We start from the raw sequence: 54,762 nt of genomic DNA, 5'->3' as shown, positions 1-54,762 counted from the left end.
ATGGAGGGGCCCTCGTCGGCGATCTCGGGGGCCTGGTAGCCGACCGTGCCCCAGATGGCGCCGTCCGGGTCGTCCAGCCGCCGGACGCCGCCGAGGTCGATGAGCCGCAGCTGCTCCTCCGACTGGATCACGTTGTCCGGCTTGAAGTCGCAGTACAGCAGGCCCTGCGCGTGCAGGTACTCGAACGCGCGCAGCGCCTCCAGGCCGTAGGCGATGGCCTGCGCCAGCGGCAGGTGCTTCTCGCCCGGCGGCTGCGGCTGCCGCAGCAGGATGTCCTTGACCGACTCGCCGCCGACGTACTCCATGACGATGTAGCCGTCGCCGTCGTGCTGCACGAAGTTGTAGATCTTGACGATGTTGGGGTGCTCGACCTCGGCGAGGTAGGCCCGCTCGGCCGCCGCGGCGGCCATCGCGTCGGCGTCGCCGCTGTCCAGCAGGCCCTTCAGCACCACCCAGCGGTCGCTGACGTTGCGGTCCTTGGCGAGGTAGATCCAGCCGAGGCCGCCGTGCGCGAGGCACCCCAGCACGTCGTACTGCCCGCCGACCAGGTCGCCCGGGTTGAGCTTCGGGGTGTAGGAGAAGCGCGTGCCGCACTTGGGGCAGAACCCCTCGGTGCGGCCGGGCCGGTCGCCGCGCCCCCGGCCGACGGGCTCGCCGCAGCTGCTGCAGAACCGCTTGGCCTCGGCGACCTGCGGGTCGCTCATCACCGCGCTGGACGGGTCCCGGTAGGGGACGCGCGGCACCTCCACCAGCCCGGCGCCGAGCATGCCGCGGCGGCCCGACGAGCGCGAGGACCCGGTGCGGGTGCTGCCCGTCCGGGTGCTGCCCGTGCGGGCGCTGCCGGTGGTGCCGGCGGGGGCGACGAGGGAGGTGTGCGCGGGCGGCGAGCCGCACACGTCGCAGTAGCCGTCCATGATCTTTCCGCCGCAGCCGGCCTGGCCGCACGCGTCGTCGGCGCGCTCGGCGGCCGGGCGGGGCGCCGGCACGGACGGCGCGGGACTCGCGGGCGGGCTGCCGCACACGTCGCAGTAGCCGTCGGTGATCGTCCCGCCGCAGCCCGGCTGCGCGCACGCGCCCGCCGCGGACGGCGGCGCCGGGGCCGGGGTCGGGGCCGGGATTCCGGGCGAGGATGCCACGCCGCATACGACGCAGTAGCCGCCCTCGACGGTTCCGCCGCAGCCCGGCTCGGTGCACTGCCTCATCGTTACGCTCCCTTCGCCCGCGACATGATGGCCTGCTGGTAGCCGGAGAGCGACACGGTCGCCTTCCGCAGGTCGCAGGGGGAGGTCCACAGCAGTTCGCGGGCCTGCTCGTAGATCCGGGCGAGTTCGGCGTCCTCGGCGTGGCCGAGCCGCGCGGCCTTCGCCCGGTAGGCCTCCAGCCGGCCGCGCAGCTCCTCGCGGCGGTCCAGCAGGCCGCGGATCACGCCGGTGGTCTCCACCGCCCGCTCCAGCGCGGTCGCGGCGGCGCGCTCCAGGTCGGCGATCCGCTCGGCCAGGCGGTGCCAGCCGCCGCGCGGCGGCGCGGCGACGGCGGCGAGCCGGTCGGCGAGCACCGCGGCCGCCTCCGGCAGGTCGGGCAGCGCCGGGGAGGCGATCTTGGCGAGCACCTCGGCGCGGACCGCGCGCGCCTCCGCCTCCGCGGCGCGCAGCCGCTCCACCGCGGCGGCGACGCCGCGGATCCGGTCGGCGAAGCCGTCGCGCAGCCGCTCGGCCTCGGCCAGCCCGCGGCGCACCCCGGCGAGGCCGGTGCGGATCCCGTCGAGCCGCGCGGTGTCGGCGCGCCCGTCGCGCGCCAGCGCCAGCGGGTCGGCGCGCACCACGGCCGCGGCCGACTCCAGCTCCGCGCGCAGCCGGTCGAACTCCGGGTCGCTCCCGCCGAGGGACTCCAGCAGCTCCGCGGCCCCGCGCCGCTCCGCCTCGACCTCGGCGAGCCGGGACAGCAGCGTCGACCAGACCGTGTCGAGCGCGGCGACCGACCGCGCGATCTCCTCGTACAGCGCCGTCATCCGGTCGACCGCCGCCCGCAGCGTGATCCGCTCCCCGGACGGGACGGCCAGCAGCGTCCGCCGCTCCAGCGGCACCTCCCGGACCGGCAGCTCCACCGACGGCCCGGTGAGCAGCCGGGTCAGCTCCGCGAGCTGCGCCTGCCCCGGACGGCCGTGGCGGGCCCGGAGGTCCTCGGCGGCGTCGACCGTGCGGCCGTACAGGTCGAAGAGCGTCCACAGGGACGCCGCGCGGGACCGCACGTCCTCCTGCACGCGCCGCGTCTCCCCGGTCAGGGTGGCGCCTTCCAGCAGCTGGTACCCCTGGTGGGCCTCCAGTTCGAGCAGCGCGGAGCCGATCCGCTCGCGCTCGTCCCGGAGCCGCGCCAGCGTCCGGTCGGCCTCCTCGCGGCTCAATGGGGGGCCGGTCACCCGCGCGTCACTCAACGCCGCTCCTCGGTCGAGCCATGTTCGCCCCCGATTCCCCCGAATAGAGCACGTTGTGGAGCCTCAGTTTTCCGCATACGCGCCCGCGTTCTCAACCGGGCGGCGATCTTCGCCGCCGGTGCGTCACGCGACGCGATCCGGCCGCGCCCGCGGGCTCCACAATGTCAGTGTTCGAACGTATGATCGAACCATGGCGAACGTTGCGACGCACCCCCAGACCGCGCCCACCGCGCCGGCCCCGCTCACCGCGGCCGAGATCGCCGCCCTCGCGCTGTCGCTCGCGCACCTCGGCACCGGCCCGCAGGCCACGACGGCGCGGCGGGCCCTGCACACCCTCCTCGACGCCACCCCCCACGACGACGTCGTCACCACCACCCTCGCCACCCTCACCGCGCCCCTGGACGCCTCCACCTCCGACCGCGCCCGCGTGATCGCCGCCGCCGTCACCGAGCACCGCGTCGTCCGGCTCTGCTACGGCGACGCCGGCGCCAACGTCACGATCCGCGAGGTGGAGCCCGTCACCTGCCTCGTCCACCGCGACCACTGGTACCTCGTCGGCTGGTGCCGGATGCGGCGCGGCGTGCGGGCCTTCCGCTTCGACCGGATCCTCGCCGTCGAGTCCACCGGGCTGCGGGCCCGCCCCCGCCGCGCCGACCGCTACCTGCCCTTCCAGCGCAGGGCGTCCTGACCCTCGGGCGGCGGGCCCCGCGACTCCCCCCGAACGCGGGCCCGCCGTCCGGGCGCCATGCCGCCGATGCCTGGCGGCCCCTTGCGTCAAACGGCGACGGTCTGGTCCGCGGCGGCGGCCACCACGGCGGAGATGTCGTGGGTCCGGGTGTGGACCTCGCGCTGGAAGCGGGCGCCGTTCCCGCGTTCCAGCAGGCTGGGCAGCAGTCGGGTGACGGCGCCGAGGTCGCCGGCGCGGTCCAGGGCCGGAGCCGCGTGGTCGAGCAGGGCGTCCACGACGGCGCCGGCGGGGGCCGCGCGGCCGGTGCACGGGTGCACGAGGTCGCCGCGCAGGCCGGACCGCCCGGCCCGCCACATCGCGAGGCGCATCAGGTCGGCCCGCATCGGGGCGGGCGGATCGCCGCGGCGCCAGGCGCGGGCGGCGGTGTCGACCAGCGCCCGGACGAACGCGGCGATCAGCACGGCGTCGTCGGCGTCCAGGCACACGTCCGGCACCCGGACCTCCACGGTCGGGTAGTGCCGCGACAGCCGGGCGTCGAAGTAGACCATGCCCTCGTCGACGAGGGCGCCGGTGGCGAGCATCGCCTCGACCGTGGCCCGGTACGCGGCGGCGGAGCCGAACAGCTCGGTGGGCCCGCTGGACGGCCACCGGCTCCACACCTGGTGCCGCCAGCTGTCGTAGCCGGTGTCGGCGCCCTGCCAGAACGGCGAGTTGCCGCTGAGCGCGAGCAGGGGCGGCAGCCATGGCCGGATCCGGTCCAGGACGGCGACGCCCTCCTCCGGGGAGTCGATGCCCACGTGCACGTGGCAGCCGCAGGTGAGCTGCTCGCCGGCGGCGGGCCCGTAGGCGTCGAGCATCCGCAGGTAGCGGTCCGTGGGCGTGGGCGACGGCCGGACGCTGACCGGCGACGTGGCGAGGGCGGCGACGGCGATGCCGATCCCGGCCGCCGACTTGGCCGCCGCCAGCCGCGCCGTCCGCACGTGCTCGGACAGCTCGCCGAGCGAGGTGCAGACCGGTGTCGCGGTCTCCAGCTGCTCGCGCTGGAGTTCGGTCTCCAGCGACTTCGACCGCCGGCCGCCGGTCTGGAACAGCTCGTCGTGCCGCCGGGCGTAGCGGATGACGGAACCGGAGGCTGCCTGCGGCGCACCGGTCGCGGGGTCGACGAGGAGCAGCTCCTCCTCCACCCCGAAGGTGCGCGGGCCCGTGTGCACTGTCACCAGGATGTCCTTCCCGGGAGTGCACCGTTGTACGTCCCCGGAGGGGATCCTCCTGGTCGGGGGCGCGTGCCTACAATGCGCCCCGCGCTTGACCTAACGCTTGGTCGAAAGTTGGTGGTATGTCCTATCTCGTCGGCCAGTGGGGCCTCGGCGCCGTCGGCACGCGGACGCTCCGGGCCCTGATCGAGCACCCCGACCTCGAACTCGCCGGCGTCGTGTCGGACGATCCCCGCCATACCGGGATGGATGCCGCCGAACTGGCCGGAACCGGACGGCCCGTGGGGGTGCCGGTCACCGCCGACCCGGCCGGGCTCCTGGCCCGGCGGCCACGGGCGGTCTGCTTCACCGGCGGCCCAGCGGGCGACCTGTGCCGCGTGCTCGCCGCGGGCGCCGGGGTGGTCACGCACGCCCTGCCGGCGCTGGTGGACCCGCCGTCCGCCGACCCGGCGCTGGTCCGGCGGCTCCGCGCGGCCTGCGCCACCGGCGGCGCGGGCTGCCTCGCCGTCGCGCCCGGCCCGGTGCACGACGTGCTGCCGGCGCTGCTCAGCGGCGGGTGCCGGCGGATCGAGTCGATCACCATCACCGAGTTCCGCGGCGCGGCCGGCCCGCGGGCGGGGTTCGGGGAGCCGATCGGACGCCGCCCGCCGGTCGTGCGGCCGGGCGCCCCGGCGCGGCGCTGGGGCCCGGTCGTGCGGCTCCTCGCCCGGCACCTCGCCGTCCCGCTGGACGACCTCGCCGAGGACTACGAGACGTGCCCGGCGCCCGAGGCGATCGACGTCCCGGGCGGCCGGATCGGGAAGGGCACCGTGGCGGGCCTGCGGTACCGGGTGTCGGGGGTGCTGGGGGGCCGCGCCGTGCTCACGGTCGAGCGCGTCCTGCGGGCGCGGCCGGAGCTCGCCCCGCACTGGCCCGCCCCGCCGTCCGGCGCGGCGGCCGGACACCGCGTCGAGATCGCGGGCGAGCCCGCCGCCCGGCTCGACCTCGCCGGGCCGGACGGCCCCGACGCCACCGCGCTGCGCATGGTGAACGCGGTCCGGGCGCTCGCCGAGGCGCCGCCCGGCCTGCACACGCCGCTCACCCTGCCGCTGTTCACGGGGCGGCGGCTGCTCCGCTGAGCCAGCCGGCGAGCAGCGTCCCGGTCTCCTCCGGGCGGTCGACGTAGAGCATGTGCCCGGCGTCGATCTCGCTGAGCGCGAGGTTCGGGCCGAGCGCGGCGCGGCAGTCCACCACGAACTCGGGGCGGACGAGGTCGGCCCGCGCGGCGATGACCAGGTGGGTGGGCATGTCCGGCGGCGGGGCCAGGTGGGGCCGGGCCATCTCCGAGTACGCCGTCACCACCGCCGCGGGCTCGTACCGCCAGCGCAGCCGCCCGTCCGGGGTGGGTTCGAGGTGCTCGGCGACCTCCTCGTCCACCACCTCGGGCGGTGCCTCCGGCCAGCGCGCGGCCCGGTGGGCGCGGGCCTCCGCCACGTCGCCGAACGACACCGGCGCCAGGTACGCGCGGGCCTCGCGCGCCGCGTCCTCCGGAGCCAGCCCGATCGCGGGGTCGAGCAGCAGCAGCCGCCGGACCCGGCGCGGCGCCGTCCGCGCCAGGTGCAGCGCGATCATCCCGCCGTAGGAGTGCCCGACGAGGTCGGCCCGCTCGACGCCCTCGGCGTCCAGGAGGGCCAGGACGTCCGCGACGTGCCGCTCGACCGTCCAGGGCGGCTCGTGCGGCGAGCGGCCGTGGCCGCGCAGGTCGGGCGCCAGGACGGACCGGTCGGCCAGGTACGCCTCCGCCGTCCGCCGCCACCGCGCCCCATGGCCCGTGACACCGTGCAGCAGCACGACGGGCGCTCCCGCCGGGTCTCCATATCGATGCACATGCAACGCCGCGTCCGTCATGCACTGAAGCGTATGCGCGACGGGGCCGACCCGGCCGTCCTTCACCGGCCACGTGGGACCCGCCACACCGCACCTGCCGCACCGCACCTGCCGCACCGCGGCGGTCAGGGGCGCTCCCACCTGACGGAGCTCAGCGCCAGCAGCGCGACATGGAACGACACGCAGGACTCCACGTCGTCGAGATCGGCGTCGAGGACCCGCTCGATGCGCCGCAGCCGCTCGTAGAAGGCCGGACGGGACAGATGGGCCTTCTGCGCCGCGACGGCCTTGTTGCGCCCCGATTCGAGGTACAGCTCCAGGATCCGGGTGAGGTCGCCGCCGTGCCGGGCGTCGTGCTCCAGCAGCGGCCCCAGCTCCCGCTCGACGAACGTCTGGACGCGGGCGTCGTCGCGGAGCAGGTGCAGCAGGCCGCGCAGGCGCAGGTCGGGGAGGCGGTAGAACGGCCGGGCGCCGGAGCCGCGGGCGGCGACGCCGGCGACCTGCTCGGCCTCCAGGAAGGAGCGCCGCACGTCGGCGATCGTCTCCACCACCGACCCGGCCGCCATCACCGTGTCCGCGGACCGCTTGCGGACGCCGGCGGCGACCTGGCCGAGCGCCGTCTCCACGTCCGCGCGGGCGGGCAGCGAGGCGAGCACGCCGACGCGGGCGTCCGGGCCGCCCTCGTCCAGCACGCCGACGAGCGCGGCGAGCCGGGCCTCCCGGCACGCCGCGGCGGCCGCCTCGGCGAGCGCGGACGGCTCCCCGACCGCCGGCGCGGGCGTGCCGGTGCCGCGGTGCCGGAGCACCACCCCGAGCAGCCGGCGGCCGGACAGCGGCACGCCGAGCGCGCGGGCGCGCGCGGCGGCCTCCTGCGGATCGGAGTAGGCGTGCGCGAGGATCCGGGCGATGATCGTGCCGTGCGCCTGCCGCTCGACGCTCTCGGCGTGCCGGTCCAGCAGCCGCCCGAGCGCGAGCGTGGTGGCCGCCCGCTCGATGAGCACGGTGTCGCGCGCCGACGGCGGCGCGCCGAGGTCCACGATCAGCCGCCCCCAGTCCTCGCCGCGCGCGCCGACCATCGTGACCAGCCAGCCCGACACCGGGTCGTACCCGGTGCGGCGGCCGGGCCGGACGGCCCGCGAGCGGGTCTCCCACGCCGACAGCAGCTCGGCCGGGTCGGCGCCGCCCGCGTCGGCGGCGAGCACCTGGTGGGCGAGGTTCTCCAGCACGACCGGGTGCCCGCCGAGCGCGGCGACCTGCCGGACGACCTCCTCGGTGGAGGCGCCCTCCACCGACAGCCGGGTGAAGATCTCGTGCAGCCGTTCGGAGGCGCGCAGCTCGGCGAACTGCTCCCGGACGATCCGCGCGTGCACGGCCTCGGTGATGTCCACGAACGCGGGCTCGTGCGCGAGGACGACCACCGGGAGGCCGTGCTCCTCGGCGGCGGCGGTCAGCGCCGGCGGCAGCACGGTGGCGTAGCGCCGGCCCAGCTCGATCATCAGCCCGCTGACCCCGACCTCGGCGAGGTCGGCGATGTAGGCGCGCAGCCGCTCCGGCTCGTCCGGCAGGGCGATCCCGGTCGTCAGCACCAGCTCGCCGCCGTGCAGCAGGTGCGCGATGTCGGTGACCTCGGCGACGTGCACCCACCGGACGCGGTTGCCGGTGCGATCGGCGCCCGCGACGACGCGCGGCTGGCCGCGGCGCACCGCGTCGAGCCGGAGGACGTCGTCGACCGTGGGCAGCATCGCCGCATGATATCCGGCACCCTGTCAGCGCGGCCGGTCACATCGTTACAGGGTGTCAGCCACCGGCAGACCGTCAACGGGACGCGCCCGGTCCTGACACTCTGCGGGTGGCCCGGACGGTGCGCCCGGCCGAGACTTGTGCCATGTCGGAACACGCGGACCTGCTCCGGCGCCACAGGGCGGTCATGCCGTCGTGGATGGCGCTCAACTACGCGGACCCCATCGAGATCGTCGGCGGAAAGGGCGCCCGCGTGACGGACGCCGAGGGGAACGGCTACCTCGACTTCTTCACCGGCATCCTCACGAACATGCTCGGCTACGACGTCCCGGAGGTGCGGGACGCGGTGGAGCGCCAGCTCGCCACCGGCGTCGTGCACACCTCCACCGCTTACCTGCTGCGCGGCCAGGTGGAGCTGGCCGAGAAGATCGCCCGGCTGTCCGGCATCCCGGACGCGAAGGTGTTCTTCGCCAACTCCGGGACCGAGGCCAACGAGACCGCGCTGCTGCTCGCCGCGCACGCGCGGCGCAGCGACCAGGTCCTCGCGATGCGGCAGAGCTACCACGGCCGGTCCTTCGCGGCGGCGGGCGTCACCGGCAACCGCGCCTGGCGGAACCTGTCGTTCTCGCCGCTGGACGTCCACTTCCTGCACGGCGCCGACCGGCACCTCCCGCAGTTCGCCGGGATGTCCGACGAGCGGTACGTCGAGGCGTGCGCGGCGGACCTGCGGCACGTGCTCGCCGCCGCGACCGGCGGGGACGTCGCCGCGCTGATCGCCGAGCCGGTCCAGGGCGTCGGCGGGTTCACGATGCCGCCGGACGGGCTGTTCGCCGCCTACAAGAGCGTCCTGGACGAGTACGGCGCCCTGTTCATCTCCGACGAGGTCCAGACGGGGTGGGGGCGGACGGGCGAGAGCTTCTGGGGCATCGGGAGCCACGGCGTCACCCCGGACATGATGACGTTCGCCAAGGGCCTCGGGAACGGCTTCGCGGTCGGCGGCGTCGTCGCGCGCGGCGAGCTGATGGACGCGCTGCCCGCGCTCGGCATCTCCACCTTCGGCGGCAACCCGGTGTCGATGGCCGCCGCGAACGCGACGCTCGACTACGTCCTCGACCGCGGCCTGCAGGCGAACGCGGCGCGCCAGGGCGCGACGCTCATCGGCGGGCTGCGCCGCGCCGCGGGGCGGCTGCCGGTCGTGCGGGACGTGCGGGGCAAGGGCCTGATGTTCGCGGTCGAGCTGGCCGACCCGCGCACCGGCGAGCCGAGCCCGCCGCTCGCGGCGGCGCTGATGGAGGCGGCCCGCGAGCGGGGGCTGCTGATCGGCAAGGGCGGCCTGTACGGCAACGTGGTGCGCATGGCGCCGCCGCTGACCCTGACCGACGCCGAGGCGGCCGAGGGCCTCGGCGTCCTGATCGCGTCCCTCGAAGCCGTCAACGAGCAGGCCGTCAACGAGCAGGCCGTCAACGAGCAGGCCCTCAACGAACGGGCCGTCGGTGAGGAGGACGGGGCATGAGCGGCAGGCACGTCACGCACTGGATCGGCGGCAAGCCGTTCGCCGGCGAGCCCGAGCGCAGCGGGGAGATCTACGAGCCCGCGTCGGGACGGCTCGCCGGGACGGTCGGCCTCGCCGGGCGGGCCGAGGTCGACGCGGCGGTGGCGGCGGCCGCCGCGGCGTTTCCCGGCTGGCGGGACGCCTCGCTCGCCCAGCGCGCCCGGGTGCTGTTCCGGTTCCGCGAGCTGGTCGCGGCGCACAGCGGCGAGCTGGCCCGGCTGATCTCCGCCGAGCACGGCAAGGTGGTCGCGGACGCGGCGGGCGAGGTGGCCCGCGGGCTGGAGGTCGTCGAGTTCGCGTGCGGCATCCCGCACCTGCTCAAGGGCGGGTTCTCCGAGAACGTCTCGACGCGGGTGGACGCGTACTCGATCCTGCAGCCGCTCGGCGTGGCCGCCGGGATCACCCCGTTCAACTTCCCGGCGATGGTGCCGATGTGGATGTTCCCGGTGGCGATCGCGTGCGGGAACACGTTCGTGCTGAAGCCTTCGGAGAAGGACCCGTCGGCGTCGGTCCGGCTGGCGGAGCTGTGGGCCGAGGCGGGGCTGCCGGACGGGGTGTTCAACGTCGTCCACGGCGACAAGGCCGCGGTGGACGCGCTGCTGCACCACCCCGGAGTGAAGGCGGTCAGCTTCGTCGGCTCCACCCCGGTCGCCCGGTCCATCTACGCGGCGGCCGCCGCCAAAGGCAAGCGGGTGCAGGCGCTGGGCGGCGCGAAGAACCACATGCTGGTGCTGCCGGACGCCGACCTCGACCTCGCCGCGGACGCCGCCGTGTCCGCCGGGTTCGGCTCGGCGGGGGAGCGGTGCATGGCGATCTCCGTCGTGGTCGCCGTGGACCCGGTCGGCGACGAGCTGATGGCGAGGATCCGGGAGCGGGTCGCCCGGCTCAAGGTCGGCCCCGGCGACCACCCAGAGGCGGAGATGGGCCCGCTCGTCACGCGGGCGCACCGCGACAGGGTCGCGTCCTACCTGGACTCCGCCGTCGCGCAGGGCGCCGTCCTCGCGGTCGACGGCCGCGACCCGGAGGTCCTCGGCGGCGCGGGCGGCGGGTTCTGGCTCGGGCCGAGCGTGCTCGACCGCGTCACCCCGGCGATGGACGCCTACCGGGACGAGATCTTCGGCCCGGTGCTGGCGGTCGTGCGGGCGGGCTCCTACGACGCGGCCATGGAGCTGATCTCCGCCAACCCGTACGGCAACGGCACCGCGATCTTCACCAACGACGGCGGCGCGGCGCGCCGCTTCCAGAACGAGGTGGAGGTCGGCATGGTCGGCGTGAACGTGCCGATACCGGTGCCGATGGCGTACTACTCCTTCGGCGGCTGGAAGGACTCGCTGTTCGGCGACAGCCACGCCCACGGCATGGAGGGCGTGCACTTCTACACCCGCACGAAGGCCGTCACCGCGCGGTGGCTCGACCCGTCCCATGGTGGAGTGAACCTCGGATTCCCCGCCAACGAGTGACATAACGGACGCGCGGCCGGCCGCCCCCGTGCGCCGGCCGCACGTCCACGCAGGCCGGCGGCCGTTTGGGACTTTCCCACCGGCCGCTCCCGCCGTCGGTTATTTCCGACGCGCCGGGCGGCATGAATAATGCCAACATCAGTTGACGCGCTCTGTGTCCGGCGACACAATCGCACTGTCTCAATTAATTGAGGCGAAATTGAAAGTCAGGGTCGGCAGTCAAAGGGAGTCGCGCCATGGCCGCAGGCGACCACGCCGCAGAGGTGGACGCGCTCGGACGGCGATTTCCGGGCTGGACCATTTGGTTCGGCCCGAGCACCGGGCACTGGTGGGCGCTGCCGCCCCGCGACCGCGACGTCGGCGACTTCGTGGAGGCCGACACCCCGCAGCGGCTGATCGCGCGGATCGAGGTGGTCATGCGGCCCGCGCCGCGCCGGCCGCCCGACCGCGGGCCGGCCCCGCGGCACGACGGCGGCCCCCGCAGGCCGCCCCGCGACCCCCGGCAGGACGTGCGGCGTCCCTCGAACCTCCTCCGTCTCGAGGGCGTCACACCGCCGCCGCCCGGCCGGGTACCGGTGATCGCGTGGCCGGGCAGCACCGCACGGTGATCCGCTGTTCCCCACCCCCGCCGCGCACACCGGTGCCGCCGCGGCCCCGGTCCGGACGGCAGCCCGCGCCATACCCCTCTCCGGCAACCTCCGTGTATGGCGCGGACGCCAGCACCCGCCGTCCGCCGGGGCCCCGGCGGTTTCACTCTCAACGAGCCGTCCGGAATGCCGCACATAATGGTGCGGCAATGGTCAGGTGTTTCTTACCTCTGAGAAACGTCCCGAGTCGGCTCCCGTGTAGCGATCTCTGGTAATTGCCCGCCGTCCGGGACGCTTACCGGCGGAAAATTCGGCGGAGACCGGCGATCGAATCGTGCGGGCCCGCCGGGGCCGGACGGAATGGCGGCGCGCACGGTCCGGCGGCCCCGCGATCCGGCGGGTGCGGCCCGTCCCGCGGGGCCGGAGGCGCTACGCTGCGCCGATGGGCCTCACGAGGGGGAGGGCCCTGGGCACGGATCGGGAGCGAGATGCGGCGGACGGCCACGGCACGGGTCACGGCGGCGCGGGCGCGGCCGGCATGGGCAAGGCCCGCCTGGACGAGACCCGCCTGGACGAGACCCGCCTGGACGAGACCCGCCTGGACGGGCGCGGGCCGCGCGAAGGCCGCGGCCGCCCTCCTCGGGGCCGCCGCGATCGCCGCCGCGGGCCTCGCCGGCTGCAGCGGCGACGGGCCGGACGAACCGGTCGGCGTCGCGAAGGTGGCGAGCACCCTCGGGCCGGGCGAGGGGATGCTCAACCTCCTCACGCTGCCCGGCTCCATCGAGAGCGGCCGGACGGACCCGCGCGTCGACTGGGTCACCCCGTTCCAGGAGCGCACCGGCTGCAAGGTCGGCCTGAAGGTCGCCGCCACCCCCGAGGAGATGGCCGGCCTCATGCGCGACGACGACCGCCGGTACGACGGCGTCGCCGCGCCGCCGGAGGTCGCCGGCCGGCTGATCGCCGAGAACCGGGTCGCCCCGGTCAACACCGACCTGGTGGACGGCTACAAGAAGCTGGAACCGAAGCTGCGCGGCCTGCTGGAGCGGGACGGCAAGCACTACGGCATCCCGTACGTGTGGGGCTCGAACCTGCTCATGTACGACTCCCGGACCGTCCCGCCGCCGGCGAGCTGGGCCGCCGTCTTCGACCCGGGCCAGGCCCGGCGGTACTCGGGCCGGATCGTCATGCGCGACAGCCCGCTCGCCATCGCCGAGGCGGCGCTGTACCTCAAGGGCGCCGAGCGCAAGCTCAAGATCCGCGACCCGTACGCGCTCACGCCGAAGCAGCTCGCCGCCGCCGGGCGGGTGCTGGCGAAGCAGCGCCCGCACGTGGGGCAGTACTGGGAGATCCCCGCCGACGCGGTGAGCGCGTTCGCGGGCGGGCGCGCGGTGCTCGGCCAGGCGTGGCCCTACCAGGTGGACGTGCTGAACCGCGCGGGCCGGCCCGTCCGCGGCGTCATCCCGGCCGAGGGCGTGACCGGCTGGATGGACGCCTGGATGATCGGCGCCCGCGTCCAGCATCCGAACTGCATGTACCAGTGGCTCCAGTGGACGGCGTCGCCGGACGTGCAGCAGCAGGTCGCCGAGTGGACGGGCGTCGCGCCCGCCAACCCGCAGGCGTGCTCGGGCGACCGGCTCCGGTCCGGTTTCTGCGCCGCCTACCACGTCGGCGACCGGGACTACCTCGACGACATCCTGTTCGCGCACGCGCCGTCGAAGGCATGCGGCGGCAAGTCGGACAAGAACGACTGCACCGACTACGCGGAGTGGCGCCGGACGTGGATCGAGGCGACGCGACCGCAGGCCGCCGAGCCGCAGGGCGGACCCTAGGCCGGGCCGCGGGCGCTGGGCGGCCCGCGGCGCTAGGGGTCTCTCCGGCGCGTCCGGCCGCCCCCAGCCGGACGCGCCTGCGGGGTGGTCCCGGGCTTCCCCCCGAACGCCCGGGTCACCCTTCTCCCTGGAGAGACCTCCACGACGACGGACGCGAGGCCCGCCGCCCTCACCGGCGCCGGCTCCCCGACCGGCCGTCCGGCGTCCGTGCGCGCCTCCCGTGGGCCCCGCCGCGGGCGGGGTGCCGGCGGGGCGGGTGCGCAGTCGTCGCACGCGAACACCCCGGTCGAGTCCGGCAGGCGGCCGACGCGGACGCGCGGCCGGGGCCACTTCTTGCGGCAGACGACGCAGGCGTCGCCCAGGAGCTGGGCTGCGGTCAGCCCCTCCGGGTCGATCACCGGCTCGCCTGTCTGGCCCATGTCCCATCCCCCTGGAGGGAGTCGCCTTCACGTGCCTTCCTTTATAGGCCGGGACGAGTGTTGCCACTGCTACCGAACGTGAAAAGAGGGGCAAAGGCTGACCGTGTCGGCCGCCCGCCGGAGTCGTGACGGGCTATGTGCGCCCGCGGCGCGGAGGGCACCGCCGAGCAGGGCCTATGCAGACCAGGGTTTCGCGTCGACCGGCCGGGTGCTTTGCCGCCGGTTGGCGGTGCTGTGGATACAAAGGAGACATGTCGGGACAGAACGGTACAGACTCGCCTGTCCGCCCACCGGCGCCCGCTTCCGGGCGGGCGCCGCTGGGGGCGCGCGAGACCGTCCTGCTCGGCCTCGCGCCGGCGGCCGCCGTGGGAGCGGCGGCCGGAGTCCTGCGCCTGCTCGGCGGCGCCCGGCCGAAGGTGCTCGCGGGCGTCATGGGCCCGCTCGCCGCCGCCGCGGGCGCGCTGGCCGCGGGAGGCGCCCGCCGCGCCGCCGCGCGGGCCGCCGAGCGGGAGCTGCTCCCGGTGCGGCGGCTGCGCGAGGAGCTGGCCGACATCACGGCCGGCGAGCCGGACGGCCGCCTCGACGTGCCCGCCACCGGCGACGACGTGGCGCGGCTGGCCGCCCGGATCAACCTGCTGCTGGACCGGCTGGAGACCTCGTCCGCGCACCGGCGCGCCTTCATCGCCGACGCCTCCCACGAGCTGCGCACCCCGCTCGCGGGCCTGCGGACCAGCATCGAACTGGCGCGCGCCGACCCCGGCGACGCCGAGATCGGCGACATGCTGCAGCACGCGCTGGACGACGTCGACCGGCTGCACCACATCGTCGAGGACCTGTTCATCCTCGCCCGGCTCGACTCCGGCGACCTGCCCGAACGGGAGCGCCTGGACCTCGGCACGCTGGTCGAGCGGCTGGTCGCCCGGCGCTCCCCGGCCGTGCCCGTGACCGTGAAGGCGGAGCCGGGCGTGGAGGTGCTGGGCAGCGAGTCGCGGCTCGACCGCGCGCTCGGCAACCTGCTCACCAACGCCGAGCGGTACGCCGCCGGGCGGATCGAGGTGGTGGCGCGCGCCGTCGGCGAGGAGGCCCTCGTCGAGGTGCACGACGACGGCCCCGGCATCCCGCCCGGCGACCGCGACCGGGTCTTCGAGCGCTTCGCCCGGCTCGACGCGGCGCGCAGCCGGGACAGGGGCGGCAGCGGGCTCGGGCTGCCCATCGCGCGGCAGATCGCCGTCGCGCACGGCGGCGACCTGTACATCGCCGACGGCGACTACGGCGCCCGCCTGGTCCTCCGGCTGCCGCGCGCCCGCTGACCCGGCCGATACAGTCGGAGGCCGGCAGAAGGCGACCGCCCGGAGGACCCCAGTGGCCGACACGCGAACCCAGGACATCCTCGACCCCGAGCTGGCCTGCCCGGTGACGCCCGTCATCGACATCGTGTTCAGCCGCTGGACGACCCCGATCCTGTGGACGCTCCACGAGTACGGCCGGCAGCGGTTCGTCGAGCTGCAGCGCCGCATCGCCTCGATCACTCCCAAGGTGCTGACGCAGCGGCTCCGCCAGCTCGAGCGCGACGGGCTGGTCGTCCGGACCTACCATCCCGAGGTCCCGCCGCGGGTCGAGTACGAGATCAGCGAGCTGGGCCGCAGCCTCGCGCCGCTGTTCGCGTCGCTGACCGAGTGGTCCGCCGAGAACCTGGAGAAGGTGGAGCGGGCGCGCCGCGCCTACGACGCGGGGGAGACCTGAGCGGGCCGGTGCCCGAGAATGGAGCGGTGATGTCTCCCTCAAGCACCGACACCTCCGGCGGCGGCGCGCCCGTCCGCGAGGTGGTCGTCCTCGGCTCCACCGGTTCGATCGGCACCCAGGCGCTGGACGTGGTCCGCCGCAACCCCGGCAGGTTCCGGGTGGCGGGGCTCGCGGCCGGCGGCGGGCGGGTGGAGCTGCTCGCCGAGCAGGCGCTGGAGTTCCGGCCCGAGATCGTCGCGGTCGCCCGGGCGTCCGCCGCCCAGGACCTCCAGCTCGCGTTCTACGCCGAGGCCAAGCGGCGCGGCTACGCCTCCGGCGAGTTCGCCATCCCGAAGATCGTCGCGGGGCCGGACGCGGTCGCCGAGGTCGCCGCGTGGCGGTGCGACGTGGTGCTGAACGGGGTCACCGGCGCGCTCGGCCTCGCCTCGACGCTCGCCGCGCTGGACGCCGGCCGCACGCTCGCGCTCGCCAACAAGGAGTCGCTCATCATGGGCGGCCCGCTGGTCAAGGAGCGGGCGCGGCCCGGGCAGATCGTCCCGGTCGACTCCGAGCACTCGGCGCTCGCGCAGTGCCTGCGCGGCGGGCGCGCGGACGAGGTGCGGCGGCTCGTGCTGACCGCGAGCGGCGGCCCGTTCCGCGGGCGGAGCCGGGCCGAGCTGGCGGACGTCACGCCCGAGCAGGCGCTGAACCACCCGACGTGGAACATGGGCCCCGTCGTCACCATCAACTCCGCGACCCTGATCAACAAGGGGCTGGAGGTCATCGAGGCGCACCTGCTGTTCGACGTCCCGATGGACCGGATCGAGGTCATGGTGCACCCGCAGTCGGTCATCCACTCGATGGTCGAGTTCACCGACGGCGCCACGCTCGCGCAGGCGAGCCCGCCCGACATGCGGCTGCCGATCGCGCTCGGCGTCGACTGGCCCGACCGCGTCCCGGACGCGGCGCCCGGCCTCGACTGGACGGCGGCGCACACCTGGGAGCTGTTCCCGCTCGACGACGAGGCGTTCCCCGCCGTCGCGCTGGCGCGGCACGCCGGTGAGCTGGGCGGGACCGTGCCGGCCGTTTACAACGCCGCGAACGAGGAATGTGTGGACGCGTTCCGCGCGGGACGGCTCCCGTTCCTCGGGATAGTCGACACGGTCGCGCGGGTAGTGGAGGAGCACGGTTCGGGCACGCCCGGGGACCTGACGCTCGACGACGTCCTCGCGGCCGACGGGTGGGCCCGCGCACGGAGCAGGGAACTGACCGGAACCGACTGACCCGGAGACCCCGGGCACGAGCCCGAGGGGACCCGGATGGCCTTCTTCCTCGGCGCGGCGGCGTTCGTCGTCGCCCTGCTGGCATCGGTGATGCTCCACGAGGGCGGGCACCTGCTCGCCGCCAAGCGGTTCGGGATGAAGGCCACCCAGTACTTCGTCGGGTTCGGGCCGACGCTGTGGTCCACCCGCCGCGGCGAGACCGAGTACGGGGTGAAGGCGATCCCGCTCGGCGGCTTCGTGAAGATCGTCGGCTACACGCCGCTGGAGGAGATCGACGCCGCCGACCGGGACCGCGCCTTCTACCGGCAGCCCGCGGGGCGCCGCGCGATCGTCATCGGGGCGGGCGTCGTCGCCAACTTCGTGTTCGCGTTCGTGCTGCTGTGGGTGATGGCCATGACGATCGGCGAGCCGCGTCCCGGCACGGTGACCAGCACCGTCGACCAGGTGACCTCCTGCGTCCCGGCCACGATGCGGGGCGGCTGCGGCGACGGCCGGCCGCCCTCCCCGGCGGCGCGGGCGGGGCTGCGCGCCGGGGACCGGATCGTCGCGTTCAACGGAGCGCCGGTCTCCGACTGGGACGAACTCACCGCGGCGATCGGCCGGGCGAAGCCCGGGGAGACGGTGAAGGTGACCGTCCGGCGGCCCGGGGCGAGCGGGCCGGTGACGCTGCCGGTCACGCTCGCGGACGTGGGCGGGGAGCCGTTCGTCGGGGTCTCCGCGAAGATCGCGGGCGGCGGCTACGACCGGGCCGGGCCGGTGGACGCGGCGGTGTTCGCCGGGCGCGCCATCGGCCGGACGGTCCAGGGCATCGGCACGGTCGCGGCGGACCTGCCGAGCGCGCTCCCGCGGCTGTTCTCGCCGGAGCGGGAGAGCTCGCCCGGCGGCCAGGTCGGCAGCGTGGTCGGCGCGACCGAGGTGTCCGGCCAGATCTTCTCCTCCGACGACACGGCCCGCGACAAGGTCGCCCTGTTCCTGTCGCTGGTCGTCTCGGTGAACATCTTCCTCGGGGCGCTGAACGTGCTGCCGCTGCTGCCGCTGGACGGCGGGCACCTCGCCGTCGTCGCGTACGAACGGGCCCGGGCCGGAGTCAACCGGGTCCGCGGGCGACCCGATCCCGGCACCGTCGACATGACCCGGCTGCTGCCGCTGACCTATCTGGCGGTACTGCTGCTGGTGGGGTTCGGGGTGCTGCTGATCCTCGCGGACCTGTTCAACCCGCTGCGGCTACCGGAGTGACCCGAGATGTTCACGAAGGGTAGCCGGACGGGCACACTCTTCGGTACCGGGCGGCGTCATGTCCGCCGCCCGGGGCGCTTAGGCTTTGTACGGGGCCGCAAGTCAGAGGAGAGGGATGAGCGTTTCACTGGGAATGCCTAATGTCCGCGGCGAAGGCGGCGGTCCGGGGGCGCAGGGTCCGAGCACGCCCCGCCGCACGTCCCGGCAGATCATGGTCGGGAACGTTCCGGTCGGGGGCGACGCCCCGGTGTCGGTGCAGTCCATGACCACCACCCTCACCGCCGACGTGAACGCCACGCTCCAGCAGATCGCGGAGCTGACCGCGTCCGGGTGCCAGATCGTCCGGGTCGCGGTGCCGTCGCAGGACGACGCCGACGCGCTGCCGGCGATCGCCCGCAAGTCGCCGATCCCCGTCATCGCCGACATCCACTTCCAGCCGAAGTACGTGTTCGCCGCGATCGACGCGGGCTGCGCGGCCGTCCGGGTGAACCCGGGCAACATCAAGAAGTTCGACGACAAGGTCGGCGAGATCGCGCGCGCCGCCTCCGCCGCGGGCGTGCCGATCCGCATCGGCGTGAACGCCGGCTCGCTCGACAAGCGGCTGCTGGAGAAGTACGGCAAGGCCACCCCGGAGGCGCTGGTCGAGTCGGCGCTGTGGGAGTGCTCGCTGTTCGAGGAGCACGGCTTCCGCGACATCAAGATCTCGGTCAAGCACAACGACCCGGTCGTGATGATCGACGCCTACCGGCGGCTGGCCGCGGCCTGCGACTACCCGCTGCACCTCGGGGTGACCGAGGCGGGCCCGGCGTTCCAGGGCACGATCAAGTCGGCGGTGGCGTTCGGCGCGCTGCTGTCGGAGGGGATCGGCGACACGATCCGAGTGTCGCTGTCGGCGCCTCCGGTGGAGGAGGTCAAGGTCGGCACCGCGATCCTGGAGTCGCTCGGGCTGCGCCAGCGCGGCCTGGAGATCGTGTCCTGCCCGTCCTGCGGGCGCGCGCAGGTGGACGTCTACACGCTCGCCGAGCAGGTCACCGCCGGCCTGAAGGACTTCCCCGTCCCGCTGCGCGTCGCGGTGATGGGCTGCGTCGTGAACGGGCCCGGTGAGGCCCGCGAGGCCGACCTCGGCGTGGCGTCCGGCAACGGCAAGGGGCAGATCTTCGTGAAGGGCGAGGTCGTCAAGACCGTTCCCGAGGCGCAGATCGTCGAGACCCTCATCGAGGAGGCCATGCGCATCGCCGACGAGATGGGCATCGAGATCGGCGAGGACGGCTCGGTGACCGGGCCGGGCGCGGAGGTCGTCGTCGGCTGACCCCGCACGACCGCAGTTCAGGGCCCCGGGTGCGAACCCGGGGCCCTTTCGCGTGCGCGGAGACGATCGAGGTTGTCACGGAGTTCCGCTGATCTTGTCACGATTCGGCATCCACTTCCGATGGGCCCTGTCGAGGTCCGCCGCAAAGACGCCACAATCACCTGTCTTTTACCCGTATGTCTGACTCAACCGGAGTCAGCACGATAGGGGGATATGTGAAGAGGATCGTTGTCGTGGCCGCGGTGGCCGGGCTCGGTCTCACCGGTGTGGGCGCCACAAGCGCGCAGGCCGCGGGCCCCTCCGCCGGAACGGCCGGAGCCTTCAACCCCGCCGCGGCGAAGTGGCACGCCTGCCCCGCGGACTTCGTCCAGACGGTGCACGATCTCTACGACGGCCTGTACCCGGTCTCCGAGATCGTCCAGTGCGCCGAGCTCCAGGTGCCGCTCGACTACGCCAGGCCGAACGGCAAGAAGATCACGCTCCAGCTCACGAAGACGCCGCACACCGGCTCGGGCAAGGCCAAGGGCGACATCATCGTCAACCCGGGCGGTCCGGGCGGCGGCGGCGCGCTCTTCGGGCCGCGCGTGTTCGCCCAGAACTCCGCGCCGATGCGCGACGCCTACAACGTCATCGGGTTCGACCCGCGCGGCGTCGGGATGAGCGTCCCGGCGCTCCAGTGCGACCTGACGGCGGCGCAGGCCCCGCGTCCGGACTACGGCACGGGCGACCCGGCGTCGGTCTCGATCTGGCTGGCGAAGTCCAAGAAGTACGCCGAGGACTGCGCGAAGGCCGACAAGATCGGGCTCCTGGACCACGTCAAGACGATCGACTCGGTCAACGACATCGAGTCGATCCGCAAGGCGCTCGGGAACGACAAGATCGACTACTACGGCGCCTCGTACGGCACCTACCTCGGGTCGGCCTACGCCACCGTGTACCCGAAGAAGGTCGACCGGATGGTGCTGGACGGCAACGTCGGCCCGTCGGACGTCTGGTACGACGCCAACCTGAACCAGGACGTCGAGTTCGACATCAACATCGAGTACTACTTCGGCTGGATCGCCAAGTACGACTCGGTGTACCACCTTGGCGCGACGCAGCGTAAGGTCCGCGACTTCTTCTACGACCTGCGCGCCAAGCTCAAGAAGAAGCCGGTCTACTACACCGACCAGGACAGCGGGCAGACCCTCGCCGTCGGGCCGGACGAGCTGACCGACGTCATCCTGAACGCGGGCTACCGCCGCAGCCAGGCCATCTGGCACGGCTACGCCGCCGGGCTCCAGGCCTACAAGGCCGGCGACACCGCCACCTTCGCCGGGACGTTCGGCGCCCCGACGACCGGCGAATCCGACGACAACGGCAACGCGATGTACCTCGCCACCGAGTGCACGGACGTGCAGTGGCCGACGAGCTGGGCCAAGTGGCACCGCGACAACACGCGGATCAACCGCAAGCACCCGTTCGAGACGTGGGGCAACGTCTGGTTCAACGCGTCCTGCCTGTTCTGGAAGGCCAAGGCCGGCACGCCGGTCAACATCGGGCACACCCGGGACCTGCCGGACAACATCCTGATGTTCCAGTCGACCCACGACGCGGCCACCCCGTACAAGGGCGCGCTGGACATGCAGCGCCGGCTCAAGGGCTCGCGCCTGGTCGTCCAGGACGGCGACCGCACGCACTGCATCGTCCACCGCGGCTCCGCCGAGGTGGACGCCTACTTCGACGCGTACTTCCTGCGGGGAGAGCGCCCGGAGAAGCGCACCGTGCACGTCCCGCAGCTCGGTGACCCGGTTCCGCCGTCGCAGGCGTCCGCCCGGACGCTGACCGGCACGGTGGCGCCGAAGGCCGCCCGGCTGCTCGAGGCCGACGTCATCCGCTGACGCCGTCCGCCGGACGCCGGCGGGCCGCCGAGCGGCCCGCCACGCGCCTGAGGGCCCCGGGGAGCGATCCCCGGGGCCCTTCCGCGTCCGGGGCGGGGGCTTCGGGGCGCCGGAGGGCGGGAGGGCGGCAAACGCGCGGCGACATCACGAAGTTCCGATGATCTTGTCACGATTTCGCATCCAGTCGTGCGGCGGTCTGCCGCCATAAGCGACATAACCGCCACAATCGCCACGCAATCCGCATCCGCTACGTATCGGCGCGGCTCCCCCCTCCGGCCCAGTCGGGCGGCCGGACCCGCCGATCTGAGGGGGTCAAGTGAGGAAGATCGTTCTCGTCACGGCCGCGGTGGCCGTGGCGGCGGGCGGCGGCACCGCGGTCGCCGCCGCCGCGAGCGCGGACACCGGCCGGGCCGGCGCCGCCGCGGCCCCGGCCCGGTCCATCGACTGGGGCAAGTGCGAGGTCAGCGGCCCCAGCGACCCGATGAACCAGGCCGAGTGCGCACAGGTCGAGGTCCCCCTCGACCACAGCCGCCCCAACGGGCGCAAGATCTCCATCGCGGTGTCGCGCTTCAAGCACACCGACGAGAAGAACTACCAGGGCGTCCTGTTCGTCAACCCGGGCGGCCCCGGCGGCTCCGGCCTCGCGTACTCGCCCGCGCTCGCCCGCTGGATCGGCGGCACGGGCCACGCGGACGTCGCGGCCAAGTACGACATCATCGGGTTCGACCCCCGCGGCGTCGGCTCCAGCAAGCCGGCGCTGACCTGCGACCCGAACTACTCCGACCCGATCCGCCCGGACTACGTGCCGAGCTCGTGGAAGGAGGAGAAGGCCTGGATCGACAAGTCCAGGAAGTACGCGCAGGACTGCGCCAAGAAGTTCGGCTGGCTGCTGCCGCACATGCGCACCACCGACGCCGCCCGCGACGTCGACGCGATCCGCGCCGCCCTCGGCCAGGAGAAGATCAGCTGGTACGGGTTCTCCTACGGGACCTACTTCGGCGCCACCTACGCCACCCTCTTCCCCAACCGGGTGAAGCGGATGGTGCTGGACGGCAACGTCAACCCGAAGAACATCTGGTACGACTCCCAGCTCGAGCAGGACAAGGCGTTCGAGCACAACATGAAGGCGTGGTGGGCCTGGATCGCCAAGTACGACTCGGTCTACCACCTCGGCAAGACCGGTAAGGCCGTCGAGGCGAAGTACTACGCCGTCCGCGCCGCCGCCAAGAAGGCGCCGATCGGCGGCCAGATGGGCCCCGACGAGCTGGACGACACGGTGCTGTCCGCCGGCTACAACACCGGCTACTACATCCCGTTCGCCGAGGCGCTCTCCGCCTGGGTCAACGACAAGGACGCCTCCGTCCTCCTCGACTGGATGAGCCCCGGCGGCGAGGACAACGGATTCGCCGTCTACAACGCCGTCCAGGCCGCGGACGCCCGCTGGCCGCGCAACTGGAGCAAGTGGCACCACGACGCGGTGAAGCTCCACGAGCAGGGCTACCGCTTCAACACCTGGAGCAACGTCTGGTTCAACGCCCCGGTCGCGTTCTGGCCGTTCAAGGGCGGGCCCGAGTTCCGGCTCAAGGCCGCGAAGAACCTGCCGGGCATGCTGCTCGTCCAGTCCACCGAGGACGGGGCCACGCCGGTCGCGGGCGGGCTGGAGATGCACAAGGTCTTCCCGTCCTCACGCCTGGTGTTCGAGGTCGGCGGCCGGACGCACGCCAACACGCTCAACGGCAACGTGTGCCTGGACGACAAGGTCGCCGCGTACCTCGACACCGGCGCGCTGCCGGCGAGCCGCCGCGGCCCCGACGCCTACTGCGACGCCGTCCCGGCGCTGAACGACCCGGACCCGACGGCCATGGCCCTGAAGGCCGCCCGCACCACCGCGGGCAAGGACCTTCCGGTCGGACGCCCGTAGAGCCCGGAAAGCACGCCGTCCCGTGGCGTGCCCGCCTCCTCGCGGGGGCGGGCACGCCACGGTTCGTTTCGGGACGGGTGCCCCTGCTTACCCCGGAATCGCGCGATCCGGGGTCCCGCGCCGCGCGGCGCCGGGCCGGTAGAAAGCGGGGGTGCTGAACGACGCTGGAAGGAGGGCGGCCGCCCGGACGGCCGCCGCCGCGGTCGCGCTCGGGGCCGCCGCCATGGGAGCGCCCGCGGCAGCCGCGGGCCCCGCGCCGCAGGCCGCGCCCGCGCCGCGCGGCCTCGCCTGGAAGCCGTGCCCGGACAAGGACCCCGTCGAGGGCGGCAAGCTCAAGGGCCTGGAGTGCGCGAGCCTGCGGGTGCCGCTCGACCACGCCCGCCCGGCGGGCGAGAAGATCACGCTCGCGCTGACCAGGGCGCGGCACACCGCGCCCGTGTCGAAGGGCGCCGTGCTGCTGAACCGGGGCGGGCCCGGCGCCCACGGGCGCGACCTGCCCGGCTTCTTCCGGAAGACGCTGCCCGCGAAGGTCGCCGCGTCCTACGACTGGATCGGCTTCGACCCGCGCGGCGTGGGCGCGAGCAAGCCCGCGCTGATCTGCGACCCCCGCTACCAGGACCCGGGCCGCGCGCGGCCCGACACGATCCCCGCCGGCGCGGCCGAGGAGCGCGCCTGGACGATGCGGGCGCGGGCGTTCGCCGCCGACTGCGCCCGCCGGTACCGCGCGGTCCTCCCGCACATGGGGACCGCCGACTGGGCCCGCGACATGGACGCGATCCGGCGCGCCCTCGGCCAGCGGAAGATCAGCTTCTTCGGCTACTCGTACGGCGCCTACCTCGGCGCCGTGTACGCCACGATGTACCCCGGGCGCGTCCGGCGGATGGTCCTCGACAGCGTCCCGCGGCCCAGCGGCGTCTGGTACGAGAACAACCTCGACCAGAACGTGGCGTTCGAGAAGAACATCCGCGCCTACTTCGCCTGGATCGCCCGCCACCACGCGGTCTACGGGCTCGGTGACACCCGGCGCGAGGTCGCGGCCTCCTACGCGAAAGTGCGGGCCGAGCTGAAGGCGAAGCCGATCGACGGGAAGATCGGCCCCGCCGAGCTGGACGACGCCTTCCTCGCCGACGGCTACGGCGTCGTCGCCTGGCCGTCACACGCGCGCGCCCTGTCGGCGTACGCCGTCCGGCACGACCCTGGGCCGCTGCGCAAGGTGTGGCAGCCGCCGACCAAGCTCGACCAGAACAACTACACCGTCTACACCGCCGTCGAGTGCCGCGACGCCGCCTGGCCGCGCGACTGGTCCCGCTGGCACGCCGACAGCGAGCGCCTCTACCGCATCGGCAACCGCTTCGAGACCTGGAGCAACACCTGGTACAACGCGCCCTGCGCGTTCTGGCCGGTGCAGGGCGGCCCGCCGCCGCGGGTGGCGGGTGGCGCGGCACTGCCGCCGATCCTGCTCGTACAGGCGTCGAAGGACGCCGCCACGCCGTACCCGGGCGCGCTGGAGACGCACCGCAGGTTCCCGACGTCCCGGCTCCTCGTGCAGGCCGGCGGGCGCGACCACGGCGTCGCCCTGTCCGGCGGGGACGAGTGCGTCGACCGGGTGGTCGCGGACTACCTCGGCGGCGGCCGGCTGCCCGCGAGCAGGCCGGGGCCCGACGCGAAGTGCCAGGCCCCGGCGCCGCCGGAGCCCGCGCCGGCCAAGAGGCGGCACCGCGCCGGCGAGGCCGCGCCGCCGCGCTGACCCGCACCGGCCCGTCCTGTGCGCAGGCCGCGGCGGTGCGCCGGCACCGGACCGCATAGGCTTGTCCACGTGGAGCTTTCAGTGGTGAGGGCCGAGCGGGGGCCCCTCCCGTCGAGGGACCGGTAGCCATGCGCATGCTGGGCTCGATGCCGGTGCGCGTGCTGGACGACCGGTACCGGGCGGAGGCCCTCGCGATCCTGGACGCCGACCCGGTGTCCAACGTCTTCGTCAGCTCGCGCGTGCACGCCGCGGGCCTCGACCCGCGGCGGCTCGGCGCGCAGATGTGGGGGTACCTGCGCGACGGGCGGCTCGTCTCGCTGTGCTACTCGGGCGCCAACCTGATCCCGGTCGCGGCCGGGCCGGAGGCGATCCGCGCGTTCGCCGAGCGGGCGCGCGCGCAGGGGCGGCGCTGCTCGTCCATCGTCGGGCCGGTCGACGCGGTCGGCGAGCTGTGGGAGATCCTCGCGCCGTACTGGGGGCCGCCCCGGGCCGTGCGCGCGTCCCAGCCGGTGATGGCCACCTCCGACGTCCCGGACGTGCCGCCCGACCCGCACGTCCGGCGCGTCGCGATGGAGGAGTTCGACATCGTCTACCCGGCGTGCGTGGCGATGTTCACCGAGGAGGTCGGCGTCTCGCCCAACGCCGGTGACGGGGGAGTGCTCTACCGCGCCCGCGTCGCCGAGCTGATCCGCGACGGCCGCGCGTTCGCCCGCATCGAGGACGGCCGCGTCATGTTCAAGGCGGAGATCGGCGCCGTCACCCCGCGCGCCTGCCAGGTGCAGGGCGTATGGGTGCCGCCCGACCTGCGCGGCCGGGGCCTGTCGGAGACGGGGATGTCCGCGGTGGTGCGGGAGGCGCTGCGCAGCGTCGCGCCGACCGTGTCGCTGTACGTCAACGACTACAACACGCGCGCGCGGGCGGCCTACCGCCGGGTCGGGTTCGGGGAGCTCGGTTCCTTCATGTCCATCCTGTTCTGAGCTGTGCCCGGCTTGTCGGTGCGTGACTGATCTGCCCCGGTACCTGATTTGATCTTGCGCGGCGGGTAGCATCCCGCCGTGGAGTTCGCCGGGGCACTGCGGCAGGCCGTCCAGGCGAGCGGGCTCACCCTGGAGCGGATCCGCCACCGGCTCGGGCGGCGCGGGCTGACCGTCAGCGTGGCCACGCTCAGCTACTGGCAGCGGGGCCGCAGCAGGCCCCGCTCGCGCGCCGTCGTCGTCGCGCTGGAGGAGGTCCTCCAGGTCCCGCCGGGCACCCTCACCGACCTGCTGGACGATCCGGCGCCCGCCGCCGCGCCGCCGCGCGGACCGGCCGGCCGCACCGGGGCCGTCCCGGGCGGCGCGGGCGACCGGGGACGCAGCGTCCGCGACCTGTGGCCCGATCCCGAGCGCTACGCCTGCCTCGTCGGGCAGCTCGACCGGTCAGGCGACCACCGGCTGGAGCGGCTCAGCATCCACGACGTCTGCCGGCTGGACGAGGTGCGGCGCTCCTGGTCGCTGTCGGTGCGCACCGTGGTGCGCGCGGCGGGCGACGACATCGACCGCATCGTCTGCGTCCACCAGGTCTCCGGCGCCGTGCCCGGCGGCGGGGCGTCCGAGGGCGGCACCGCCGGGGACGCCGCCGGGCTCGCGGCCGTGCGGTACTGCCGGCCGGGCCGGGTCCGCGCCGAGGGCGGCCTGATGGCGTTCGAGCTGGTCTTCGACCGGGTGCTGTCGGCGGGGGACACGGCGGTCGTCGAGTACGAGCTGGGGCCGGCGGCCGAGCCGCCGTCCGACAGCTACGACCGCCGCTTCGCCCATCCCGTCCACGACTACGTGGCGATCATCCAGTTCGACGGCGGGCGGCTGCCCGCCCGCTGCTACGGGTTCACCGCCGAGAGCTCGCAGGCCCCGCGGCGGCGGCTCGGCGAGCTGTGGGTCGGCACGTCCGGCAGCGCCAACATCGCGGTCGGGTCCGTAAGGCGGGGAATAGTCGGCATCGAATGGGAGTGGCAGTAGGGTGTGGACCCCTGGTTGTGACAAGTTGCCTGTTGGCAACGGGGGCCAACCGCTTTACAGTGAGCGCGGAAGTTGCAATTGACGGAGTCAAGGCCGTTGGACGGGGGCCGGCCGGAGCCGATCCGGAGGCCGCAGGTGCAGAGTGTCGCAGAGGACGATCTCCTACAGGTCCTCCAGTACGGGCCGTTCAACGTCGCCCTCCAGGCCGCCATCCAGGCGCGCGGCCTCAGCCTCGACTCGCTGCGGCGCCGCCTGGAGGAGCAGGGCATCGCCGTCAGCCTGTCGACGCTGAGCTACTGGCAGCGCGGCCGGACCAGGCCCGAGCGCGCCGACTCGCTGCGCGCCGTCCGCGGCCTGGAGGTCATCCTCGAACTGCCGCGCCACTCGCTGCTGACGCTGCTGAAGCCCACCACCGAGCGGACCGCGGGGCCGTGGCTGCCGGTCGAGGAGCTGTGCCCGGAGCCGGGCGTCCGGGACCTGCTGGACGAGATCGGCGATCGCGGCGACCGGCTGCTCACCGGGCTCAGCCTGCACGACCAGTACGTCATCGGCCGCCGCCGGGAGCTGCGCGAGGTCCGCTGCCGGGCGGTGTTCCAGGCCCAGCAGCGCGGCGTCGACCGGTGGATCGCGGTGTACCACCACCCGCAGGGAATCCTGCCGTCGTCGCGGACCGTGCGCGGCTGCCGGTTCGGCCGCGTCCGGATGGACGAGGCGAGCGGCCTCATCGCCGCCGAGCTGCTGTTCGACCGGGCGCTCGGCCGCGGCGAGACCTACCTGCTGGAGTACGGCTTCGGGTTCGACGAGACCGGCCCGCCCATCACCGAGGAGGGCCGGGGCTTCCGCACCCCGCAGCACGAGTTCCTGATCGAGGTGCGGTTCCACCCGGCCGCGCTGCCCGCCCGCTGCCACCGGACCTGGCGGCCCGACGGCCACACCGCGCTGAAGGACTCCGCCGACCTGCGCCTGTCCAGCTACCACAGCGTCCACTTCATCGAGTTCGGCATGGCCGCCGGCTACCACGGCATCCGCTGGGAGTGGGACTAGAGGACGAGCAGGCGCAGCAGCCGGTCCAGCTCGGCGGCCGGGTCGGCGGTGAGCCCGGCGTGCACCGGCCCCGGCTGGACGATCGTGCTGCGCGGCGCCGTCAGCCACCGGAACCGCCGGCCGGGAGGCTCCGCCGCGGCCTGCCCGGCGCACTCGCCGCCGCGGCACACGGCGTCCACGCCCCGCAGCGCGGCGCGCACGCCCGCCAGGTCGAGCGAGGGGTCCAGGGCGCGCAGGCGGCGCTCGTCGAGATGCGTCCGGCAGCCGAGGTAGTCGAGCGCCCGGCTGTACACGACGACGCCCACGTTCATCGACTCGCCGCGCTCGACGCGCGGGACGACCCGCAGCGCCGCGTACTCGAACACCGTCGGCTCGTCCGCCGTCCTGATGTTCCCCGCGGAGGTGTTTCCCGCGGCGCTGTTCCGCACGGGCGCTTCCCGCGGGGGGCGCTCGCCCGTGCCTTCCCGGTCCGCGTCGCTCATGCCGGGCCACCGAGCCAGCCGGGGCGGTTCTCCCCCCGCCGCGCCGAGGTGTGCGGCGCGCGGCCGCTGACGTCGAGGTCGGGCAGCCAGTCGCGCGGCTTCCCGGCGCGCGGCAGCAGGATCCCGGCGTAGGCGTCGCGGAGCGCCTCCGGCCCGGCGAAGCCGGGCTCGCCCTCCAGCCACCGGTCGGGCACCAGCGCGATCACCTCGCGCAGCAGGTCCTCGGTGATCTTCGGGGCGAGCTCGGCCTCGGCCGCCGCCAGCCGGGACGCGTACGGGGTGAGGACGTGGTCGTCGACGTCGTACGGCCCCGCGAACAGCCGGGCCGCGTTCGCCCACGCGTGGTGGAAGATCAGGCTCGCGCCGTGGTCGATGAGCCACACGTCGCCGTGCCAGACGAGCATGTTCGGGTTGCGCCAGCTGCGGTCGACGTTGCCGATGAAGGCGTCGAACCACAGCACCCGGGACGCGAAGCCGGGGTCGGGGCTCCAGCCGAGCGGGTCGAAGCCGAGCGACCCGGGCAGGAAGTCCACGCCGAGGTTCCAGCCGGGGCTCGCCTTGAGGAGGTCCTGGACGTCGGGGTCGGGCTCGTGCCGGCCGATCGCCGGGTCCAGGTCGATGAGCACCTGATCGGGCACCCGCAGGCCGAGCCGGCGGGCCAGCTCGCCCGCGATCACCTCGGCGATCAGCGCCTTGCGGCCCTGGCCCGCGCCGTGGAACTTCATGACGTAGGTGCCGAGGTCGTCCGCCTCGACGACGCCCGGCAGGGAGCCGCCCTCGCGGAGCGGCGTCACGTATCGGATGGCCGTCACATGTGGCAACACGTCGCAACGCTATCGGCTGGGGGTCCGCGCGGGATAATCCATTACATGGGCGTTGAGCTGCTGGACCTGTCCGTGCCGATCACCACGGGCATGCCGGTCTACCCGGGGGACCCCGAGGTGGAGGCGGCCCCGGCACTGACCGCGGCCCGCGACGGCGTGAACGTCCTGCGCCTGCACATGGGGTCGCAGACCGGCACGCACGTCGACGCCCCGTTCCATGTCGACGACGCCCTGCCCCGCCTGGACGAGCTGCCGCTGACCCGCTTCACCGGCCCGGCGGTGGTGATGGACGCGCGCGGCCTGCCGCCCCGCGCGCCCATACCTCCGGACGCGCTCCCGCCCGGCCTCCGGCCCGGCGACGTCCTGGTCATCGCGACCGGCTGGTCGCAGCACTGGGGCACCGGCGGCTACCTCGCCCACCCGTACCCCGCGCCCGAGACGGCCGAGGCGATCGTCGCCGCGGGCGTCCGCACGGTCGCCGTCGACGCGCTCAGCGTGGACCGCACCCCGCCGCCCGGGGCGGAGGAGTTCTCCCTGGCGGCGCACCGCGTCCTGTGCGGCGCGGGCGCCGTGGTCGCCGAGAACCTCACCGGGCTCGACCGGCTCGTCGCGGCGCAGGACGCGGGCTGCTCCATCGAGGTCTCGCTGTTCCCCATCGCGCTGGCCGACGCCGACGGGGCGCCCGTCCGCGCCGTGGCCCGCGTGGACGACCGGGCCGTCCTCGTCTGAACCCTTCTCTGTAGGGTGCCGGGAAACCGGGAGAGGGGGCCCGCATGAGGCTCGGGGTCACGATGTTCGCCACCGACCGGACGATGGCGCCGCACGAGCTGGCGCGGGCGGCCGAGGAGCGCGGCTTCGCCTCCCTCTACGTCCCCGAGCACACCCACATCCCGGTGGCCCGCGAGACGCCCCCGCCGACCGGGGACGCGACCCTGCCCGAGGAGTACGCGCGGACCCTCGACCCGCTGGTGGCGCTCGCCGCGGCGGCCGTGACGACCGAGCGCATCACGCTCGGCACCGGCATCCTGCTGCCCGCGCAGCGCGACCCGATCGTCACCGCGAAGGCGGTCGCGACGCTCGACCGGCTCGCGGGCGGGCGGCTCGTGCTCGGTGTCGGGTACGGCTGGAACGCCGAGGAGGGCGCCGGCCACGGGGTGCCGTGGAAGCGGCGGCGGGCCGTGGCGCGCGAGCACGTCCTCGCGATGCGGGCCCTGTGGACGGACGAGGAGGCGTCGTTCCGGGGCGAGTTCGTGAGCTTCGAGCCGTCCTGGTCGTGGCCCAAGCCGTCCGGGAGGGTGCCGGTGCTCTTCGGCGGCGCGCCGGGCCCGACGCTGTTCGCGCACATCGCCGAGTACGGGGACGGGTGGCTGCCCATCGGCGGCGCGGGCATCCGCGAGGCGCTGCCCGCCCTCCGCCGCGCCTGCGCGGACGCGGGACGCGGCATGGTGCCCGTAATCCCGTTCGGGACGCTGCCCACCCCGGAGAAGCTCGCCTACTACGGCTCGCTCGGGATCGAGGAGGTCGTGCTGCGCGTCCCGGCCGGCGACCGCGAGGCCGTCCTGCCGGTGCTGGACGGGTACGCCCGCGACTACCTGTGAGCTAGCGGATCATGCGGAAGCAGAAGAAGGTCGGGAAGCGGTAGTACTGCCCCTTCCCCGCCTTCACCGCGCCCAGGATGATGAACGTCCACCCGCCGAACAGCAGCTCCAGGTACGGCACGATCAGCGGGATGAGGAAGGCCGGCGCCTCCATGGCGATCGCCGGCGGCACGCACACCGCCACCACCGCCAGGACATGGATCAGCATGGTGAGCTGCTGGTTCATCGACTGCGCCGCGTGGAACCGGGTGAACGGCGAGGTGTTCTTCTTCACCAGGTAGATGATCAGCGCGGGCAGGAAGCCGATCAGCACGTTCCCGATATAGGCGAAGATCGCCCAGGTCGTCTCCTCGGGCGGCCCCTGCATCGGCACGCCGTACGGGGAGCCCGGCGGGCCGTAGCCCCAGCGCGGGTCGTAGCCGCCCGGAGGCTGCCCGTACGGCGGTGGCTGCTCGTTCGGCGGCTGCTCGTACGGCGGCTGGCCGGGAGGTGGCGGCGGGGGCTGGTCCGTCACGTGCTGTCCTCCGCGCTCTGCGATGCCTCGATGGGAGATACCGCAGGAACCTATCTCAACCGGGCCCGCGGGCGCCGCTGAGCGGGACCCGCGTCCGCGGCGGCCGCCGCCCTCTTCTAGAATTTCGTTCGGCTATGGGGCGGCGGTACGGGGGACCGCCCCGCGAGGAGGGTGGATGAGCGGGATCCCGATGGAGCGGCCGGTACTGGCGGAGGACGAGGCGGCGGCGCTGAGCGGCCTCGCCGCCCGCGTCCGCGCGCTGGCCGAGGCCACCGTCCTGACGAGCGTCGGCACCGCGGAGGCCGCGGCCGTCGCCGCCGAGGTCGAGGCCCTGACCGCGCGGCTGGCCGCCGCGCGCCGGGACGCGCCGCCGTTCGTCCCGTCCGGCGAGCGCCGGATGGACCGGCAGTTCGCCAATCCCGTCAGCGGCGCCCTGAACCCTCTCGCGCCGCCCATCGACCTGACCGTGGACTCCGACGGCATCGTGCGCGGCGAGTTCACCCTCAGCACCGTCTACGAGGGTCCGCCGTCGTACGTGCACGGCGGCGTGTCGGCGATGGTGCTCGACCAGGTCCTCGGCATGGCGGCGGCCGCGTCCGGCACGCCCGGCATGACCGCGACCCTGGAGACCCGCTACCGGCGGCCGACCCCGCTCGGCGTCCCGCTCTCGGTGGAGGCGAAGGCGAGCCGGGTGGAGGGGCGCAAGGTCTACGCGTCCGGGACGATCTGCGGCCCGGACGGCCGGGTCACGGTCGAGGCGACCGCGATGTTCATCATGCCGCAGCGGTTCGTCCCGCACTCCTGACCAGGCCCGCCCGGCGGCGAGGGCCTCCTCAGTCGTCGACCGGGACGGCGACCGAGACCGCCCCGCGCATGTCCAGCCAGACGGTGCCGGGGCCGCGCACCAGGCGCAGGACGACGTGTCCGCATCCCGCGCAGCGGGCCACGATCCCTGGCGCGCGCGAGTAGACGCGCAGCGCGGCGACGGGCCCGGTGCGCCCGCAGTTGGCGCAGCGGCTCTCGGCGGCGGTCAGGTCGACCGCGAAGACCTCCGACAGCGGGCCCGCCATGGCGTTGCCGTCGGTGAAGGCGTCGTCCCGGTCGTCGAGGGCGGTCAGGTCGTCGGCGGTCATGTCATCCTCCGGTGGGGCCGAAGCGTTCGGTCCGGACTCGTTCGGGGGCGTGGCCGAGCATGACCAGGTAGGTGGCGGCCTTCTCGACGAAGGCGGTCGGGCCGCACACGTAGCAGGCCGGCTCGAAGTCGGCGGGCCATCCGTACTGGACGAGGTCGTCCGCGGTGATCCGGCCGGGTCTGCGCGGCTGGCCGTCCGGTGCCGTGCGCGTGTAGAGGAGGGTCACGTCCAGGCCCGGGTCGGCGCGCGCCAGTTCGGCGGCGTACAGCCGGTCGCCGGGGCCGCGCACCGAGTACAGCAGCCGGAACGGGACCCGGCTCCCGGCCTCGCGCCGCGTGCGGATCATGGACATCAGCGGGACGAGCCCGGACCCGCCCGCCACGAGCAGCACCGGCTCGGTCTGCTCGGTCCGCCACACGAACCAGCCGCCGACCGGCCCGCGGAGCTCAGCCAGGTCGCCCGGCGCCATCTCCTCGGCGAGGTACGGCGACACCTCGCCGTCCGCGACCTGCTGCACCGTCAGCTCGACGCGCCCGGCGCCGGACGCGGACGCGATCGAGTAGCTGCGCTCCGTGCTGTAGCCGTCCTCGGCGGTGAGCCGGACGTCCACGTGCTGGCCCGCCAGGTGGCCGGGCCACTCGGGCACGTCGAACACCAGCGTCGCGGCCGTCGCGGTCTCCGCCCGGCGCTCCACCAGTTCCGCGGAGTGCCAGCGCAGCCGCCGTCCTAGTCGCCCTGGTACCGCTGCTCCCGCCATGGGTCTCCGTAGTCGTGGTAGCCGGCGCTCTCCCAGAAGCCGGGTTCGTCCTCAAGGCCGAGCTGGATCCCGCGCACCCACTTCGCCGACTTCCAGAAGTACAGGTGCGGGACGAGGAGCCGGGCCGGGCCGCCGTGTTCCGCGGGCAGTTCCCCGCCGTCGTATTCGTAGGCGATCCACGCCTTGCCGTCGAGCAGGTCCTCCAGCGGAAGATTCGTCGTGTAACCGCCATAGGAGTGGACGAGCGTGAAATCGGCGGCGCTCTCCACGTCCTCGAAGAGGACGTCCAGCGAAACCCCGCGCCATTCTGTGTCGAATTTTGACCATTTGGTGACGCAATGCAGGTCGACGGTGGGCGTCTCGGCGGGCAGCGCCATCAGGTCGTCCCAGCTCCAGCGGTACTCGGTGCCGGTCTCGGTGCTGATGGTGAACTCCCATTCGTCCAGCGGGACGCGCGGGGTCGGACCCGCCGACAGCACCGGGAAATCGGACGTCTCGTACTGGCCGGGCGGCAGTTCGTGGTCCCCGGAGGGGCGCCGTCCGCGGAAACCTCGGGAAATAATGGGCATGGCGTCCTCCTTTCCCGCGCACGGCTCAGTATTCGTAGACCTTCACCATCGGATCGTGGTCGTACCAGGACGCGACGACCGACGAGGTGTGCTCGTCGTCCAGGAAGTCGACGCGGAGCCATCCCTCGGCCTGCGTCACGCGGGTCTCGTAGCCCGGGTTCGGCGTCGCCGAGACGAGCCGCACCCGGTCCTTCTCGACCGACATCGCGGCGCGGCCGCCCCGGGTCGCATAGCTGCGCACGTTGTCGGGCGTCTTCGGCGGGGACTGCGAGGGCTTGCCGGGCGGCGGCGGTTTCGCCGCCTTCGTCGGTGTGGGGGCCGTGTCCGCGCCGTCCGGCGGTTTCGGCCGCGCGGTCGGCGATCCGATCGAGGGCGGCCCCGGCGGCGCCGCCGGGCTGGAGTGGATCACGGGCCCGGCGATCGGCGGCGGCGCCGAGCGTTCCGACACCGCGCCGCGGACGACGTCGCGCACCCCGAGCCACGATAAGGCGACCGCGAGCGCCGTCACCCCCGCCCAGGGGGCAACATACGACATTGCGCGACGCATGGGCACATGGTGGCATACGGTTCCGCCATGGCGAGTGTTTTGGTGGTCGAGGATGACGCAAATGTCCGGACTGCCTTGATTCGGGAACTGAGCGTGCGGTCGCATGTCGTGCGCAGCGTCGGCACCGCGATGGACGCCCTGCGCGAGGTGACGCAGTCGCCGCCCGACGTCGTCGTCCTCGACCTGGGGCTCCCCGACCTCGACGGCGCGGAGGTGCTGAAGATGCTGCGCGGCATCTCCGACGTCCCGGTCATCATCGCGACGGCGCGCGACGACGAGCCGGAGATCGTCCGGTTACTCAACGCCGGCGCCGACGACTACCTGATCAAACCGTTCTCCATCGAGCACCTCAGCGCCCGCCTCGCCGCGGTGCTGCGCCGGTCGGCGCGGTCCGGGCCGACCGCGGAGCTGAGCGTCGGCGGGCTGCACATCGACCTCGACCGGCGCGAGGCGACGCTCGACGGCGAGCAGCTCGAGCTCACCCGCCGCGAGTTCGACCTGCTCGCCTACCTCGCCGCCCGCCCCGGCCGGGTCGTCGCCCGGCGCGAGCTGCTCGCCGAGGTGTGGCGGCAGGCGTACGGCGACGACCAGACCATCGACGTCCACCTGTCCTGGCTGCGCCGCAAGCTCGGCGAGACCGCCGCCGCGCCCCGCTACCTGCACACCGTCCGCGGCGTCGGCGTGCGGCTGGCCGAGCCCGACCCGCGGTCATGAGGAAGACGCTCGTCCTGGTGTCCCTGGCGGTCACCTCGATGGTCGCGCTGGCGTTCCTGATTCCGCTCGCGCTGACCGTCCGGGAGATCGCCCGGGACCGGGCCCTCACCACCGCCGAGCGGCAGGCGAGCGCGCTCGGGCCCGTCCTCGTCGTCACCGAGGACCCCGCCGCCCTCGAACGCGCCCTCGCCAGCACCCAGGCGGGCGCCGCCGGGCGGATGACGGTGCACCTGCCGGACGGCGGGCTCGTCCCGAAGAACGCCCACGGCGAGTACAGCGCCCGTCCCGAGCAGCTCACCGAGGCCGGGCGCCGCGGCCGCTCCTACACCGCCCGGGTCAACGGCGGGTACGCCCTGCTCCAGCCGGTGTCGCTGGACGCCGGCCGCACCGCCGTCGTCGAGGTGTTCCTTCCCGACGACGACCTGTCGCGCGGCGTCTGGAAGGCGTGGCTCGTCATGACGACGGTCGCGTGCGCGCTCGTCGCCGGGTCCGTCGCCGTCGCCGACCGGCTCGGCAACCGCATGATCCGCTCCACCCGGCGGCTCGCCGAGGCCGCGGGCGCCTTCGGCGACGGCGAGCTGTCGGTGCGCATCGAGCCGGACGGGCCGCCCGAGCTGGTCGAGGCGGGCCTGGCGTTCAACGCGATGGCCGACCACGTCGTCCAGCTGCTGTCGGCCGAGCGCGAGATGGCGGCCGACCTGTCGCACCGCCTGCGCACGCCGCTCGCCGCGCTCCGGCTGAACGTCGAGGCGCTCGGCGACGGGCCCGTCGTCGAGCAGACCCGCGAGGCCGTCGACCGCATCGAGCGCGAGGTCGACCAGATCATCCGGACCGTGCGGCGGCCCACCGGGCGCGGCAACTGCGACGCCTCCAAGGTGCTGCGCGACCGCGTCGCGTTCTGGTCCGTCCTCGCCGAGGACGAGGGACGCTCCTGCGAGCTGATCGGCGCCGAGGGGCCCGCGCCGCTGCCGATCCCCGGCACCGAACTCGCCGCCGCCGTCGACGCGCTGCTCGGCAACATCTTCCGGCACACCGCCGAGGGCACCGGCTTCGTCGTCACCCTCCACCAGGGGCAGGGCGTCACCGGCATCCTCGTCGCCGACGGCGGCCCCGGCATCGCCGACCCCGACGCCGCGCTGAAGCGCGGCAGCAGCGGCGGCGGCTCCACCGGCCTCGGCCTCGACATCGCCCGCCGGGCCGCCGAGTCCACCGGCGGCTACCTGCGCATCCACCGCAGCGTCCTCGGCGGCGCCCAGGTGCAGATGTGGTTCCGGACCCGCTGGCTCCCGCCCGCCCGCCGCTCCCGGCGCCTCGTCGGCCGCCGCCGCCACTCCCGCACCTAACGCGGCCTTAAATCCGCCTTAACCGCGTCGCCCGCGCCGCCGCGCGGCCCTACCGTCTCCGGCATGAAGCGCCCCCGCTCCCCGTACGCGCCGCGCCGCTCCCAGTACGTCGCCGCCACCGCGATCGCCGTGGTGGGCCTCCTCGTCGCCGCGGCCATCGCCGTCGCCGGCGTCCTCGCCAGCGGCAACATCCCGACGGCGCCCAGCTCGTACTAGCCGCCTAATCCCGGTCGTGGTCGCCCGTCGCACCGTCGATCAGCTCCCGGACGACGTCCATGTGCCCGGCGTGCCGCGCGGTCTCCTCGACCATGTGAACGAGCACCCACCGCAGCGTCACCGTGGCCCCGTGCCAGGCCGTCCCGCGCGTTTCGAGGTCCAGTTCCCCGATCACCTGGTCCGCCGCGGCCCTGGCCCGCGCGTAGAACGCGACGATCTCCTCCGTCGTCTCGCCGGGCTCGACCCGCAGATCGGCGTCCGGATCGTCGTCATCGAACGGCAGCGGCTCGGTCTCCCGGCCGAAGGTCTCGCAGAACCACGAGTACTCGACGGCCCCGAGGTGCTTCGCCAGCCCGAGCAGACTCGTCCCGGACGGCGTCATACGCCGCCGCACCTGCTCGTCGTCCAGCCCCTGGAGCTTCCACAGCACCACATCGCGATGCCGATCGAGAGCCGCCTTCAGGCTCTCCTTCTCCCCGCCGGTATACGGCACCTCTTCCATCCGGACACGCTACAGCCCCCACAGGCGAAGGGCTCTGGTGGTACGAGCGGAGGCAGGCGTCCCGCGGCGCGTGAACGGGCCGCCGCCGCGAGGGCGGCGGCGGCCCGCCCGGCTCAGCAGTCGGAGTACCTGACGTACCACTTGCCGTTGCCGTTGCCGAGCTTGTAGTCGGCGATCCAGCGCTGCGGGCTCATCCGGACCCACAGGTACCCGTTCCGGCGCTGGATGGTGTCCCAGTCCGTCGTGACCCGGGTCCCGCGCGCCAGGGCGCCGACCTTCCGGTACCCGGTGCCCGGCCCGGAGCGGACGTTCAGCCCGTCCGCGGGCAGGACCGTCCCGTGGCACCAGCGGACGCGCTGCTCGTCCCGGACGAGGAGCCGGCCCATCGCCTTCGCGGCGCCCTCCGGCCCCACGATGATCGCCCCGGGGCCGCGCCCCTCTTCTTCCTGCTGTCCCGCCTGCGGCTGCGGTGGCGGCTCGGCCTCCGCCGCCGTCGCGATGCTCAGCGTCCCCGTGGCGAGCACACCCGCCACCAGTCCCGCACCGACCTTCGTACCTATGCGCATCTATCCCCTCCAAGTTCGTCCGATGCAGTCTGAACATAACTCAGAGTGACATAAGAGCGACACAAAGCAACGAAGACTCTTCTTGCCGTACACAGAGCACCTCTGGCGCTGCGATCTCCTGGTCGCGCCGGCGGTGCGGCCGGTCAGGCGGGGAGCGGCTCGCCGGTCTCCAGCAGCGACTTCAGGCCGGACGCGATCGCGGGCCACCCCTGGCTGATCATGTCCCGCATGACGCTGCCGGGATCGAAGCCGTCGTGGACGACGGTGAGCTTCACCATCTCGCCGAGCGGCTCGATCTCGAAGGTCACCTTGGTCCGCGACTCGGCCTGCAATCTGGCCAGGACGTCCTCGCCCACCCCGGCGCCCTCCGCCCATTCGGGGGTGAAGCTGTGCCAGGTGTAGGACAGCCGCCGTCCGGGCTCGCACTCCAGGACGACCTGCCGGGGGTCGCTCGTGCGTCGGCCGCCCTCCTCCCAGGTCATCTCCGAACCCGGCTTCCAGTCGGTGTCGAACCCGACGCCCCAGTAGCGGCTCGTGAAGGCCGGGTCGGTCAGGGCCTCCCAGAGCCGTTCGGGCGTGGACTTGATGTAGGTCGTGTACACGAAGGCGTCGCTGCCGTCCATCGTCCTCTGCTCCAGTGCTGTCTTGAGATCGGCGAGCGCGTTGGCGCGCTCCTGGTCGTAGCGCCTGATCCAGCGCTCGGCGATGGCGTTGACCGGCGCGGCGTTGAGGTAGTGCAGCTTCTCCCGGCCGCGCCGCGCCGCCACCACCAGTTGGGCGTCCTCCAGCACGGCCAGGTGCTTGCTGATCGCCTGCCGGCTCGTGCCGAGGCCCGCGCACAGCTCGCGCAGGCTCTGCCCGTTGCGCTCGTTCAGCCGGTCCAGCAGCTCCCGCCGGGTGGGATCGGCCAGCGCCCGGAAGACCTCGTCCATCCCCGCCACCTCCTCTACTGCCGCCATGATAGGCAACCATTTGGTTGCCTATCAAGGGCGATGCCGAGGACGCCTCTGCCGGAGGTCGTCCGGCGCGGGGTGGCTCCTGTCTGCCGAGAAGTAGGACGTCGGGAGTCAATTCCGGGAGCCGGTGCCGGTCGGGTGAAGCCGGCGGCGCTCGACTGTACTGAAGTGTTCCTCTGAAGTCATTCGCTTGTCTGCGCAGGTGAGCGCATTTCCGCGCGAGGTCTCCTGGCGGCCGCGGGTGATCTCTGAATAAGAGTGGGTGAGCCCTTCCCTAAGTGAGGCGCGAGGGTGGATCCTGCGGCGCCGCAGGTGGGGGAGTGCGCTGAGTCTGTCGGGGGTCGCGGGGAGCCAACACAGGAGCCACGCGCCTACGCGGACTTGACGGGCTTGCTCGCGAAGATGTCGTTCATGTGCTCGGCACCGTCGCGGATCTCGGGCTTGAGCTGGTGGCGGTAGACGGTCTCGGTGATCTTCGTACTGGAGTGCCCGACGAGGATGCTGATCTTCTCTATGGGCACCTCGTGGTCGCTCATGATGGAGACGAACGTGTGCCGTAGCTCACGCGGGCACCACTCACGAGGGTTGAGGTCCGCCGCCTTGAGCACCTTGGCGAACCGGTACCGGACGTGTTGCGCGGCGTAGGGCCGTCCGTCCTCGTGGCAGAACACGAGGTCGTGTTCCTGGTACGCCTCGCCGGCCTTGAGACGCTCCGCCGCCTGCTTGGTCTTAAGGCTGCGCAGCGCGTCAACGGCCATGTCCGCGACGCCGAGCCCGCGACGACTCAGCGTCGTCTTGGTCTCGCCCTTGTGCCGATCGGCGCGCAGGACGTAGATGGTTGCCTTGTCGAGGTCGACGTCACTCCACTTGAGAGTGCGGAGTTCCTCCGTCCGGAGTCCGGACATGATCGCGAGGATGATGTACGCGCCGAGACGATGCTCGGGCTTGCTCGCCTCGTCCAGGAGAGCCTTGGCCTGCGCGAGGCTCAGCGAACGCGACTTGCGACCCGCCTTGCCGTTCGGCGTGTCCACCAGTTCGGCGACGTTGCGCGCGATCCTGTCGTGCCGCGCCGCTCTGCGGATCGACCGTTTGAGGACGCTGTGAACGATGCCGAGCGAGGACGAGGTGAGGTGCTCCGCTCGTCCGTTGAGCCAGGTCTCGACGTCGTCGGCCGTGAGTTCATTGAGGCGCGTTCGGCCGATGAACGGGATGAGTTGGTGTGTGGCGAGTGACCGGTAGACCTCGCTCGTTGCCGGTGACTTGCCGGTTCTGGAGAACGCGGCGAGGAACTCGTTCACCGCGTCTTCCACGTAGTAGTTGCGCTCCGTCTTGACGCCCTTGCTGAGGTCTTCGACGGCTTGCCTGAGCTTGTCCTTGACCTCTGTCTTCGTCCGTCCTTTCCTCTTGAGCCGCTTGCGCTTACCGTCCGGGCCGAACCCGAGCGAGATGGCGCCGGTGTACCCGTCGCCCTCCTCGTAGATCGTCCCCTCGTATTTGCCGATGAGGATCTTCGCCAACCGGATCCCTCCTCGTATCGGTCGAGGTCACCACCGACCATAACTCAAGACGTCCCTAGACGTCCCTCGTGTGGGGGGTCCGTTCGCGGTCATGTGCGGGACGGACCTTCCGGCGGTTGTCAGCGGTTGGCCTCTTCGAGGGAGGTGACGAACTCGGCGATGTGCCGGTCAGTGATGCGGCGCAGCTTGCCGATCTTGATGCTGTGGAGTTGGCCGGTGCGGATCAGGAAGTAGACCTTGTCTCGGCCGATGTTGAGGATCTCGGCCACTTGCTCGACGGTGTACGCCTGCACGGTCACCACCTCCTCTCGCCCGAGGCGGTGTGCCAGGGGCGTGCGTGATGTGGGTTGGCGATCATCTCCTTGGTTGCGGACTGTGCTCGTCTCCGTCTCGTCTCACGGAGGTCTCTCGGCTTCCTTACGTGCAGGCGCGCGCGTGAGACGAGACGTTGAGACGATCACGGAGTGTGGTCGGGCGCCTTGTAGCGGCCGCGTCCGACCTGGACGGCGCGGCCGGTCTTCACTAGCTCGTTGAGGCGCCGGTAGAGGGTCGGTCGGCTCATCTCGGTGATCATGAGCAGGTGAGCGATCGGAAGCCCCTCGTCCGGCGCGCCGTCCAGGGCTTCTCCCAGGACGCTCTCGGTGCGGTCTTCCCTGGACGGCCTCAGTGGGACGGACGCCGCTGAGACGGGCCGCAGAAGCGGCGCACTGGCTTCGTCCAGCGCGCGCCGCGAGACCTCGTCCAGGACGGGCCGCAGAGCCTCATGTCGCTCTGCGGCCTCGCTCACGGCGTCGTCGGTGAGCAGGTAGGCGCGGCCTCGTCGGGGCGTGTCGTGTTCGGGTGCGGACAGCAGGAACTTGCCCGGTGCGTTGAGGGTGTGGGCGTGCCATCCGGCGTTAAGCATCCCTTGCCCAAGGATGAGGTCGACGTCTTTGCGCTCTCGGACGCGGAAGCTCACCCGGACGTCCATCTGCGAGCGGACAGCGCCCTTGCCCATGGCCTTCTGTGTCGGGCGCTGCGTGGCCGCGATGAGCGTCACGGCAACAGCACGCCCACGGCGCGCGATCGAATCCGTGTCGCTCGCCGCGTCCGGTGCGTCATCGGCGAGTTCGGCGTACTCGTCCACGACGATGACGAGCGCGGGCACCTCGGGCGCCGGATCCCAGACGCGTCGGCCGTTCGCTGTGAGCCACTCGGCGCGCGCCTCAAGAATCGTCACGGCATCGCGCAGCATGGCGCGGGCTTGCTCGGGTGTGGTGGCGAGCCGATCGATGCAGGACGCCCACGGCTGCAACTCCATGCCGCGCTTGAGGTCGATGGCCCAGATGACCACGTCGCGGCAGGCACTGAGGTTGCCCATCAGGACGTTGATTCCGCCGCTCTTTCCCGAGCCGGCAACGCCTCCGATGAGCCCGTGACGTCGCAGCAGCAGAACACGCGCGCTGGTCGCGTCTTCGAACGGTCCGAGGTCGATCGGCTCGGTGATGGAGGAGACGGACGGTCCAGGCCATGGGATCGCATCGGCGTGGGGGTCGGTGTTGAGCACCCGGAGTTCGAACCGGTTGGCCTTGTCGTCGCGCGTGGGGAAGACGCGCACCGCGCCGCGGAATGTCCCGAGTGCCGATTCGATCGCGGGCACTTTCGTGGTGACGTCCTGGATGGTCTGGCCACCCGCGAGGGCGAAGCGTGCGCGCCATCCCCACACGTCCACCACGGCGGATTGTGCGCGTGAGCCGGCGAGCCCGATCGACTGGGCGATCTCTGGCCATGCCGCGATCTGTCGGTCGACACGCACCTTGGCGCGCCGGCGCCGATGTACCCACCACGGCACGGCGAGCACGCCCCCACCCACGGCGAGCACCTGGAGGAGGGGTGAGAACGCGATACCGAGCGCGGTAACCGCAGCCAGCCACCCACCGGCACCCATGACCACGGCCGCGCCGTACAGCCGTTCCGTGCGGAGAGCGAGCCCGAACCGATCCCCGAACATGGCCAGCACCCACGCGGCGACCGTCGCGAGGACGAGCAGGTACGGCCACCAGTGCGGACGCGCGACGTGCAGGACGAGGCCCGAGACGACGAGCGCGGTCACCAGGTACAGGGGAGCGAGTTCGGACCGGTACCGCCACAGCGCCCGAGCCACCAGCACAGCGGCGACGTCGGAGAACTGGTCGTCGCGGTCGATGATGACCATCGGTTGAAGCCCGTTGCGGCGCATCTTCTGCGCATGCCGCCGCATCTGCCGCGACCGGCTCATGAACGCCCCCACGCGTCCGGCGGTAGATGCCCTTGCGCGCGCAGCTCATCGCGCAGGTAGTACAGCGGATCCGGATCGGCGTCGCGTGCGGCCTTGAGGGTGGCGCGCCCTGCCGCCGCCAGGTTCGCGCGGTCACGGCGCACCTTCACCAGTTCGGCCGTGAGCCGGGACAGTTCGGAGACCAGGGCGGGCGAGTCGGCGAGCGCGGCATTGAGGCGAAGCCACAGATCGGCGATGTACGGCATGGCCTCCGACAGAGCAGAGACGATTTCACGGGCGGCGAGGTTGCGGGCACGGACCCCCTGAAGGTCGATCTTGACGTGCTGAGGGATGTCGGGCACTGGGGCATCACTCCCTTCCAGCGGGACGTCAGTTCTGAGAGAGGGACTGGACGAGGACGGTCACCAGCCGGCGGATGTCCGGCGCGGCGCTGGTCGCGGCGAGGAAGAACCCGAACAGCAGGCACACCGCCACGTGCCAGGCGCGCAGGCCCATGTAGCGCCACGCGAGCCACACCACCGCGCCGAGGATGGCGACCAGCGGAATCGAGACGTTCACGCGCTCACCCCTCCGGCCACAGGTCGGGGTGCCGGTAGCCGCGTCCGCGCCGCAGCCAACGGGCGCGGGCGCGGCACTTGCGGCACCTGCGGTTGCCGAGGTCGACTCGCGCGCCGCACGGGCAGCGGTGGTCGGTGATAAGGCGCGGCATCCGCACGCTCATCGACCCACCGGGACGCGCGTCGGGGCCTCGTCACACGTGCGCGTGGTGAGCAGCCGCCGCGATACCGCGCCAGCGCGGGAGGAGTCGGGACGGGACGGGTGGGAGCGGCTCCGCATCACGCGGCGCTCTTCGGCGTGGATGCCGATGACGAGCATGGCGAAGATGCCGCAGGTGGAACCGGCGAGGAACACGGCGATGATCGCTGCCAGAACGAGGATCATGTGCGATCACTCCTCTCGTACGGCCCGTGTCCGGCGGGGGCGGCTCGGGCGTTCAGCGGGCTACGAGAAAGAGAGTGCGCGTGACCAGCGGGACGAGATCACTACATGACTGGACGTGTTCATGACGTCCTCATAGGGTTGACCGCGTCCCAGGACGTCCCGCGATCCGGACGGGTGCATGCCGAACGAACGCCTACGCGCCACACTGCTAGAGCAGGGCCTGACCATCGCCACGCTCGCAGAGTCGATCGGCGTCGACCAAAAGACCGTGGAACGGTGGATCACCAAGGACCGCACCCCCTACCGGCGGCACCGCTACGCAGTGGCTTCACGCCTGGGCGTCGATGAGACGTTCCTGTGGCCCGACGCGCTCACCAACGAGCAAGTCACTGCGGCCTCCAGCAGCGAACTGGTCACCATCTACCCGCGCCGCACCATGGTTCCCAGGGACGCGTGGGGACGTCTGTTCGCCGCAGCCAAAGAAGACATCGGCGTCCTGGTCTACTCCGGCCTCTTCCTCTCCGAAGACTCCGGCATCCAACGCACCTTCGCCGAGAAAGCCAAAGCAGGCGTCCGCGTCCGCATCCTCCTTGGCGACCCCGACAGCCCCCAGGTAGCCGAACGCGGCGCAGACGAGGGCGTAGGCGACGCCCAAGCCGCCAAAATCCGCAACGCCCTCGTCCTCTACAAGAACCTGCGCAAACAAGACGGCGTCGAGTTCCGGTACCACAACACGGTGCTCTACAACTCCATCTACCGCGCCGACGACCAACTCTTGGTCAACACCCACGTCTACGGCATCACCGCAGCACTCGCCCCCGTCTGGCACCTACGCCGCATAGCCGGCGGCGACCTGGTGAACACCTACCTCGACAGCTTCGAACGCGTCTGGGAAAACGCCACACCCATACCGGGGGACTGACATGGGCCGCAGGATCGACTACTACGACGACCCCAACGCGCCCAAAGCCAACAGCCTCGTCCCGTCTGTCAACGTCGTCGTCACCAACGACAACGGCGACATCCTCATGATTCGCCGGACGGACAACGACAACTGGGCAGTACCGGGAGGCGCGATCGATCTGGGCGAATCCGTTGCACAGGCTGCGGTCCGCGAGACCAAGGAAGAGACCGGCGTCGACTGCGAGATCACGGGCCTCGTCGGGATCTACTCGGACCCCAAGCACTTGATCCACTACACGAGCAACGACGAGGTTCGCCAAGAGTTCTCGATCCTGCTCACAGGGCGCCCCACAGGCGGCGAACCTCGCCCGAGCGACGAGTCAAGCGAAGTCCTCTGGATCCCCGCTGACGAGGCCGCAGACAGGCAGATGGACCGATCGATGAAGCTTCGTATCGGCCACTATCTGGAGAACAGGCAACAGCCGGTCATCACCTGACCGACTCAACGGCGCGACATCAACTCATCCCGAACGCGATGAACGGCGCCAACGATGTACGGGGAGGACGTAGTGATGGAGCGGGTGACGAGATGACCGTCACCGTACCGGGACAGGATCTCCGAAAGCCGATCCTCTACCGCCAACTCCTCGCCGTCTGGACTCGTGGTCATGTCGCAGTAGATGAGTGAATCCGTAAGCTCCGGAGGCTCGGTCCCGAACTCGCTCGTCAACTCGTCAACGAGCCCTCGTTCCCGAGCCTCCACAACCGCGCAAGTGTGGTGAGCCACGAGCCCACACAAATGCTCGTCCGCCCGGTGAACGTCTCGCAGAAAGCGTCCACCATCCAGAGGATGGAACCCAGTCACCACCAGGTCAGGCGCATACCCGACGTCGTGAAGCCAAGCGGCGGCCTCAAGCAAGTCGGCGCGGTCGCCGAGCAGAGGTGCGAGAGTCCTTGCCTGGCGGGCGACACCCTGCGTGTGCGCCCAGCGGCGCGGCAACGCACTCTCCAGGTGATGACGTGCGATCTCGCGTGCCCACTCGGCGGTGCTGTTCATGTCTCTGACGCTACGGGCACGTCACTGGACATCCACGGACGCCAACGGCTCATCTAGGGACGTCTTGGCAGCACGAACCGTCCCCGACCGTGAACGCACTCCACCAGCCCGGCGGCCTCCAACTGTTCAATCGCTCGCCTTGTGGTGAACCGTGCGACACCGTAGCGGTCGCCGATTTTCGCTTCACTCGGCAGGAGACTGCCCACTGGCAACGAGCCGTTCTCAATCAATGCCCTGAGGTCTGCCGCGATGCGCTCGTACGTCGGCCGCACCTTCTCTACGGAGTCGGATCGCACGAACCTGCCCAGTCCCGTCACGACCGTGACCAGCTCCTCGTCCTGGAGGACCCGCAGCGCGCGGCGCACCGTGTCACGGGCAACGGCGAACTCTCTGCTCAGCTCATGCTCTCCAGGCAATCGCCCGCCCGCTGGATAGGTCTCGTCCGCAATACGTCCCCGCAGTACCTCAGCGATCTTTCGGTAGGTGGCACCTGACCCTCGTGTCACCGCGCACTCCACCACACGCGCACGAGGCCCAGAGCGGCGACCGCTCCGGGCCTCACCTCACCTCCGACCTTCACCCCAGATCCACAAAGGCGCCGAGGATGCGTCGAGCAAGCCCACGCCGATGCCTTCCGCCTCCGGCGTCGGTATTCGCCGTAGGCGGGCGGGGAGCAACGTGGCGCGTGGGCTTGCTCGCGGCGGAGACAGCAACCCACCGCCCCGTCGCGTCCGTCTGCGGGCGAGGGCTGACGGTCCTACGGGAGGGGCTCGGCGGCGAGCAGGTGCGCCGATGCCGTCCAACAGGCCGCGCCATCAGAGCGTGCCCTCCGTTGCAGGAAGGCCGTCACGGTTGGCGAGCCTGCCCTTGACCCACACCACCGCGTCAACGATGCGCTCGGCCTCAGTGATCGGATGCCCCGACGAGTCGAAGAACCAGAGGTGACCACCGTCCCGGTCGAAGGGCCGACACGTGATCTTGTCGGACAGCATGGGGTTCTCGTCACAGCAACCCGGCGCTTCCAGGTTGCGCACCTTCAGTCCCGTCGAGGTCAGTTCGACGACGAGGCGATGTGCGCGCAGGTGAGCGCCCAGCGCGGCCAACCGCGCCTCGGCCGCGCTCAGACCAGAGAAGGACGTCGACTCTGCATCGGTCTCACGGGGCTGGTCGAAGGACATGGAGCCTCCTCAACGAGGTTGCTTGGGGGACTTGGCCGCCCAGAAACCGCAGGTGCGGCACCTCGGGCGTGTCCAGAAGCCTCGTTGGCAGGCCGGGACCTCTCCACCGGCAACTAGGGACGTCTAGGGACGTCTTCTGCTAGCGTCAGTCCTACCTTGCATCTCGGGAGGTCCGGTGAACGACCTGTTGCGGCGAGCCCTCGAAGAGACCCGACTCACCGAAGAGGAGGTAGCCAAGCGTCTCGACGTAGACCCCAAGACCGTCCGCCGCTGGCTGTTGGGTCGCATCCCCTATCCCCGCCACCGAGCGACCCTTTGTGACCTCCTGGACCACACCGCCGACGACCTATGGCCCCAGCTCTCCGCACCGCGCCCGCTTCCCGAACCACCGGGCGCCCAGATCCTTGCCACCTACCCGCACCGCTGGGCCGTCCCCCGAGCCGTCTGGCAACACCACTTCGCCAGCGCACGTCATGAGATCGGCATCCTCGCCTACGCCGGCCTCTTTCTCCCCGAAGACCAAGGCGTCATGCGAACTATTGCCGACAAGGCCCGAGACGGCGTCACCGTCCGCATCCTCCTCGGCAACCCAGACGGCCCCCGCATCTCCGAACGGGGCGCAGACGAGGGCGTTGGCGACTCCCTAGCAGCCAAGATCCGCAACGCCCTCGTCCTCTACGAACCCCTCCGCGACCTCGATAACGTAGAGATCCGCCTACACGACACGGTGCTCTACAACTCCATCTATCGAGCCGACAACGATCTTTTGATCAATCCCCACGCCTATGGCATCCCCGCATCCCACGCCCCGGTGCTCCACCTTCGCAACACCCACCCGAACGATATGGCCGTCACCTATCAACAAAGCTTTGACCGGGTCTGGCAGGGCAGCGAGACTATCTGAAGCGATCCTTAATGTGCTCCGCAATCGTTGCGCCGATTAGTTTCCCGATGACAGGAGGTACAGCATTTCCGATAAGACGCCCAAGTGGAGCAAACTCCACTTTGCCTCCGGGAGGTATAAAATCATACCCCAAGGGGAACCCCTGCAGAATGGATGCCTCGCGCAAACTGATAGCGCGATCTTGAGACGGATGCCCAAATCGCCCCGTGCCAAAATTGTAAGCCATCGTAGTGATCGTTGGCGATGGATCGTCCCACAGCATTCGGGCATAAACACTTCGAAAAGTGGCCCCCGTGGCTCGACGATGACACGGTGCTCGAAGCTCGGGAGGCCAATCCTCCCACGTTCCTCCAGGTGTGGAAGCTCGGATTCTCTTCAGATTGATTTCCGAGAGATTGCGGCTCCGATGCAGTGAATCGATGCGATCGACCTCGCCATTCTCAATAGCGGGCAAGTTGCCGATAGCATCTCTAACCGTAATAAAACTTCCAGGCGCGTAAGTTCCGTCTGGTATCTTTATAGGGCCAAGCCTTGACGCCAGTAGGACTAGTCGCCGACGGTGCTGAGGAAGCCCGTATTCTGGACAGTAGACGGATTTATAAGAGACATGAAAACCATTCGTCTTCAGCGTCGAAATGAACGTCTGAAAGATAGTGGAACTTGCGATGCGCGGAACGTTCTCCATAGTCACAACGTGCGGTCGGGTTGTGCGTGCTAGACGTCCGAACTCGCTAAGTAGGGACCATTCTTTCTCGCGAGAGGTGTCCACGCCTCGACGATAAGAAGAGAAGGGTTGGCAAGGTGCGCAACCCGCCAAAACTTTTACTGTCCCGCGGCCCCATAGGCGATTGAGCTGGGCGCCGGAGACAGTCTGCACATCCTGTTCTAGAAAGCGTCCACCGATATTAGCTTCGAATGGATATTTGCATCTCGGGTCCGTGTCAATTCCGGCGACAACCTTGACACCAGCTTCTGAGAGACCTTGAGACAGGCCGCCTGCACCGCAGAACAAGTCGATCGCCGAGATGCCTTCCATGGTACTAGCCTAGACGATCAAGCAGCCACAGCGGTACCTTAAACGCTCGTGTTGCACATCTTCAGGCAAGATCGCGGAAGTTGGGCAAGCCAGCGGCCAACCTCAAGGGCGCTTGGGTGACGTAACGGTCTCTGCGAGGGAGTGCTCAGTCGCTCGGTAGCTCGAAGAGCGTGCCAGTATAACCATCATCCCGGTCTTCAAGTGCAGTCGGCTGTATGGACTTGGAAACCCCGATGGTAGTTGTATCCCCCTTCTCTTTGATCGCGCTTGTTGCTACACCGATAGGAGGGGCTTCATCCTCGTTTTCTGCAAGCTCTGTAAGTAGGGCGCGAATGCGGCCCAATTCCTCTTGCCGATCTATGTATTCCCTGTAGCCAGCGTAGGCGTCCGCCAGAAGCTGCTCATACTTGAGAACCCGAATCTTCTTTGCGGCAAGCAAATTCTGTGACTCAGCAAGTCCGTTCGGATTGCTCCAGTCGCGCAGGTCCCTCCCAATAACGCAAACCACTTCAACAGGCTCGTCTCTGCCGGCGTCCTTCAGGTAGCGTAGAAGCGCGTTCCGGTATTTATCTACTTGCTTGAGTAGCGTATAAGTGTCCGTTACCACCGAGTTGCGCTTCAGTTCAACTATGACATGCGTTCCGGTGACTTTTTTATAGCGGATGTCGATACGAGAAAGTCTCTCCTCATCGGTCAGCTGATTGTTGATCTTGGCAAACGTATCTCCTATACGTTCTTCCATCATGCGGTCGGTTGCGCGCTCCCACGACGGATCCAACAGCCAGAGATGCTCAAAAAGATGCTTTTGTAGAATCTTTTCGAGTGCATCATTATCGACATGTTCTCGAAGTTTGTCGATAACACGAAGGCGCTGGACGACGATTTGGTAGTATAGGGCAGCCTCCAGATCCTCTATGCTCTTGAATAGGCTCGTCACGGCCGCGATGTCCTGAGGCTCCATGTCATCGAGCGCTTCCAAATTGTCCCTGTATCGCAACGCCTCGAATGCCAGTACGGCATGAGAGAATAGTTCGGAACGCTGGCGCTCGCTATCTACTGTGAGTTGATTTATTTTCCCGAAGAGGCGCTCGGCTTTCTTTCGACTATCGCGACCGAGAGTGCCGAACCATTCTTTGATATTTTCGTTCTCAAATGCAGCCTTTTTGCCTTCAGAGTTCCTGTGTTCAGTCCATGCGGAGCCTATGCGGGTTATTTCGATCTGCAGCCACTTCAAAAGTTCTTGGTAGCGAGGATCGTCCTCTATGATGCGCTGCCGGCTGCTCGTGGCGATGTCGCCTTTATCATCCTGATCCAGGAAGTCTGCGTGGAGTTCCCCGATCAGATAGGCGCGAAAAATCTTGCCCTCGTTTATCTCCTCCAAAAGATCCTCATGCGCCAACTTTCCACGCACCATAAGCGAAATTCTGTTGAGGTTATCCCCTTCTCCCTCCTTCAATGATCCGGAATGCTTGACTGTCCCGATCCAGCCCGTAATTGTTCTGTCCGCCAACTCTTCCGAGCTAACCGGGATGCTTTGATCGACGTTGATGCATCGCCTGACTACAGCTTGAGCGACCTCATCGGGGCCGTATGTCCAGACGTATTGAAGCTTGTGAAAATAGTCTCTATCCGCAATTGTAACCTCTTCCCCGTCGATGAAAAGGCGAAATGAATGCTCTGCGCCAAGGATGGAGAAGCGTCGGGCTAGACGCTTCCTTAGCCCACTCTGGACGTTCGCAAGACCTTTCTTGAGATCCGTCAGCACGATCCGCGTTCCACGCTCGAAGTCGACGACTTCCGAGGGGAGTGGCTCTGGATGATATGCGCGCATATTCTGCGCATCGTCACCAATCGCCTGGCGAATGCCATCGATGGTCATACGCAGGGCATGTTTCTGGCCAGATCTCGTTGAGTGGACTTCCACTGTTTCGGCGATTGAAAACAGTGAAAGCTTGCCAATTCCTTTTCTTCCCATGACCGCGCGATTGAAGCGTTCAGTCTTTGCCCTATTGTCGTTTCTGCGCTGGTAGCCAACATTGAGATAGCGGTCATTGATGTCAGTAAGATCCATGCCTTCGCCGTCATCTTTTATGACGACTTGATGCCGAGACGTGTCTATTTCGATCGTTACGGTCTCGGCATCGGCGTCGTATGCGTTGGCCACGACTTCGGAGATGACTGCCGGAATATTGCTGTACAGATTAATGCCGAGATGGTTCAGGACGTTGAGATTGATGCTCATCTTGTAGGGGGGGTCTTCCGGCACGGTGTCTCCCTTCGAAGCTTCGCTGCAGCGAACCGCATGGCCGCCTGCTCAGAGATTAGCCAAGGATGCCCTCCCAGAGTGTGTAGTGACCGCTTGTTGCCCAACGGCGAGGCCGACTGGTGCCGCGGCGGGCGGGGTTCAGGCGCGTTCGCCCAGGTAAGAGCCATGTCGTGCACTTGGAGGCAGCGCGTGTGCGTTGGGCACCTGATGAGGCCGTGGGATGTGTGGGTTGCGTGACTTGCCGTGTGGTGTCAGAGCCCGGCCGGTCGCAACTGGATGGGAAGGAGCGGTATGGCCGCTGTACGTCTAGGTTACAGGTGTCCGCCTAAGAACTCCGATCTTGTGCGACGCTGGTGGCCCTGCATCCTGTGGAGTAGATCCTAGTTTGACCGCAGGTGGCTTGGCTAAGGGACGCTGCATGACGCCAGGGCCAAGACGAGGTCGAATAGTCGACGGTAGGGAATTTGTAGTAATTCTACGAGATGAAAGACTCAATCTTGGTCCATGGTTCTCCTCGAACGCGTCCCGCGCCTCAGGTAGTCAGCTAACGCCGAAGCGAGTTGTGGCGAGTCCCTCAGCATGCCGGCTGCCTTATTGCATGATGTGCAGAGAAGTCCTCTTATGCATTTGCCGCATGATCCGACAACCCAGTCGCAACAGTCGTGATCGTGATCGACGTGGAAAGAGCGGCCGAGCGAGTCGCCAGCTGTGGCTCCACAAACAGCGCACATACCGTTCTGTTCGCGGAGCATGGCATCGTAATCGTTTCGATCTATATTATGACGCCTAAGGGCATGGCACATGCGGCAGAAAGAGGAAGGACTTTGATTGCTGCGTTTTGGATATTCTTCCGGAAGCAGCCATTGTTTGCAGGAGCTGCACTGAATCTGTCCGTGCTGATTGGTTCGCTTTTCTTTGCGAACATAAGACGATATTGGCTTTTCTGTTGTTCCGTACGTCTTCAGTCGATGGTAATGACTTGAGCAATAGCTGTCCGTTGCTGCAATTCGATCACATGCCTCGACTCTGCATATGTCGCCTTCGCGCGGCTCGCCCGTCCTAACTCGCTGCTCTCGCTCGGCGCGAAGAAGTTGTGCATAGTGCTGTGTGCAATGTCCGCGACTGTGCGCCCTTTTTGAGCATTTCGGCACCATGCATGTCGGTCCGTACTTGGATCGCAGTGGCTGTAGCGCCTTACCCTTCATGAGTTGCTGGTAGTGGCCACTGCAATACCCTCGGCTTAGTATCAGTCTTTGGCATCCGTCAAACTTGCAAGTACGGTCTCCCCAATCGGTCAATTATGCTCCTCGATTCAATCCGGTCATCGTATGACGCTCGCAGGTCCGCTGACCGTACCGGCAGGTGCCGACAGAACGAGGCACTCACACCTGCTCAGTAGGAGAGGGAAGCCTCCGTCGTACTGAGCAGGTGTGACGGAGGCTTCCGGCTCACGCTTGGGGCGGTTGGTTTGCGGTAGCGATGATCTGTTTGACCTTGCGGCGGTCGATGTTGTGCTTCTCGGCTAGGTAGCGCTGGGAGACGGGGCGGCCGGGGCCGTCCAGGCTTGCTAGGTACTCGGCGAGCACCGCTTGTTCTGAGGTCTGCTCCACCTCGGTGCGCAGTGGTTCGAGGTGCTCCACTGTGGTGCGTTGCTCGTTCCGCTGTGGTGCGGTGTGGGTTGCGGCGGCGCGGGTGAGGGTCATGAGGAGTTCGAATGAGCCCACGAGGGCGAGTGCCGGCCATGCGCTCACGAGGGCGCCTATGACGCCGTGGGACGCGCCGTGCGCCACGTTGGCGCCTACCGTCGCCACGATGCCTACGGCGAGGCTCCACTTGGCTAGGGCTGGTGCTGGTTGCTTCCGGCGGCTTGCGTCGAGGATGACCATGGACGCCGCCCAGATGAGGCCGTCCACCGTGAAGGGGACGAGGCGTGCGGTGGTGCCTGCCTCGCCGTGGGAGCGGACGAGTTCGTAGGCGTGGCGGTAGGAAATGATCGCGGCTACGCCGGCGACTGTCACGACGGCGAGGGCCGTTGTGATGCGGGTGAGGCGGTCAACCACGCGTCAACTCCTCTCGGAGGTCAATGACGCAGGGGTCGTGCTCGCCGTGGATGAGGGTGAGTTCGGCGAGGGTCAGGGCCGTGATGGCGCCGTTGCGGTCTAGGGGCGTTGGCCATGTGGTGGCGTGCCAGGCGTTGCCCGTGCGGGTTGCTGTGGCTATGACCTTGCCGTTTGTGGTGGCGGTCATCTTGGTTTCGGTGATTTCGAGGGCCATGGGTTGGGCCTCCTCCCTGCTGAGGGGGAGGGAGCCAGGGGAGCCAATCTCGGGAGCCAACGTGAGTCGAGATGGTCCGACTCGCTTCGACTGTGCCGGACGGTTCCCCTGGGCTCCTTCCCTTGTTTTCGCAGGTGGGTGGCTACCTAGTCGACTTCCCCGGACGGCCTCGGACGGTGCCTGAATAAGGCTTGCTCAGGGGTTCCCTAAGTGAGGCTTAAAGGCGTTCTGCCGGGAGGGGGCGGGGCCTAGCGTTGCGGGTGTCAGACATAAGAGACGGCGGAGGTGCACAGGCGGAGAGCGAAGCGAACGTCGGCTGAGGTTCCGACTGAGGTTCCTGATTGAGACAGGTTTCTGGCCCGCACGGCCCCGTAACCCCGCTCTGGGGCCGTGCGGGCCAGAAGCCTTTTCAGCGGGGGAGGGCGCCCAGGAGGAGCAGCCGGAACGCGTCCGCGGTGCCGGAGGGGTCGCCGGTGGCGAGGCGGCGGATGGCGAGGCCGTAGAGCATCGCGACGATCGCGGGGGCGTGGCGTTCGGCGTCGGGGATGCCGAGGGCCTTGAGGACGGCGGTGGCCAGCTCGTCGTAGGCGGCGACGGAGCGCTTCGAGGTCTCGCGGATGGCCGGGTCGCGGGCGGCGTGCAGGTGGAGTTCGAGGTTCGCGATCTGCTCGGGGCCGTCGGTGAAGTCGAGGATCGCCTTCTCGACCTGGTCGGGGGCCTGGGCGGGGGCCACGCCGGAGTCGGCGAGGGCCGTGGCGTAGGCCGTGATCCGGGCTATCTCCGCTTCGACGAAGGTGTGCAGGGCCTCGCGGAGGAGGTCCTCCTGGCTCGGGAAGTGGTAGGTCAGGCTGCCGAGGGAGACGCCGGCCGCGCGGGCGACGGCACGGTTGGTCACGGCGCCGAGTCCTCGCTCGCCGATGAGGCGGAGGGTGGCCTGGAGTATCTGGTCGCGGGCGCTCATCGGGGCACAGTCTTCCCTAGGTCGTGCGGGTTCAGTATCGTTCGTTCGAACGAACGATACCGGGAGGTCGCGTGTTGGGGTTGGCGGGGCAGGCGGCGGCGCTGGCGCGGGGGGACGTCTCGTCCAGCGAACTGGTCGAGGAGAGCCTGGAGCGCATCGGGCGCAAGGAGTCGCTCGGGGCGTTCCGGGTGGTGCGGGCGGCGGCCGCGGCGCAGGAGGCGCTGGCGGCCGACAAGCGGCTCGCGGAGGGGGAGCGGCTGCCGCTGCTCGGCGTGCCCGTGGCCATCAAGGACGACACCGACCTCGCGGGGGAGACCACGCCGTTCGCGGTGGCCGGCGACCACCGGCCCGCGGTCCGGGACGCGGAGGTGGTGCGGCGGCTGCGGGCGGCCGGGGCCGTGATCGTGGGGAAGACGACGACGTGCGAGCTCGGGCTGTGGCCCTTCAGCGAGTCGCCCGAGTACGGATGCGCGCGCAATCCGTGGAACCCCGACTACACGCCGGGCGGGTCGTCGGGCGGTTCCGCCGCGGCCGTGGCGGCGGGGATGGTCGCGGCGGCGGTCGGGTCGGACGGGGCCGGGTCGATCCGCATCCCGGCGGCGTGGACGGGCCTCGTCGGCATCAAGCCGCAGCGGGGGAGGGTCTCGGGGTATCCGCAGACCGATCCGTTCAACGGCATCACCGTGTGGGGGCCGCTGGCGCGGAGCGTCGAGGACGCCGCCCTGATGCTCGACGTGCTGAGCGGGAGCCACCCGGACGACGCGTACCAGATCGATCCGCCGACGACCCCCTTCGTGGAGGCGGCCCGGCGCGAGCCCCGGAGG

The 54,762-nt window shown here is 70.9% G+C and carries 60 protein-coding genes (2 of these 60 cut by a window edge); 28 read left to right on the top strand and 32 right to left on the bottom strand.

What is annotated here, in order from left to right; all coding sequences use genetic code 11:
- Together CHF16_RS05115 and CHF16_RS05110 are read right to left on the bottom strand one after the other, a co-directional pair.
- Positions 1-1,202 carry the start of a serine/threonine-protein kinase gene (locus CHF16_RS05115; protein WP_089324725.1) on the bottom strand. It extends 1,246 nt beyond the left edge of the window, so 1,202 of the gene's 2,448 nt are visible here — the first part of the coding sequence; it begins with the start codon at positions 1,200-1,202; its stop codon lies beyond the left edge, outside the window.
- 2 nt (positions 1,203-1,204) lie between these two features.
- On the bottom strand, positions 1,205-2,431 hold the full coding sequence (locus CHF16_RS05110; protein ID WP_143227879.1) for a hypothetical protein: 1,227 nt from the start codon (positions 2,429-2,431) through the stop codon (positions 1,205-1,207).
- 190 nt (positions 2,432-2,621) lie between these two features.
- Here CHF16_RS05110 and CHF16_RS05105 point away from each other — a divergent pair, with 190 nt between their 5' ends.
- The gene (locus CHF16_RS05105; RefSeq protein ID WP_089324723.1) at positions 2,622-3,119 is read left to right on the top strand and encodes a helix-turn-helix transcriptional regulator; all 498 of its coding nucleotides are present in this window, start codon (positions 2,622-2,624) and stop codon (positions 3,117-3,119) included.
- An 86-nt stretch (positions 3,120-3,205) separates the two neighbouring features.
- On the opposite strand, the gene CHF16_RS05100 is transcribed toward CHF16_RS05105, so the two are convergent.
- Complete coding sequence (locus CHF16_RS05100) at positions 3,206-4,336, bottom strand: carboxylate-amine ligase (protein ID WP_245868226.1); 1,131 nt, start codon at positions 4,334-4,336, stop codon at positions 3,206-3,208.
- Between the two features lie 119 nt (positions 4,337-4,455).
- On the opposite strand from CHF16_RS05100, the gene CHF16_RS05095 reads away from it, so the two are divergent.
- On the top strand, positions 4,456-5,451 hold the full coding sequence (locus CHF16_RS05095; RefSeq protein WP_089324722.1) for a hypothetical protein: 996 nt from the start codon (positions 4,456-4,458) through the stop codon (positions 5,449-5,451).
- On the opposite strand, the gene CHF16_RS05090 is transcribed toward CHF16_RS05095, so the two are convergent.
- Positions 5,426-6,220: an alpha/beta fold hydrolase gene (locus CHF16_RS05090; RefSeq protein WP_089324901.1), complete on the bottom strand. Its 795-nt coding sequence runs from the start codon at positions 6,218-6,220 to the stop codon at positions 5,426-5,428. The two genes, CHF16_RS05095 and CHF16_RS05090, sit on opposite strands and share 26 nt — an antisense overlap.
- 104 nt (positions 6,221-6,324) lie before the next feature.
- Positions 6,325-7,941 (bottom strand): PucR family transcriptional regulator, encoded by a 1,617-nt coding sequence (locus tag CHF16_RS05085; RefSeq protein WP_089324721.1) that lies wholly within the window; start codon positions 7,939-7,941, stop codon positions 6,325-6,327.
- A gap of 143 nt (positions 7,942-8,084) precedes the next feature.
- On the opposite strand from CHF16_RS05085, the gene CHF16_RS05080 reads away from it, so the two are divergent.
- The 4 genes from CHF16_RS05080 to CHF16_RS05065 all read left to right on the top strand — a co-directional run bounded on the left by CHF16_RS05080 (position 8,085) and on the right by CHF16_RS05065 (position 13,367).
- Positions 8,085-9,452, top strand: a complete 1,368-nt coding sequence (locus CHF16_RS05080; RefSeq protein ID WP_245868225.1) for an aspartate aminotransferase family protein — start codon at positions 8,085-8,087, stop codon at positions 9,450-9,452.
- Positions 9,449-10,951: a CoA-acylating methylmalonate-semialdehyde dehydrogenase gene (locus tag CHF16_RS05075; protein WP_089324719.1), complete on the top strand. Its 1,503-nt coding sequence runs from the start codon at positions 9,449-9,451 to the stop codon at positions 10,949-10,951. Before CHF16_RS05080 ends, CHF16_RS05075 begins: the two co-directional genes overlap by 4 nt.
- A 236-nt stretch (positions 10,952-11,187) precedes the next feature.
- Complete coding sequence (locus CHF16_RS05070; RefSeq protein ID WP_089324718.1) at positions 11,188-11,559, top strand: hypothetical protein; 372 nt, start codon at positions 11,188-11,190, stop codon at positions 11,557-11,559.
- 467 nt (positions 11,560-12,026) lie between these two features.
- A complete protein-coding gene (locus CHF16_RS05065; RefSeq protein ID WP_089324717.1) occupies positions 12,027-13,367 on the top strand; it encodes an ABC transporter substrate-binding protein in 1,341 nt (446 codons plus the stop codon).
- A gap of 32 nt (positions 13,368-13,399) precedes the next feature.
- On the opposite strand, the gene CHF16_RS05060 is transcribed toward CHF16_RS05065, so the two are convergent.
- Positions 13,400-13,786 (bottom strand): hypothetical protein, encoded by a 387-nt coding sequence (locus CHF16_RS05060; protein ID WP_089324716.1) that lies wholly within the window; start codon positions 13,784-13,786, stop codon positions 13,400-13,402.
- A gap of 251 nt (positions 13,787-14,037) precedes the next feature.
- Between CHF16_RS05060 and CHF16_RS05055 the strand changes: the two genes are divergently transcribed.
- The 11 genes from CHF16_RS05055 to CHF16_RS05005 all read left to right on the top strand — a co-directional run bounded on the left by CHF16_RS05055 (position 14,038) and on the right by CHF16_RS05005 (position 27,922).
- Positions 14,038-15,096, top strand: a complete 1,059-nt coding sequence (locus tag CHF16_RS05055) for a sensor histidine kinase (RefSeq protein WP_089324715.1) — start codon at positions 14,038-14,040, stop codon at positions 15,094-15,096.
- A gap of 52 nt (positions 15,097-15,148) precedes the next feature.
- Complete coding sequence (locus CHF16_RS05050; protein WP_179271393.1) at positions 15,149-15,529, top strand: winged helix-turn-helix transcriptional regulator; 381 nt, start codon at positions 15,149-15,151, stop codon at positions 15,527-15,529.
- A gap of 29 nt (positions 15,530-15,558) precedes the next feature.
- A complete protein-coding gene (gene dxr, locus CHF16_RS05045) occupies positions 15,559-16,791 on the top strand; it encodes a 1-deoxy-D-xylulose-5-phosphate reductoisomerase (RefSeq protein WP_089324899.1) in 1,233 nt (410 codons plus the stop codon).
- A gap of 36 nt (positions 16,792-16,827) precedes the next feature.
- Entirely contained in the window at positions 16,828-18,027 is a 1,200-nt protein-coding gene (locus CHF16_RS05040) for a M50 family metallopeptidase (RefSeq protein ID WP_089324714.1), read from the top strand.
- A 115-nt stretch (positions 18,028-18,142) separates the two neighbouring features.
- Entirely contained in the window at positions 18,143-19,336 is a 1,194-nt protein-coding gene (gene ispG / locus CHF16_RS05035; RefSeq protein ID WP_425427472.1) for a flavodoxin-dependent (E)-4-hydroxy-3-methylbut-2-enyl-diphosphate synthase, read from the top strand.
- Between the two features lie 215 nt (positions 19,337-19,551).
- The gene (locus tag CHF16_RS05030) at positions 19,552-21,216 is read left to right on the top strand and encodes an alpha/beta hydrolase (protein WP_179271392.1); all 1,665 of its coding nucleotides are present in this window, start codon (positions 19,552-19,554) and stop codon (positions 21,214-21,216) included.
- Between the two features lie 316 nt (positions 21,217-21,532).
- The gene (locus tag CHF16_RS05025) at positions 21,533-23,137 is read left to right on the top strand and encodes an alpha/beta hydrolase (RefSeq protein ID WP_245868224.1); all 1,605 of its coding nucleotides are present in this window, start codon (positions 21,533-21,535) and stop codon (positions 23,135-23,137) included.
- A gap of 151 nt (positions 23,138-23,288) precedes the next feature.
- On the top strand, positions 23,289-24,884 hold the full coding sequence (locus tag CHF16_RS05020) for an alpha/beta hydrolase (protein WP_245868223.1): 1,596 nt from the start codon (positions 23,289-23,291) through the stop codon (positions 24,882-24,884).
- A 134-nt stretch (positions 24,885-25,018) separates the two neighbouring features.
- A complete protein-coding gene (locus tag CHF16_RS05015) occupies positions 25,019-25,861 on the top strand; it encodes a GNAT family N-acetyltransferase (RefSeq protein WP_089324896.1) in 843 nt (280 codons plus the stop codon).
- A gap of 78 nt (positions 25,862-25,939) precedes the next feature.
- Positions 25,940-26,878: a helix-turn-helix domain-containing protein gene (locus CHF16_RS05010; protein ID WP_089324711.1), complete on the top strand. Its 939-nt coding sequence runs from the start codon at positions 25,940-25,942 to the stop codon at positions 26,876-26,878.
- A 135-nt stretch (positions 26,879-27,013) separates the two neighbouring features.
- The gene (locus tag CHF16_RS05005; RefSeq protein ID WP_143227878.1) at positions 27,014-27,922 is read left to right on the top strand and encodes a hypothetical protein; all 909 of its coding nucleotides are present in this window, start codon (positions 27,014-27,016) and stop codon (positions 27,920-27,922) included.
- On the opposite strand, the gene CHF16_RS41220 is transcribed toward CHF16_RS05005, so the two are convergent.
- Positions 27,919-28,404, bottom strand: a complete 486-nt coding sequence (locus CHF16_RS41220; protein ID WP_089324709.1) for a DUF3037 domain-containing protein — start codon at positions 28,402-28,404, stop codon at positions 27,919-27,921. The genes CHF16_RS05005 and CHF16_RS41220 overlap by 4 nt on opposite strands.
- Positions 28,401-29,228, bottom strand: coding sequence for a HipA family kinase (locus CHF16_RS04995; protein WP_089324708.1), 828 nt, complete (start codon positions 29,226-29,228; stop codon positions 28,401-28,403). The genes CHF16_RS41220 and CHF16_RS04995 overlap by 4 nt, the downstream gene beginning before the upstream one ends.
- A 45-nt stretch (positions 29,229-29,273) precedes the next feature.
- Here CHF16_RS04995 and CHF16_RS04990 point away from each other — a divergent pair, with 45 nt between their 5' ends.
- Complete coding sequence (locus CHF16_RS04990) at positions 29,274-29,957, top strand: cyclase family protein (protein ID WP_089324707.1); 684 nt, start codon at positions 29,274-29,276, stop codon at positions 29,955-29,957.
- Positions 29,958-30,001: 44 nt separating this feature from the next.
- Entirely contained in the window at positions 30,002-30,826 is an 825-nt protein-coding gene (locus tag CHF16_RS04985) for a TIGR03619 family F420-dependent LLM class oxidoreductase (RefSeq protein WP_089324706.1), read from the top strand.
- A 1-nt stretch (position 30,827) separates the two neighbouring features.
- On the opposite strand, the gene CHF16_RS04980 is transcribed toward CHF16_RS04985, so the two are convergent.
- Positions 30,828-31,340 (bottom strand): DUF4870 domain-containing protein, encoded by a 513-nt coding sequence (locus CHF16_RS04980; protein WP_089324705.1) that lies wholly within the window; start codon positions 31,338-31,340, stop codon positions 30,828-30,830.
- Positions 31,341-31,515: 175 nt separating this feature from the next.
- Between CHF16_RS04980 and CHF16_RS04975 the strand changes: the two genes are divergently transcribed.
- Positions 31,516-32,145 (top strand): PaaI family thioesterase, encoded by a 630-nt coding sequence (locus CHF16_RS04975; RefSeq protein WP_179271391.1) that lies wholly within the window; start codon positions 31,516-31,518, stop codon positions 32,143-32,145.
- A 28-nt stretch (positions 32,146-32,173) separates the two neighbouring features.
- On the opposite strand, the gene CHF16_RS04970 is transcribed toward CHF16_RS04975, so the two are convergent.
- From CHF16_RS04970 to CHF16_RS04955, 4 genes are read right to left on the bottom strand one after another with little or no spacing between them, the layout of a single operon-like run.
- Positions 32,174-32,473 carry a DUF6510 family protein gene (locus CHF16_RS04970; protein WP_089324703.1) on the bottom strand — a complete coding sequence of 100 codons (300 nt, stop codon included), beginning with the start codon at positions 32,471-32,473 and terminating at the stop codon, positions 32,174-32,176.
- Position 32,474: 1 nt separating this feature from the next.
- Positions 32,475-33,230 carry a ferredoxin reductase gene (locus CHF16_RS04965; protein ID WP_089324702.1) on the bottom strand — a complete coding sequence of 252 codons (756 nt, stop codon included), beginning with the start codon at positions 33,228-33,230 and terminating at the stop codon, positions 32,475-32,477.
- A complete protein-coding gene (locus CHF16_RS04960) occupies positions 33,200-33,799 on the bottom strand; it encodes a sulfite oxidase-like oxidoreductase (RefSeq protein WP_089324701.1) in 600 nt (199 codons plus the stop codon). The genes CHF16_RS04965 and CHF16_RS04960 overlap by 31 nt, the downstream gene beginning before the upstream one ends.
- Positions 33,800-33,824: 25 nt before the next feature.
- Entirely contained in the window at positions 33,825-34,271 is a 447-nt protein-coding gene (locus tag CHF16_RS04955; protein ID WP_089324700.1) for a hypothetical protein, read from the bottom strand.
- A gap of 102 nt (positions 34,272-34,373) precedes the next feature.
- Between CHF16_RS04955 and CHF16_RS04950 the strand changes: the two genes are divergently transcribed.
- From CHF16_RS04950 to CHF16_RS40105, 3 genes are all read left to right on the top strand, one after another.
- Positions 34,374-35,060: a response regulator transcription factor gene (locus CHF16_RS04950; protein ID WP_179271390.1), complete on the top strand. Its 687-nt coding sequence runs from the start codon at positions 34,374-34,376 to the stop codon at positions 35,058-35,060.
- On the top strand, positions 35,057-36,403 hold the full coding sequence (locus CHF16_RS04945) for a sensor histidine kinase (RefSeq protein WP_089324699.1): 1,347 nt from the start codon (positions 35,057-35,059) through the stop codon (positions 36,401-36,403). The genes CHF16_RS04950 and CHF16_RS04945 overlap by 4 nt, the downstream gene beginning before the upstream one ends.
- 63 nt (positions 36,404-36,466) lie before the next feature.
- Positions 36,467-36,619, top strand: a complete 153-nt coding sequence (locus tag CHF16_RS40105) for a hypothetical protein (RefSeq protein ID WP_179271389.1) — start codon at positions 36,467-36,469, stop codon at positions 36,617-36,619.
- Between the two features lie 4 nt (positions 36,620-36,623).
- Here CHF16_RS40105 and CHF16_RS04940 read toward each other — a convergent pair whose 3' ends face one another.
- The 10 genes from CHF16_RS04940 to CHF16_RS04900 form a co-directional block, all read right to left on the bottom strand.
- On the bottom strand, positions 36,624-37,121 hold the full coding sequence (locus tag CHF16_RS04940; RefSeq protein WP_089324698.1) for a DinB family protein: 498 nt from the start codon (positions 37,119-37,121) through the stop codon (positions 36,624-36,626).
- Positions 37,122-37,234: 113 nt separating this feature from the next.
- Positions 37,235-37,687 carry an SH3 domain-containing protein gene (locus CHF16_RS04935; RefSeq protein ID WP_143227877.1) on the bottom strand — a complete coding sequence of 151 codons (453 nt, stop codon included), beginning with the start codon at positions 37,685-37,687 and terminating at the stop codon, positions 37,235-37,237.
- A gap of 143 nt (positions 37,688-37,830) precedes the next feature.
- Complete coding sequence (locus tag CHF16_RS04930) at positions 37,831-38,646, bottom strand: ArsR/SmtB family transcription factor (RefSeq protein ID WP_245868222.1); 816 nt, start codon at positions 38,644-38,646, stop codon at positions 37,831-37,833.
- A gap of 368 nt (positions 38,647-39,014) precedes the next feature.
- Complete coding sequence (locus CHF16_RS04925; protein WP_179271388.1) at positions 39,015-40,160, bottom strand: site-specific integrase; 1,146 nt, start codon at positions 40,158-40,160, stop codon at positions 39,015-39,017.
- 119 nt (positions 40,161-40,279) lie between these two features.
- Positions 40,280-40,459, bottom strand: a complete 180-nt coding sequence (locus tag CHF16_RS04920; protein ID WP_067635957.1) for a helix-turn-helix domain-containing protein — start codon at positions 40,457-40,459, stop codon at positions 40,280-40,282.
- Positions 40,460-40,617: 158 nt separating this feature from the next.
- On the bottom strand, positions 40,618-42,429 hold the full coding sequence (locus CHF16_RS04915) for an FtsK/SpoIIIE domain-containing protein (RefSeq protein WP_245868221.1): 1,812 nt from the start codon (positions 42,427-42,429) through the stop codon (positions 40,618-40,620).
- Positions 42,414-42,758: a hypothetical protein gene (locus CHF16_RS04910; RefSeq protein ID WP_089324694.1), complete on the bottom strand. Its 345-nt coding sequence runs from the start codon at positions 42,756-42,758 to the stop codon at positions 42,414-42,416. Before CHF16_RS04910 ends, CHF16_RS04915 begins: the two co-directional genes overlap by 16 nt.
- A 28-nt stretch (positions 42,759-42,786) precedes the next feature.
- A complete protein-coding gene (locus tag CHF16_RS04905; protein WP_089324693.1) occupies positions 42,787-42,975 on the bottom strand; it encodes a hypothetical protein in 189 nt (62 codons plus the stop codon).
- A 4-nt stretch (positions 42,976-42,979) separates the two neighbouring features.
- Positions 42,980-43,126, bottom strand: a complete 147-nt coding sequence (locus CHF16_RS40100) for a hypothetical protein (protein ID WP_179271387.1) — start codon at positions 43,124-43,126, stop codon at positions 42,980-42,982.
- Positions 43,127-43,134: 8 nt separating this feature from the next.
- Positions 43,135-43,359, bottom strand: a complete 225-nt coding sequence (locus tag CHF16_RS04900; protein WP_089324692.1) for a hypothetical protein — start codon at positions 43,357-43,359, stop codon at positions 43,135-43,137.
- A 178-nt stretch (positions 43,360-43,537) separates the two neighbouring features.
- Between CHF16_RS04900 and CHF16_RS04895 the strand changes: the two genes are divergently transcribed.
- The gene (locus CHF16_RS04895; protein ID WP_089324691.1) at positions 43,538-44,281 is read left to right on the top strand and encodes a helix-turn-helix domain-containing protein; all 744 of its coding nucleotides are present in this window, start codon (positions 43,538-43,540) and stop codon (positions 44,279-44,281) included.
- 1 nt (position 44,282) lies between these two features.
- The gene (locus CHF16_RS04890; RefSeq protein ID WP_089324690.1) at positions 44,283-44,759 is read left to right on the top strand and encodes an NUDIX domain-containing protein; all 477 of its coding nucleotides are present in this window, start codon (positions 44,283-44,285) and stop codon (positions 44,757-44,759) included.
- 5 nt (positions 44,760-44,764) lie between these two features.
- On the opposite strand, the gene CHF16_RS04885 is transcribed toward CHF16_RS04890, so the two are convergent.
- The 3 genes from CHF16_RS04885 to CHF16_RS04875 all read right to left on the bottom strand — a co-directional run bounded on the left by CHF16_RS04885 (position 44,765) and on the right by CHF16_RS04875 (position 46,497).
- A complete protein-coding gene (locus tag CHF16_RS04885; protein ID WP_089324689.1) occupies positions 44,765-45,319 on the bottom strand; it encodes an HD domain-containing protein in 555 nt (184 codons plus the stop codon).
- 53 nt (positions 45,320-45,372) lie between these two features.
- On the bottom strand, positions 45,373-45,825 hold the full coding sequence (locus CHF16_RS04880) for a GntR family transcriptional regulator (protein ID WP_089324688.1): 453 nt from the start codon (positions 45,823-45,825) through the stop codon (positions 45,373-45,375).
- A gap of 309 nt (positions 45,826-46,134) precedes the next feature.
- The gene (locus CHF16_RS04875; RefSeq protein WP_089324687.1) at positions 46,135-46,497 is read right to left on the bottom strand and encodes a hypothetical protein; all 363 of its coding nucleotides are present in this window, start codon (positions 46,495-46,497) and stop codon (positions 46,135-46,137) included.
- A 175-nt stretch (positions 46,498-46,672) separates the two neighbouring features.
- On the opposite strand from CHF16_RS04875, the gene CHF16_RS04870 reads away from it, so the two are divergent.
- Positions 46,673-47,401 carry a phospholipase D-like domain-containing protein gene (locus CHF16_RS04870; protein WP_089324686.1) on the top strand — a complete coding sequence of 243 codons (729 nt, stop codon included), beginning with the start codon at positions 46,673-46,675 and terminating at the stop codon, positions 47,399-47,401.
- On the opposite strand, the gene CHF16_RS42040 is transcribed toward CHF16_RS04870, so the two are convergent.
- The 3 genes from CHF16_RS42040 to CHF16_RS42130 all read right to left on the bottom strand — a co-directional run bounded on the left by CHF16_RS42040 (position 47,394) and on the right by CHF16_RS42130 (position 51,434).
- Positions 47,394-48,437 (bottom strand): DNA cytosine methyltransferase, encoded by a 1,044-nt coding sequence (locus CHF16_RS42040; RefSeq protein WP_089324685.1) that lies wholly within the window; start codon positions 48,435-48,437, stop codon positions 47,394-47,396. The two genes, CHF16_RS04870 and CHF16_RS42040, sit on opposite strands and share 8 nt — an antisense overlap.
- A 145-nt stretch (positions 48,438-48,582) precedes the next feature.
- Positions 48,583-50,703 carry a BbrUII/HgiDII family restriction enzyme gene (locus tag CHF16_RS04860; protein ID WP_089324684.1) on the bottom strand — a complete coding sequence of 707 codons (2,121 nt, stop codon included), beginning with the start codon at positions 50,701-50,703 and terminating at the stop codon, positions 48,583-48,585.
- 491 nt (positions 50,704-51,194) lie between these two features.
- Positions 51,195-51,434 (bottom strand): endonuclease domain-containing protein, encoded by a 240-nt coding sequence (locus CHF16_RS42130; RefSeq protein ID WP_425427475.1) that lies wholly within the window; start codon positions 51,432-51,434, stop codon positions 51,195-51,197.
- On the opposite strand from CHF16_RS42130, the gene CHF16_RS40090 reads away from it, so the two are divergent.
- Positions 51,372-51,686 carry a hypothetical protein gene (locus CHF16_RS40090; RefSeq protein WP_179271384.1) on the top strand — a complete coding sequence of 105 codons (315 nt, stop codon included), beginning with the start codon at positions 51,372-51,374 and terminating at the stop codon, positions 51,684-51,686. The two genes, CHF16_RS42130 and CHF16_RS40090, sit on opposite strands and share 63 nt — an antisense overlap.
- Before the next feature lie 465 nt (positions 51,687-52,151).
- Here CHF16_RS40090 and CHF16_RS04850 read toward each other — a convergent pair whose 3' ends face one another.
- The 3 genes from CHF16_RS04850 to CHF16_RS04840 all read right to left on the bottom strand — a co-directional run bounded on the left by CHF16_RS04850 (position 52,152) and on the right by CHF16_RS04840 (position 53,938).
- Positions 52,152-52,763 (bottom strand): DUF2637 domain-containing protein, encoded by a 612-nt coding sequence (locus tag CHF16_RS04850; RefSeq protein ID WP_089324682.1) that lies wholly within the window; start codon positions 52,761-52,763, stop codon positions 52,152-52,154.
- A complete protein-coding gene (locus CHF16_RS04845) occupies positions 52,756-52,977 on the bottom strand; it encodes a hypothetical protein (RefSeq protein WP_089324681.1) in 222 nt (73 codons plus the stop codon). Before CHF16_RS04845 ends, CHF16_RS04850 begins: the two co-directional genes overlap by 8 nt.
- Positions 52,978-53,386: 409 nt before the next feature.
- Positions 53,387-53,938 (bottom strand): TetR/AcrR family transcriptional regulator, encoded by a 552-nt coding sequence (locus CHF16_RS04840; protein ID WP_089324680.1) that lies wholly within the window; start codon positions 53,936-53,938, stop codon positions 53,387-53,389.
- A 71-nt stretch (positions 53,939-54,009) separates the two neighbouring features.
- Here CHF16_RS04840 and CHF16_RS04835 point away from each other — a divergent pair, with 71 nt between their 5' ends.
- On the top strand, positions 54,010-54,762 hold the 5' portion of the coding sequence (locus CHF16_RS04835) for an amidase (protein WP_089324679.1). Its footprint extends 621 nt past the window's final position; only the first 753 of its 1,374 coding nucleotides appear in the window; it begins with the start codon at positions 54,010-54,012; its stop codon lies beyond the right edge, outside the window.

Origin of the sequence: Actinomadura meyerae (genome assembly GCF_900188445.1) — a bacterium.
In the GTDB taxonomy this organism is placed as follows: Bacteria; Actinomycetota; Actinomycetes; order Streptosporangiales; family Streptosporangiaceae; genus Spirillospora; species Spirillospora meyerae.
The sequence above is the reverse complement of the archived record's forward strand: the minus strand, read 5'-3'. Positions and strand labels throughout refer to the sequence as shown.

What these genes read in the sequence shown, in the direction of transcription:
- CHF16_RS05105 (WP_089324723.1), top strand. Translation starts at nt 2,622, where the DNA reads ATGGCGAACGTTGCGACGCACCCCCAGACCGCGCCCACCGCGCCGGCC.
- CHF16_RS05095 (WP_089324722.1), top strand. Translation starts at nt 4,456, where the DNA reads ATGTCCTATCTCGTCGGCCAGTGGGGCCTCGGCGCCGTCGGCACGCGG.
- CHF16_RS05090 (WP_089324901.1), bottom strand. Translation starts at nt 6,220, where the DNA reads ATGACGGACGCGGCGTTGCATGTGCATCGATATGGAGACCCGGCGGGA.
- CHF16_RS05085 (WP_089324721.1), bottom strand. Translation starts at nt 7,941, where the DNA reads ATGCTGCCCACGGTCGACGACGTCCTCCGGCTCGACGCGGTGCGCCGC.
- CHF16_RS05080 (WP_245868225.1), top strand. Translation starts at nt 8,085, where the DNA reads ATGTCGGAACACGCGGACCTGCTCCGGCGCCACAGGGCGGTCATGCCG.
- CHF16_RS05075 (WP_089324719.1), top strand. Translation starts at nt 9,449, where the DNA reads ATGAGCGGCAGGCACGTCACGCACTGGATCGGCGGCAAGCCGTTCGCC.
- CHF16_RS05070 (WP_089324718.1), top strand. Translation starts at nt 11,188, where the DNA reads ATGGCCGCAGGCGACCACGCCGCAGAGGTGGACGCGCTCGGACGGCGA.
- CHF16_RS05065 (WP_089324717.1), top strand. Translation starts at nt 12,027, where the DNA reads ATGCGGCGGACGGCCACGGCACGGGTCACGGCGGCGCGGGCGCGGCCG.
- CHF16_RS05060 (WP_089324716.1), bottom strand. Translation starts at nt 13,786, where the DNA reads ATGGGCCAGACAGGCGAGCCGGTGATCGACCCGGAGGGGCTGACCGCA.
- CHF16_RS05055 (WP_089324715.1), top strand. Translation starts at nt 14,038, where the DNA reads ATGTCGGGACAGAACGGTACAGACTCGCCTGTCCGCCCACCGGCGCCC.
- dxr (WP_089324899.1), top strand. Translation starts at nt 15,559, where the DNA reads ATGTCTCCCTCAAGCACCGACACCTCCGGCGGCGGCGCGCCCGTCCGC.
- CHF16_RS05040 (WP_089324714.1), top strand. Translation starts at nt 16,828, where the DNA reads ATGGCCTTCTTCCTCGGCGCGGCGGCGTTCGTCGTCGCCCTGCTGGCA.
- ispG (WP_425427472.1), top strand. Translation starts at nt 18,143, where the DNA reads ATGAGCGTTTCACTGGGAATGCCTAATGTCCGCGGCGAAGGCGGCGGT.
- CHF16_RS05015 (WP_089324896.1), top strand. Translation starts at nt 25,019, where the DNA reads ATGCTGGGCTCGATGCCGGTGCGCGTGCTGGACGACCGGTACCGGGCG.
- CHF16_RS41220 (WP_089324709.1), bottom strand. Translation starts at nt 28,404, where the DNA reads ATGAGCGACGCGGACCGGGAAGGCACGGGCGAGCGCCCCCCGCGGGAA.
- CHF16_RS04990 (WP_089324707.1), top strand. Translation starts at nt 29,274, where the DNA reads ATGGGCGTTGAGCTGCTGGACCTGTCCGTGCCGATCACCACGGGCATG.
- CHF16_RS04985 (WP_089324706.1), top strand. Translation starts at nt 30,002, where the DNA reads ATGAGGCTCGGGGTCACGATGTTCGCCACCGACCGGACGATGGCGCCG.
- CHF16_RS04975 (WP_179271391.1), top strand. Translation starts at nt 31,516, where the DNA reads ATGAGCGGGATCCCGATGGAGCGGCCGGTACTGGCGGAGGACGAGGCG.
- CHF16_RS04970 (WP_089324703.1), bottom strand. Translation starts at nt 32,473, where the DNA reads ATGACCGCCGACGACCTGACCGCCCTCGACGACCGGGACGACGCCTTC.
- CHF16_RS04965 (WP_089324702.1), bottom strand. Translation starts at nt 33,230, where the DNA reads ATGGCGGGAGCAGCGGTACCAGGGCGACTAGGACGGCGGCTGCGCTGG.
- CHF16_RS04960 (WP_089324701.1), bottom strand. Translation starts at nt 33,799, where the DNA reads ATGCCCATTATTTCCCGAGGTTTCCGCGGACGGCGCCCCTCCGGGGAC.
- CHF16_RS04950 (WP_179271390.1), top strand. Translation starts at nt 34,374, where the DNA reads ATGGCGAGTGTTTTGGTGGTCGAGGATGACGCAAATGTCCGGACTGCC.
- CHF16_RS04945 (WP_089324699.1), top strand. Translation starts at nt 35,057, where the DNA reads ATGAGGAAGACGCTCGTCCTGGTGTCCCTGGCGGTCACCTCGATGGTC.
- CHF16_RS40105 (WP_179271389.1), top strand. Translation starts at nt 36,467, where the DNA reads ATGAAGCGCCCCCGCTCCCCGTACGCGCCGCGCCGCTCCCAGTACGTC.
- CHF16_RS04940 (WP_089324698.1), bottom strand. Translation starts at nt 37,121, where the DNA reads ATGGAAGAGGTGCCGTATACCGGCGGGGAGAAGGAGAGCCTGAAGGCG.
- CHF16_RS04935 (WP_143227877.1), bottom strand. Translation starts at nt 37,687, where the DNA reads ATGCGCATAGGTACGAAGGTCGGTGCGGGACTGGTGGCGGGTGTGCTC.
- CHF16_RS04930 (WP_245868222.1), bottom strand. Translation starts at nt 38,646, where the DNA reads ATGGCGGCAGTAGAGGAGGTGGCGGGGATGGACGAGGTCTTCCGGGCG.
- CHF16_RS40100 (WP_179271387.1), bottom strand. Translation starts at nt 43,126, where the DNA reads ATGCCGCGCCTTATCACCGACCACCGCTGCCCGTGCGGCGCGCGAGTC.
- CHF16_RS04900 (WP_089324692.1), bottom strand. Translation starts at nt 43,359, where the DNA reads ATGATCCTCGTTCTGGCAGCGATCATCGCCGTGTTCCTCGCCGGTTCC.
- CHF16_RS04895 (WP_089324691.1), top strand. Translation starts at nt 43,538, where the DNA reads ATGCCGAACGAACGCCTACGCGCCACACTGCTAGAGCAGGGCCTGACC.
- CHF16_RS04890 (WP_089324690.1), top strand. Translation starts at nt 44,283, where the DNA reads ATGGGCCGCAGGATCGACTACTACGACGACCCCAACGCGCCCAAAGCC.
- CHF16_RS04885 (WP_089324689.1), bottom strand. Translation starts at nt 45,319, where the DNA reads ATGAACAGCACCGCCGAGTGGGCACGCGAGATCGCACGTCATCACCTG.
- CHF16_RS04875 (WP_089324687.1), bottom strand. Translation starts at nt 46,497, where the DNA reads ATGTCCTTCGACCAGCCCCGTGAGACCGATGCAGAGTCGACGTCCTTC.
- CHF16_RS42040 (WP_089324685.1), bottom strand. Translation starts at nt 48,437, where the DNA reads ATGGAAGGCATCTCGGCGATCGACTTGTTCTGCGGTGCAGGCGGCCTG.
- CHF16_RS42130 (WP_425427475.1), bottom strand. Translation starts at nt 51,434, where the DNA reads ATGTGCGCTGTTTGTGGAGCCACAGCTGGCGACTCGCTCGGCCGCTCT.
- CHF16_RS04845 (WP_089324681.1), bottom strand. Translation starts at nt 52,977, where the DNA reads ATGGCCCTCGAAATCACCGAAACCAAGATGACCGCCACCACAAACGGC.
- CHF16_RS04840 (WP_089324680.1), bottom strand. Translation starts at nt 53,938, where the DNA reads ATGAGCGCCCGCGACCAGATACTCCAGGCCACCCTCCGCCTCATCGGC.